General features: G+C 32.3%; 56 protein-coding genes (2 of these 56 only partly in view). 29 read left to right on the top strand and 27 right to left on the bottom strand.

Annotated features, from left to right (window positions below; genetic code table 11):
- The 11 genes from rnc to IPK88_06715 form a co-directional block, all read left to right on the top strand.
- Positions 1-155 carry the end of a ribonuclease III gene (rnc, locus tag IPK88_06765; GenBank protein ID MBK8243107.1) on the top strand. It extends 601 nt beyond the left edge of the window, so only the last 155 of its 756 coding nucleotides appear in the window; its start codon lies beyond the left edge, outside the window; it ends in the stop codon at positions 153-155.
- A gap of 6 nt (positions 156-161) precedes the next feature.
- Positions 162-1,115, top strand: a complete 954-nt coding sequence (locus tag IPK88_06760; protein MBK8243106.1) for a hypothetical protein — start codon at positions 162-164, stop codon at positions 1,113-1,115.
- A gap of 2 nt (positions 1,116-1,117) precedes the next feature.
- Positions 1,118-2,338 (top strand): metal-dependent hydrolase, encoded by a 1,221-nt coding sequence (locus tag IPK88_06755; GenBank protein MBK8243105.1) that lies wholly within the window; start codon positions 1,118-1,120, stop codon positions 2,336-2,338.
- A gap of 442 nt (positions 2,339-2,780) precedes the next feature.
- Positions 2,781-4,064, top strand: a complete 1,284-nt coding sequence (locus tag IPK88_06750) for an NAD(P)/FAD-dependent oxidoreductase (GenBank protein ID MBK8243104.1) — start codon at positions 2,781-2,783, stop codon at positions 4,062-4,064.
- 97 nt (positions 4,065-4,161) lie between these two features.
- Positions 4,162-5,028, top strand: a complete 867-nt coding sequence (gene rfbA / locus IPK88_06745; GenBank protein MBK8243103.1) for a glucose-1-phosphate thymidylyltransferase RfbA — start codon at positions 4,162-4,164, stop codon at positions 5,026-5,028.
- 99 nt (positions 5,029-5,127) lie between these two features.
- Entirely contained in the window at positions 5,128-5,544 is a 417-nt protein-coding gene (locus IPK88_06740) for a BrxA/BrxB family bacilliredoxin (protein MBK8243102.1), read from the top strand.
- 5 nt (positions 5,545-5,549) lie between these two features.
- A complete protein-coding gene (locus IPK88_06735) occupies positions 5,550-6,170 on the top strand; it encodes a hypothetical protein (protein ID MBK8243101.1) in 621 nt (206 codons plus the stop codon).
- 204 nt (positions 6,171-6,374) lie between these two features.
- On the top strand, positions 6,375-7,271 hold the full coding sequence (locus IPK88_06730) for a YitT family protein (GenBank protein ID MBK8243100.1): 897 nt from the start codon (positions 6,375-6,377) through the stop codon (positions 7,269-7,271).
- 7 nt (positions 7,272-7,278) lie between these two features.
- Positions 7,279-7,863: an HD domain-containing protein gene (locus IPK88_06725; GenBank protein MBK8243099.1), complete on the top strand. Its 585-nt coding sequence runs from the start codon at positions 7,279-7,281 to the stop codon at positions 7,861-7,863.
- 466 nt (positions 7,864-8,329) lie between these two features.
- Complete coding sequence (locus IPK88_06720; protein MBK8243098.1) at positions 8,330-8,656, top strand: winged helix-turn-helix transcriptional regulator; 327 nt, start codon at positions 8,330-8,332, stop codon at positions 8,654-8,656.
- A gap of 16 nt (positions 8,657-8,672) precedes the next feature.
- Positions 8,673-9,515, top strand: coding sequence for an arsenite methyltransferase (locus tag IPK88_06715; protein ID MBK8243097.1), 843 nt, complete (start codon positions 8,673-8,675; stop codon positions 9,513-9,515).
- 672 nt (positions 9,516-10,187) lie between these two features.
- On the opposite strand, the gene IPK88_06710 is transcribed toward IPK88_06715, so the two are convergent.
- The 8 genes from IPK88_06710 to IPK88_06675 form a co-directional block, all read right to left on the bottom strand.
- On the bottom strand, positions 10,188-11,765 hold the full coding sequence (locus IPK88_06710; GenBank protein ID MBK8243096.1) for a hypothetical protein: 1,578 nt from the start codon (positions 11,763-11,765) through the stop codon (positions 10,188-10,190).
- An 84-nt stretch (positions 11,766-11,849) separates the two neighbouring features.
- Entirely contained in the window at positions 11,850-14,153 is a 2,304-nt protein-coding gene (locus tag IPK88_06705) for a TonB-dependent receptor (GenBank protein ID MBK8243095.1), read from the bottom strand.
- Entirely contained in the window at positions 14,150-14,719 is a 570-nt protein-coding gene (locus tag IPK88_06700) for a type 1 periplasmic binding fold superfamily protein (GenBank protein ID MBK8243094.1), read from the bottom strand. Before IPK88_06700 ends, IPK88_06705 begins: the two co-directional genes overlap by 4 nt.
- A 128-nt stretch (positions 14,720-14,847) precedes the next feature.
- Positions 14,848-15,252, bottom strand: a complete 405-nt coding sequence (locus tag IPK88_06695) for a hypothetical protein (protein MBK8243093.1) — start codon at positions 15,250-15,252, stop codon at positions 14,848-14,850.
- A gap of 74 nt (positions 15,253-15,326) precedes the next feature.
- Positions 15,327-15,863, bottom strand: coding sequence for a dCTP deaminase (locus IPK88_06690; GenBank protein MBK8243092.1), 537 nt, complete (start codon positions 15,861-15,863; stop codon positions 15,327-15,329).
- The gene (locus IPK88_06685) at positions 15,860-16,771 is read right to left on the bottom strand and encodes a hypothetical protein (protein MBK8243091.1); all 912 of its coding nucleotides are present in this window, start codon (positions 16,769-16,771) and stop codon (positions 15,860-15,862) included. Before IPK88_06685 ends, IPK88_06690 begins: the two co-directional genes overlap by 4 nt.
- Before the next feature lie 5 nt (positions 16,772-16,776).
- Positions 16,777-17,439 (bottom strand): nitroreductase family protein, encoded by a 663-nt coding sequence (locus IPK88_06680; GenBank protein MBK8243090.1) that lies wholly within the window; start codon positions 17,437-17,439, stop codon positions 16,777-16,779.
- Positions 17,439-18,140, bottom strand: coding sequence for an SDR family oxidoreductase (locus tag IPK88_06675; protein MBK8243089.1), 702 nt, complete (start codon positions 18,138-18,140; stop codon positions 17,439-17,441). Before IPK88_06675 ends, IPK88_06680 begins: the two co-directional genes overlap by 1 nt.
- Positions 18,141-18,354: 214 nt before the next feature.
- Between IPK88_06675 and IPK88_06670 the strand changes: the two genes are divergently transcribed.
- From IPK88_06670 to IPK88_06620, 11 genes are all read left to right on the top strand, one after another.
- Positions 18,355-19,047 (top strand): succinate dehydrogenase cytochrome b subunit, encoded by a 693-nt coding sequence (locus IPK88_06670; GenBank protein ID MBK8243088.1) that lies wholly within the window; start codon positions 18,355-18,357, stop codon positions 19,045-19,047.
- 9 nt (positions 19,048-19,056) lie between these two features.
- Positions 19,057-21,060: a fumarate reductase/succinate dehydrogenase flavoprotein subunit gene (locus IPK88_06665; protein ID MBK8243087.1), complete on the top strand. Its 2,004-nt coding sequence runs from the start codon at positions 19,057-19,059 to the stop codon at positions 21,058-21,060.
- Between the two features lie 498 nt (positions 21,061-21,558).
- Positions 21,559-22,146, top strand: a complete 588-nt coding sequence (locus IPK88_06660) for a transposase (protein ID MBK8243086.1) — start codon at positions 21,559-21,561, stop codon at positions 22,144-22,146.
- Between the two features lie 270 nt (positions 22,147-22,416).
- Positions 22,417-22,974, top strand: coding sequence for a hypothetical protein (locus tag IPK88_06655; GenBank protein MBK8243085.1), 558 nt, complete (start codon positions 22,417-22,419; stop codon positions 22,972-22,974).
- A 2-nt stretch (positions 22,975-22,976) separates the two neighbouring features.
- The gene (locus IPK88_06650; GenBank protein ID MBK8243084.1) at positions 22,977-23,690 is read left to right on the top strand and encodes a hypothetical protein; all 714 of its coding nucleotides are present in this window, start codon (positions 22,977-22,979) and stop codon (positions 23,688-23,690) included.
- Positions 23,691-23,831: 141 nt separating this feature from the next.
- Positions 23,832-24,428: a hypothetical protein gene (locus IPK88_06645; GenBank protein ID MBK8243083.1), complete on the top strand. Its 597-nt coding sequence runs from the start codon at positions 23,832-23,834 to the stop codon at positions 24,426-24,428.
- A 5-nt stretch (positions 24,429-24,433) separates the two neighbouring features.
- A complete protein-coding gene (locus IPK88_06640) occupies positions 24,434-25,144 on the top strand; it encodes a hypothetical protein (GenBank protein MBK8243082.1) in 711 nt (236 codons plus the stop codon).
- Positions 25,145-25,286: 142 nt separating this feature from the next.
- Positions 25,287-25,958, top strand: a complete 672-nt coding sequence (locus IPK88_06635) for a hypothetical protein (protein MBK8243081.1) — start codon at positions 25,287-25,289, stop codon at positions 25,956-25,958.
- 8 nt (positions 25,959-25,966) lie between these two features.
- On the top strand, positions 25,967-26,680 hold the full coding sequence (locus IPK88_06630) for a hypothetical protein (protein ID MBK8243080.1): 714 nt from the start codon (positions 25,967-25,969) through the stop codon (positions 26,678-26,680).
- Positions 26,681-26,823: 143 nt separating this feature from the next.
- A complete protein-coding gene (locus IPK88_06625; GenBank protein ID MBK8243079.1) occupies positions 26,824-27,492 on the top strand; it encodes a hypothetical protein in 669 nt (222 codons plus the stop codon).
- Between the two features lie 8 nt (positions 27,493-27,500).
- Positions 27,501-28,229, top strand: a complete 729-nt coding sequence (locus IPK88_06620) for a hypothetical protein (GenBank protein ID MBK8243078.1) — start codon at positions 27,501-27,503, stop codon at positions 28,227-28,229.
- Positions 28,230-28,349: 120 nt separating this feature from the next.
- On the opposite strand, the gene IPK88_06615 is transcribed toward IPK88_06620, so the two are convergent.
- From IPK88_06615 to IPK88_06605, 3 genes are all read right to left on the bottom strand, one after another.
- A complete protein-coding gene (locus IPK88_06615) occupies positions 28,350-30,116 on the bottom strand; it encodes a DEAD/DEAH box helicase (protein MBK8243077.1) in 1,767 nt (588 codons plus the stop codon).
- Positions 30,117-30,410: 294 nt separating this feature from the next.
- Positions 30,411-30,740 (bottom strand): RNA-binding protein, encoded by a 330-nt coding sequence (locus IPK88_06610; GenBank protein ID MBK8243076.1) that lies wholly within the window; start codon positions 30,738-30,740, stop codon positions 30,411-30,413.
- A gap of 142 nt (positions 30,741-30,882) precedes the next feature.
- Complete coding sequence (locus IPK88_06605; protein MBK8243075.1) at positions 30,883-31,563, bottom strand: hypothetical protein; 681 nt, start codon at positions 31,561-31,563, stop codon at positions 30,883-30,885.
- A gap of 129 nt (positions 31,564-31,692) precedes the next feature.
- On the opposite strand from IPK88_06605, the gene IPK88_06600 reads away from it, so the two are divergent.
- The 3 genes from IPK88_06600 to IPK88_06590 all read left to right on the top strand — a co-directional run bounded on the left by IPK88_06600 (position 31,693) and on the right by IPK88_06590 (position 35,813).
- On the top strand, positions 31,693-33,561 hold the full coding sequence (locus tag IPK88_06600; protein ID MBK8243074.1) for a hypothetical protein: 1,869 nt from the start codon (positions 31,693-31,695) through the stop codon (positions 33,559-33,561).
- A 4-nt stretch (positions 33,562-33,565) separates the two neighbouring features.
- Positions 33,566-34,675: a DNA-protecting protein DprA gene (gene dprA / locus IPK88_06595; GenBank protein ID MBK8243073.1), complete on the top strand. Its 1,110-nt coding sequence runs from the start codon at positions 33,566-33,568 to the stop codon at positions 34,673-34,675.
- A 148-nt stretch (positions 34,676-34,823) separates the two neighbouring features.
- Entirely contained in the window at positions 34,824-35,813 is a 990-nt protein-coding gene (locus IPK88_06590) for an alkaline phosphatase (protein ID MBK8243072.1), read from the top strand.
- 8 nt (positions 35,814-35,821) lie between these two features.
- On the opposite strand, the gene IPK88_06585 is transcribed toward IPK88_06590, so the two are convergent.
- The 4 genes from IPK88_06585 to IPK88_06570 form a co-directional block, all read right to left on the bottom strand.
- The gene (locus IPK88_06585; GenBank protein ID MBK8243071.1) at positions 35,822-36,286 is read right to left on the bottom strand and encodes a hypothetical protein; all 465 of its coding nucleotides are present in this window, start codon (positions 36,284-36,286) and stop codon (positions 35,822-35,824) included.
- Between the two features lie 3 nt (positions 36,287-36,289).
- Positions 36,290-37,453, bottom strand: a complete 1,164-nt coding sequence (gene dnaJ / locus IPK88_06580; GenBank protein MBK8243070.1) for a molecular chaperone DnaJ — start codon at positions 37,451-37,453, stop codon at positions 36,290-36,292.
- Between the two features lie 27 nt (positions 37,454-37,480).
- Complete coding sequence (locus IPK88_06575; GenBank protein MBK8243069.1) at positions 37,481-38,023, bottom strand: nucleotide exchange factor GrpE; 543 nt, start codon at positions 38,021-38,023, stop codon at positions 37,481-37,483.
- A 90-nt stretch (positions 38,024-38,113) separates the two neighbouring features.
- Complete coding sequence (locus IPK88_06570) at positions 38,114-38,635, bottom strand: TlpA family protein disulfide reductase (protein ID MBK8243068.1); 522 nt, start codon at positions 38,633-38,635, stop codon at positions 38,114-38,116.
- Between the two features lie 135 nt (positions 38,636-38,770).
- Here IPK88_06570 and IPK88_06565 point away from each other — a divergent pair, with 135 nt between their 5' ends.
- Complete coding sequence (locus IPK88_06565; GenBank protein MBK8243067.1) at positions 38,771-39,652, top strand: flavin reductase family protein; 882 nt, start codon at positions 38,771-38,773, stop codon at positions 39,650-39,652.
- An 87-nt stretch (positions 39,653-39,739) separates the two neighbouring features.
- On the opposite strand, the gene IPK88_06560 is transcribed toward IPK88_06565, so the two are convergent.
- From IPK88_06560 to IPK88_06545, 4 genes are all read right to left on the bottom strand, one after another.
- Complete coding sequence (locus IPK88_06560; protein ID MBK8243066.1) at positions 39,740-41,371, bottom strand: peptide MFS transporter; 1,632 nt, start codon at positions 41,369-41,371, stop codon at positions 39,740-39,742.
- 152 nt (positions 41,372-41,523) lie between these two features.
- The gene (locus tag IPK88_06555; protein ID MBK8243065.1) at positions 41,524-42,459 is read right to left on the bottom strand and encodes a T9SS type A sorting domain-containing protein; all 936 of its coding nucleotides are present in this window, start codon (positions 42,457-42,459) and stop codon (positions 41,524-41,526) included.
- 75 nt (positions 42,460-42,534) lie between these two features.
- The gene (locus IPK88_06550; GenBank protein MBK8243064.1) at positions 42,535-43,401 is read right to left on the bottom strand and encodes a T9SS type A sorting domain-containing protein; all 867 of its coding nucleotides are present in this window, start codon (positions 43,399-43,401) and stop codon (positions 42,535-42,537) included.
- Positions 43,402-43,584: 183 nt separating this feature from the next.
- Positions 43,585-45,141, bottom strand: coding sequence for a YifB family Mg chelatase-like AAA ATPase (locus IPK88_06545; protein ID MBK8243063.1), 1,557 nt, complete (start codon positions 45,139-45,141; stop codon positions 43,585-43,587).
- Positions 45,142-45,511: 370 nt separating this feature from the next.
- On the opposite strand from IPK88_06545, the gene IPK88_06540 reads away from it, so the two are divergent.
- Positions 45,512-46,513 carry a hypothetical protein gene (locus tag IPK88_06540; protein ID MBK8243062.1) on the top strand — a complete coding sequence of 334 codons (1,002 nt, stop codon included), beginning with the start codon at positions 45,512-45,514 and terminating at the stop codon, positions 46,511-46,513.
- Positions 46,514-46,643: 130 nt separating this feature from the next.
- Here the strand turns inward: IPK88_06540 and IPK88_06535 are convergent, their stop codons facing one another.
- The 3 genes from IPK88_06535 to IPK88_06525 all read right to left on the bottom strand — a co-directional run bounded on the left by IPK88_06535 (position 46,644) and on the right by IPK88_06525 (position 49,524).
- Positions 46,644-47,180, bottom strand: coding sequence for a hypothetical protein (locus IPK88_06535; GenBank protein MBK8243061.1), 537 nt, complete (start codon positions 47,178-47,180; stop codon positions 46,644-46,646).
- Positions 47,170-48,774: a hypothetical protein gene (locus IPK88_06530; protein ID MBK8243060.1), complete on the bottom strand. Its 1,605-nt coding sequence runs from the start codon at positions 48,772-48,774 to the stop codon at positions 47,170-47,172. The genes IPK88_06535 and IPK88_06530 overlap by 11 nt, the downstream gene beginning before the upstream one ends.
- 84 nt (positions 48,775-48,858) lie before the next feature.
- Positions 48,859-49,524, bottom strand: a complete 666-nt coding sequence (locus tag IPK88_06525) for a hypothetical protein (protein MBK8243059.1) — start codon at positions 49,522-49,524, stop codon at positions 48,859-48,861.
- 464 nt (positions 49,525-49,988) lie between these two features.
- On the opposite strand from IPK88_06525, the gene IPK88_06520 reads away from it, so the two are divergent.
- Both IPK88_06520 and IPK88_06515 read left to right on the top strand, forming a co-directional pair.
- Positions 49,989-51,176 (top strand): MFS transporter, encoded by a 1,188-nt coding sequence (locus IPK88_06520; GenBank protein MBK8243058.1) that lies wholly within the window; start codon positions 49,989-49,991, stop codon positions 51,174-51,176.
- Between the two features lie 14 nt (positions 51,177-51,190).
- Positions 51,191-51,694 carry a DUF4442 domain-containing protein gene (locus tag IPK88_06515; GenBank protein ID MBK8243057.1) on the top strand — a complete coding sequence of 168 codons (504 nt, stop codon included), beginning with the start codon at positions 51,191-51,193 and terminating at the stop codon, positions 51,692-51,694.
- Here the strand turns inward: IPK88_06515 and IPK88_06510 are convergent.
- The 5 genes in view from IPK88_06510 to IPK88_06490 are tightly spaced (at most 55 nt apart) and all read right to left on the bottom strand, a layout consistent with a single transcriptional unit that may run on beyond the window.
- Positions 51,684-52,265 carry a nitroreductase gene (locus IPK88_06510; protein ID MBK8243056.1) on the bottom strand — a complete coding sequence of 194 codons (582 nt, stop codon included), beginning with the start codon at positions 52,263-52,265 and terminating at the stop codon, positions 51,684-51,686. The genes IPK88_06515 and IPK88_06510 overlap by 11 nt on opposite strands.
- A 55-nt stretch (positions 52,266-52,320) precedes the next feature.
- The gene (locus IPK88_06505) at positions 52,321-53,067 is read right to left on the bottom strand and encodes a GLPGLI family protein (GenBank protein ID MBK8243055.1); all 747 of its coding nucleotides are present in this window, start codon (positions 53,065-53,067) and stop codon (positions 52,321-52,323) included.
- 10 nt (positions 53,068-53,077) lie between these two features.
- Positions 53,078-55,948 (bottom strand): outer membrane beta-barrel protein, encoded by a 2,871-nt coding sequence (locus IPK88_06500; protein ID MBK8243054.1) that lies wholly within the window; start codon positions 55,946-55,948, stop codon positions 53,078-53,080.
- A gap of 5 nt (positions 55,949-55,953) precedes the next feature.
- Positions 55,954-57,105: an aminotransferase class I/II-fold pyridoxal phosphate-dependent enzyme gene (locus tag IPK88_06495; protein ID MBK8243053.1), complete on the bottom strand. Its 1,152-nt coding sequence runs from the start codon at positions 57,103-57,105 to the stop codon at positions 55,954-55,956.
- 54 nt (positions 57,106-57,159) lie between these two features.
- On the bottom strand, positions 57,160-57,671 hold the 3' portion of the coding sequence (locus IPK88_06490) for a glycosyltransferase (GenBank protein MBK8243052.1). Its footprint extends 655 nt past the window's final position; only the last 512 of its 1,167 coding nucleotides appear in the window; its start codon lies off the right edge, out of view; it ends in the stop codon at positions 57,160-57,162.

Raw genomic sequence — 57,671 nt, 5'->3', positions numbered from 1 at the left:
CTAAATTCAAAACAGATAAAAGAGACCGATTTAAAATTGGTGTTTTTATTAATGGAATTGAAATAGCAACAGCAGAAGATTTTAATAAAAAAAACGCAGAACAGGTTGCATCAGAAATTGCTATAACTCAATTAGGTATTACCCCACCAGAGTAGTTTCTTATGAATCTGCAGGATAAACCATCAAATCAAACTAGATACAATCCACAGAGAATTAAAAAAATTAATGAGGGAATGCTCATTATAGAAGAATGGATTATCCAATTATTTAAACAAGGGTTTGATGTTTTACAAAAGGATCAACATCGTTTAATTGAAATTTCTACGCGTATGGTTGATTACGGATTACCCGCCATAGCGCGTAAAATTCGCATTCTTCCGGAAAAAATAATACATGAAAGTGATTGGATAGATGTTGTAGCGCAAGAAATGGGTGAACTATATTTGTTATGTCAATCTTTTAAAAAATTTGAGATCTGGGATGCTAATAAGCAAGAAGACCTATTGAGTTTTGTTGGCGTACCTATTAAAAAAACGGATATTAAAAGTCACTCGATTCCAATAACTGATCAATGGGTTTATTTAGGTACAATAAATGAAAAGGAAGAACATATCCAGATTGCAAGAAATTGGTTTTATGGCATCCAATATAAAAAGTTTGCTTTACTATTAGATTTTCAAGTTAATAAATTTACTAAACTCCGTTCATTCATAATGGGAAAAATGTATCTTGGTGATGTACATTTCTATCCTGGAACTGTTCCTTTAAGAGTTACAGAAATTCCAGAAACCTTTCATACAATAACCGAAAATTTACCTTATCCTCGGTATACGATCTCTACTTTCTTGACTCAGTACAATTATGCAATTTCACTAAATCCATGGTTAAAAATGGTACCCTGTATATTAAGTCATTGTTCAATTATTGAATTGAATCATGTTTGGTATTTAATGGACGATAACAAGGATCTATTACCATTAAAAACACATGGAGATTCTCTTTGGTCTTTGTTGGCATGGTCATCCAATCCAAATACGCTTTTTCTAGGAGAATTCAATAACAACCAATTCCATATATTGAGTGTTTATAGCGATAATTTAATGATTAAAATTTAATTGTGGATTCAATTACTCAAATGGTTTTAGGGGCTGCCTGTGGAGAAGCAGTTCTTGGAAAAAAAATTGGAAATAAGGCCCTTGTTTGGGGTGCTGTTGCTGGAACTATTCCAGATTTAGATGTGATGGCCAATTTTTTTATGGGAGAATTGGATTCACTAGCCTTCCACAGAGGACCAATGCATTCCTTACTGTTTGCTGGTTTAATGCCTTTTCTTTTATCCTGGTTGGTACTAAAATTTTATAAATCTGGAATTTATAACAATCCCTATTACAAGAAAATTAGTTTTGTATTAGCTTCTCTTTTGTTTATTGCTATTGCTGGGATTCTTTCATTTTTGGTCATTTATCTGGTTCAATGGAATGGAATTTTTGTTCCTATATTATTGATTATTGGATTATTCTTTCTAATAAAGACGATATACAATAATTATGTATGTAAAAATCAAGATGCTCCATCGGCAAGTTATTTTGAATGGACGGGACTGTTTTTTTTATCTATTGTAACACATCCACTATTAGATGCATTAACCACCTTTGGAACTCAACTTTTTTGGCCCTTCTCAAATTATAGAGTTGCTATTTCCAACATCGCCATTCTGGATCCAATCTATACACTTCCTTTTTTGGGAACAGTAATTGCTTGTGGACTTTTTGATAAATCCGATCGAAGACGTTCTCAAATTAACTGGATTGGAATTTGTGTTAGCTCAGCATATATGATGGGTACATTAATTACTAAAAATCATGTAGACCAAGTTATGAAAATGAGCCTGGAAAAACAACAGATCCAAGTTGACAAATCAATGTCTTGTCCAACCATTTTAAATAACATCTTATGGTTTGCGATTGCTAAAAAAGATACTAGTTATTATTGCGGTTATTATTCTATTTTTGACAAAGAAGCTAAAATAGATTCGATATACAGAATAGATCAGAATAAAAAATTATTAGCTCCTTATATTCAACAAAAAAGCCTTCAAATACTAACTTGGTTCAGTGCTGATTATTATAATGCTATGGATATGGGTAATGATAAAATACAGTATAATGACTTGCGTTATGGTACATTTTCATTTCGTTTTGATCGACCAAAAGATTATATTTTTCACTTTAATTTAGTCAAAAAAGGTAATGAAATACAAGTAAGTTCAGAACGAGATAGACCGGTTCAATCCAGAGCCGAATTAATACAATTTTGGAACAGAATCAAAGGATATTAAAAATTAAATCAAGAAATAATTTGTAAAAATAATATTAGGTTTATTTTAATACCCAATTATTAATTTGTTGAAAATAATTCATTGGAGTTCATTGTTTTTTTTAGGCTATTTTTTCAATTAATAATCTTAAAATATTTCTTTAATTATCAACTATTGTCAAATACTTATTCAATCTGCATATAGGAACAATTCTAAAATCTTCAATTAAATCTTAAAATATCACTTTTAATATTTAATAAGGTTTCATGTTGTAATGCTCCTAAAAAATTTCAAAATTTTTTAACATTAATCTAGTTGAACATTCATTGAATTGTAAACGAAATCTATAAATGACCGTCTACTTTAATTAAGCTTTTTTGGGGTTATTAATTATTGTTCACTAATTACTAAAACCATTATTCATATTACTTGTTCTTCTTTAATCCTTTAATGATTACTCTGTATGCCATTAAATATTCCTGAAAGTTCTGATCCAAGAATCGTTATTGTTGGAGCTGGTTTTGCTGGATTTTGTTTGGCAAAAAAACTATCAGGAAAAGGATTTCAAATTGTTTTGTTAGATAGGAATAATTATCATCAATTTCAACCGCTTTATTATCAAGTTGCCATGTCTGGTTTAGAGCCCAGTTCTATCTGTTTTCCGTTGCGGAGAAGTTTTCAAAATGAAAAAGATTTTTTTGTTAGAGTTGCTGAGGTGAGCAGAATTATCCCGGCGCAAAAACAAATTGAATCGAGTATGGGAGTTATTCGATATGATATTTTAGTATTAGCGATGGGGGCTAAAACAAATTATTATGATAACAAAAATTTTGAAAAAAATACAATTCCACTTAAGTCAGTAGCTGAATCATTATTTTTAAGAAACTGTATACTTCGAGATTTAGAGACGGCTGTAATGTCATTTGCTGGCACTGACATATCTCCACTTTTAGATATTGTTATTGTGGGCGGTGGACCTACTGGAGTAGAATTGGCTGGTGCCTTAGCAGAAATGAAATTACATATTTTACCTAAAGATTACCCAGATTTGGATTCATCACAGATGAATATTCATTTAGTGAGTAGTCCTGATCGATTGCTTGCAAATATGTCTGCTCCTTCTTCTGAAAAAGCAAAGCAATATTTAATTCATCTAGGTGTTCATTTACATTTATCCCAACGTGTTCAAAAAATAGATGATGGCTTAGTGTATTTACAAAATGGTGAAATTCTCAAAGCAAATAAAGTAATTTGGGCAGCTGGTGTTGTGGCTGCGACTATTCCTGGAATTCCATCTGAAAGCATAACAATTGGTGGAAGAATTGAGGTCAATCAATTTTGTCAGGTCGTTGGAGATACAAATATTTACGCCATTGGCGATATTGCTTGCATGAAAACTGAAGATTATCCTGAAGGTCATCCTCAAGTAGCTCCTGGTGCACTTCAACAAGCAAATTGGTTAGCAGCACATTTAATATCAAAAGGTTCTAAAGCAATTGGTTTTAAATATTTCGATAAAGGTAACATGGCAACAGTAGGAAGGCATAAAGCCGTTGTCGATTTTAGAAAATATCACTTTAGTGGATTTGTAGCCTGGATCATGTGGCTTTTTGTACATATATATTATTTAATAGGTGTTAAAAACAAATTGATTGTCATGCTGAATTGGATATGGGGATATTTATTTTATGACCAAGCTTTACGTTTACTGATAACACCTAAAAAGGAAACCCATAATTTAGATTAAGCTCAATTCTCAGATTAATTTCTAATTTTGCAAAATTAAAAGGTTCATAGAATCAAACAATATTTGGATCTAAACCCGGTTAACTAATATTACAAAGATGAAAGGAATTATTTTAGCGGGAGGCCAGGGAACAAGACTCTATCCTTTGACTTTAGCGATGAGTAAACAACTCATGCCTATATATGACAAACCAATGATCTACTATCCATTATCGACCCTTATGTTGGCTGGTATTAAGGATATATTGATTATTTCTACACCACGAGATTTACCCATGTTTGAAGCATTATTAGGTGATGGTTCTCAAATTGGTATATCGATTGTTTACAAAGAACAAGCTGTAGCAAATGGATTAGCCCAAGCTTTTGTGATTGGAAAAGAATTTATTGGAGATGATTCCGTTTGTCTAATTTTAGGAGATAATTTATTCTACGGACACAAGGTGCCGGATCTGCTTCGAGAAAGTACTAATCCGGATGGAGGTATAGTTTTTGCTTACCCAGTTGCTGATCCGGAAAGATATGGTGTGGTCGAGTTTGATGGAGACCTAAATGCCAAATCAATTGAAGAAAAACCTTCAAATCCTAAATCAAACTTTGCAGTTCCGGGAATTTACTTTTATGACAATCAAGTCATTTCTATAGCTGAGCAATTAAAACCTTCACCTAGAGGTGAATATGAAATTACTGATGTCAATTTACATTATTTGAAATTAGGAAAACTTAAGGTTGGAGTTTTGGGAAGAGGCGTTGCTTGGTTGGATACGGGAACTCATGAATCGTTAATGCAGGCATCCCAATTCATCCAAGTTATTGAGGAACGTCAAGGACTTAAAATTGGTTGTATTGAAGAGGTGGCCTATCTAATGAACTATATAGATCGTGAAGGTCTTAGTCGTGAAGCCGAAAAACTTAAAAAAAGTATTTATGGTGAATATTTAATGAAGCTCTTGAGAATGACATAATCCTGAGTTGCTTTGAACCTATTATAAAAGAAAACTTAACTAATTATTGCAACAAAATTTGACCCTTAAACGTTTATTTGAGCAATCAAACTATAAATTATGTACCCGATAGAATTAGTCCGACCAATGTCTCAAGAACTTGAGCAAATTGGATTTGAGAGTTTACAATCTGCCGAAAAAGTTACTGAAAAGATGAATGATAAAACAGGCACTACACTGCTTGTCGTTAATTCTGTTTGTGGATGTGCTGCTGCTTATGCGAGACCTGGCGTCCGTATTTCATTGGAAAATGAAGCTAAGCCAGACAAATTGGTTACTGTTTTTGCAGGAGTTGATACGGTCGCAACAGCAAAAGCACGAGAATTTCTATTGCCTTATCCACCATCATCTCCTTGTATTGCTTTATTTAAAGATGGTAGGCTCGTACATATGTTAGAAAGACATCACATTGAAGGCAGATCCGCTCAAATGATTGCTGACAATTTGAAAACCGCATTTTCCATGTATTGTAATTAAAATTAATGAAAGCCTTACTCAGTTTTACTTTTATCTTTTTATTTTCTATTGATTATAATTATTCCCGCTCATTCTTAAATGATTCTTTAATTCAATATAAACCTATATATACAAATAAGGAGTATAAAAAAGAAAAAAAAGATATTAAGGCTTTTGAAAAAACTATCAAGGCCTATGAAAAATCTATTTCATCTCATAATATTGATTTGATTAACGTGCACTTGGCAAATCTCAAATCAGTTATGATGAAAGAATCAAATGAACTTAATGGTAGAATTACAGCAAGAACAAAACGCACCAGGCCTGCAAAACAGATAGTTGACACACTAAATAATCCAGAGCTTCCGAAAGGTTATAACCCATCCATAGAGGGTCAAATTATCAATACACCAAAATCTGAAATATTAGAAAAACGATCTGAAACTGAAATATTAATCAAATACAGTAAAGTACTTAATAAGGAAAATCAAATCATACGTAAACTTGGTAATATTGCTGAAGTTAATACAGATACTCCATCCAGTTCTTTTGAAGAAATATTAAAAGATGCTAACGAATTCAAAGAATTAATGAAAAGTGAATTATATAACATGAGTTTTGAAAAAGGAAAAAAGAAATCAAAATAAAGCACGCAGTCCTTTTTTATTAATTACCTATTTAAATATACGCACCTATCTATATTGAACTATTTTTTATTAAAACCAATCCATAGTTTCTCATTATTTTAGATATTTGATAAAATACATACAAATCTATATTTTGTATTAACAACAAATATTAATAAAACAAAATAATTGATTACTTTAGTCGCTGAAATCAATGTACGAATCATGCGAAAGAAACAATTAACCAATAATATAGAGTGGAATAAAGTTTGGAATATTCCGAATCAATTTCAAATCATACTAGGAATTATTTTTGCTGTCTTAGCCATGAAGGGATTTCTTATTCCGAATCGGTTTTTAGATGGGGGAATTACAGGGATTTCGATCTTGTTACATGAGTTGTTTCATATTAATATTAGTTTTTTAGTAATCTGCTTAAATGGTATCTTCATATATCTGGGATACAGATGGATTGGCAAAACCTTTGCTGTCCATACAGCAATCGCAGTCATTCTATTATCAATAGGTTTACTTTTTGTTGAGATAAATCCCATTACAAGTGACAAATTATTGATAGCCATTTTTGGAGGTATATTAATGGGAACTGGCGTAGGTTTAGTTATCAGGGGTGGCGGTGTTATTGATGGTGCAGAGGTTATAGCAGTATTTACAAAAAGAAAAATTGGATTTTCCAATAGTGAAATAATTATGCTATTCAATATCATGATATTCTCTGTAGCTGCTATTGAATTTGGTATAGAAACTGCGATGTATTCGATTATCACATATTTCACGGCATCTAAAGCAACGCATTATGTAGTGTATGGTATTGAAGAATATACATCCATTAATATTGTTTCAACTAAGCACGAGGAAGTAAAAAATCTCCTTGCTAATGTAATGGGTAAAGGAATTACTGTTTACAAAGGAGAGCGTGGATATTTACCAGGTAGTTATAGTATTAAAGCTGATTGCGAAATCATTGTTACCATAGTTACCCGATTAGAAATAAAACAAATTGAAGATGCTGTGATCTTATTAGATCCTAAAGCTTTCATCTACATTCAAAGTATCAAAGAAGCAACTGGTGGTATTTTAAAAGTAAGATACCATGCAAAATAATCTTACCATGAATGAATTTGTTAAACAATTATTATTGGACAAATTACCTGTTAATTTTTACTATCACAATTTCGCTCATGCACAATATGTTTTAAAAAAAGTCACTGAAATTGGCAGACAAGAAAACTGCTCGAAAAAAGATTTATCTCTATTAAAGACAGCGGCTCTTTGGCATGATGTAGGATTTATTAATAAAAATATTGGTCACGAAGAAGAAGGATGTTTGTTTGTCAAAAAATATTTGCCAGATTTCGGCTACTCAAATTCTGAAATTGAAATAATATGTGGTTTAATTATGGCAACTAAAATTCCCCAATCTCCTAAAACAAAATTAGAGCAAATTATTGCAGATGCAGATTTAGCTTATTTAGGTGTCAGAGGTGCTCATTCAAAAGCAAAGCTCCTTTTTAAAGAGATGCAATGTTTAAATCCAACATTATCTGAAGAGGAATTTATTGATATTCAAATTTCTTTTCTTCAAAATCACAACTACTTCACAGCGTATTGTCAAAATAAAACGACCATAGGTAAATTAGAGTACCTTAAGTCATTAATGAATAAAATACCATCATATAAATTGGCCTTAAAATAAATATTTCATACTTTCACTTATACCAAATTATATTTTTTTCTGCTAACTATAATTCTCGATTTCATATTTAAGTATTTATTTTTATCACTATCAATGTTAATACTATTACTTAATTGCTTGTTAAAAATAAAAACAATTCTAAAGTAAAATACTTAATGTTTTTCATAATATTCAATCTAAATAAAAAAGTCAACAAAAGTTATATAGAAATTATTCCGAACTATAACTTTGAATCTTTCTTCTAAGATATGAGAGCCAATTTTTTCATAAAGAAATATAATTAATACTTAAAACTTTGTCCAAAATGATCATCCTGGAATAGGGCTTTTAAAATTAGAAAAATCAAATATTCATTTATTACTCTTTTTTTGATTTAAAATAAAATATGTTAATATTATGTTAATACAATATTAAATAGCAATGTGGTTTATATTTATATCGTAATATTGCGATATTATAATAATATATGGGCGCTAGTAAATCTGATATATTCTCACGACATCATAATCAAATCGCTGATATGGCTAAGGCGATGGCACATCCAGCACGAGTTGCTATCTTAGAACAAATTCTGCATTCCGGAAGCTGCATTTGTAATGATTTAGTTATCAATCTACCGCTCGCACAAGCCACAATATCCCAGCACCTTAAAGAATTGAAAATAGCTGGAATAATAAAAGGACAAACCGAAGGAAAAGCAGTATGCTATTGTATAGATGAAGATAACTGGAATCAAATGGCAGCCGTCTTTTCAATATTATTTAAAAGTTTAAAAAATAAAAATTGTTGTTAATCAAAAATACTAAAACATGAAAAATTCAGAAGAAATTAAACAAGTAGTCAGAGAAAAATACAGTGAAATAGCCCTACAAAGTAAAACCCAAAATGCCAGTTCATGCTGTGGTGTTGGTGGCTGTAATTCCGTAGATTATACTATTTTCAGTGATGATTATTCGCAATTATCAGGATACCATGAGGGTGCTGACTTGGGATTAGGATGTGGACTGCCAACAGAATTTGCTCAAATCAAAACCAATGATACCGTTGTTGATTTAGGTTCTGGAGCTGGCAATGATTGTTTTGTTGCTAGATCATTAACCGGACCTGCAGGAACTGTTATAGGCATTGATATGACACAAGCAATGATTGTTAAAGCAAGAGAAAATGCAAGTAAATTAGGATTTGATAATGTTCAATTTAGATTGGGTGATATTGAAGATCTTCCTCTGCAGAATAATATCGCTGATGTTGTCGTAAGCAATTGTGTGATGAATTTAGTACCTGATAAATCAAAAGCTTTTGCTGAAACCTATAGAATTTTAAAGCCAGGAGGACACTTCTCCATTTCAGATGTGGTCTTAGAAGGAGCATTGCCATTAGGATTGCAACAAGCTGCAGAAATGTATGCTGGTTGCGTGTCCGGTGCACTTCAAAAAACCGATTATCTTGACATTATTAAACAAGCAGGATTTACGAATATTTCCATCCAAAAACAAAAATCGGTCATAGTTCCAGATGAAATTCTGCTTGAGTACATTACTACTGATCAACTCCACGAATTTAAAAATGCACAGACTGGAATTTTTAGTATCACCGTTTTCGCTGAAAAACCAAAAGCTAATTGTTGTGCACCTAATTCTGGTTGTTGCTAATGGAATAAACCATTCTAATAATCCTAGATTATCCAATAATTAGAGATTGTATAGAAAGCTTGATTTAGTTAGATTTAATGAATGAAATAATACAGATCAGCATGTTATTGCTTGGGGAGTCATGATACTAATTAAAGGTAAGCTGGATAGTATAGGAATTAAAGAAATGATGAAGGATTTAGAACTGCCATAAAGCAGATCCAATAAATTTAAAGTGCTTTATAAATAATTGAATGTTTAGGGGGTAAGAATTTGGGTAGGAATAGGAAGACACTGTCCTTAATCAAATTTATGAAATAATAAAATGCCTTTGGAAATATTTGAATGAAAACAAGCTACTTACCTACTAAAAGTTCATTGAGAGAGGATTGCAATTATCATGGTACACCAGCCCTGAATAAGACCTGAATAAGACGTGGAAAAGACGTGGATACTTGCTGGTGAGTTGTGCTTTAGTTTTATGGAGATGTTGTTGTAAAGAAGAATTCACACTAGCAGGGTCGACTAAACCATCATCTAATGAAGTGTCGAACATTATATTGATAATAATAACAATTCATTCATTCATCTCTTATAACGTAATTTTAAGGTATAAAATTGGATAATCATGTGCAATCCCTTTAAATTCAAGGCAAATTGCAATGAGTTATTATTATATAATGCAATAAAATTCTACTTTACAAGTAATATCCCATCCTTCTCAATATCAAGTTGATTGGCATTTAGCCATTGTACTAAACTTGTGCTATCATGCTTTTCCCAAAATGGACCAAACTCACCTTGACACGTAGAAGAATAACCATTGACACTTGGAATTCTTAATTGTTGTGCTGCAAGTGCTCCTTCAATTTGAATTTCAACAGGATTTCCTTCAGCAAAAGGGATATAAGCTATAGCCTTTATTGGCCTAGTATTTTCATTGGATTGAATTACAATCTTGTTGATAATTTCATTGATTCTATGCTGTGACAAACTTTTACTATAACGTAGTAGTGAACTTGTAGTAGTACCATGATCCAAAATAATTAAACAAGCAAAAGCACCATAAATCCATTTATACTGATGATGCTTAATCATGAATGCTCTAAATATGTATAACATGACCCAGATCATTAAAAAAATTTGAGGTAAAATAATTCGGCCAACAGGCTTCATTGAAGAATATCCAGGTAAATGACGAACTAGTTTAAAAAAACTAATTCCAGCACCCCAGTTTATAAATATTAAAGCTGATATGATTAAACTTGATATCAAAATAAAATGAATTCCATGACTAAACCATTTCCCTGAATATCGCTTCAACATATAAAAAATAAAAAAACCAAATAATATTCCGCCACACCATAATTGCTTTTCCCAAAATAAGGGTACATCATTATTCAATACCATTAATTTCTTCCAAATCCAAGGTTCTCCAGCAGGCATTAAAAAATTTCTAAAGCTTAATAATAATGGTATAACATCTTTATAGTCCCTATAACCAGATAAAGATGCACGATGAATATAAGGAATAATTAAAGGTAATATTACAAGTGCTGGAATTATTAAACTTAAACAAAGGTCCCGGATAAATATGGAATTTTTAAATTGCGTACTAAATGTTTTAAATTTTAAAATACCATTCATTATAATAATAATAATAACTAACAAAGCAGTTAAAAATCCCATATACATTCCGCAATAAAATAACCAAACTAAAAACAAAAGTGAATATCCCAAATGCTTAGCTTGCCAGGAACTAAAAAATTGAATTAAATAATAGAAAATCCAGGGAATACAAAATTGCGCGATTAACTGGGCATGTCCGATTCGCCCTATAAATGTTAGTGAGAAAGCAAATAGATAAGCTCCAATAGCACTTAAATAAATATTGAATTTTAATTTTTTGAAACACACAAATGCAGAAATAAAATTAATGGCACACAAGAAAAGGAACCATAACTGAAAGGACGTTTCCCTATCAAAAGAAATAAGTCGAAAAAATATGTACAGGGGAAGCGTTCCTAATAAATTATCAGAATAAGTTAGGGTCTGTTGATCAGGATACATAAAAGGTGCATTCCAATATGTTGGCGTCTTACCCGTTACATATTGATATCCATGTTCCAGAAAAAAATTATTGAGTCTCGCATCTCCAAAATTACCCGGAACACCATCAAAATCAGTTCCAATAACACGACCTGGTAATAAGTACATGCCTATTCCAAATAAAATTAGAACAAATAGCGATGGAGTCCAATTAATCTTCATGATTTTTAATAATGTATTAGGCAAATCTAGATAATTAAAAGTATTTGCCAATAAATAATTATTGAACTTAAACTCAACTGAAATTTAAAAAGACCATTTAAGTGCTAACTTGACATTAATACCTTCCTCATTTGCAAAATACCTCAATCTATTTAAATAATCTCTATACATATTGTTAAGTATGTTATCTGCTTGTGCCGAAATATTAAAAAATTCATGTCTCACTTTAAAATCAAATGCAATTCTTGCATTCATTAAAAAATAAGCATCTGGACTTGCTAAAAAATCCTGGCTTTCGAGTAAATCACTTCTTCGAAAAACGTATTTACCTCCAAGCTCAATAGTCATATTTCGTGCAATGGAAATTCTATCGATTCCATAATTTATTGATGTGGTCAATTGATGCGATGGAATATAAGGAATGCCAACTTGGTTAATAAGATCTCTACTTTTAATATATGAAAACCTATTCACCCAGTTTAATTGATCACTCAATTCTACTTTTGCCAACACGTCCAAACCATAAATGAGAGCATCAGTCTGTTTGTAAATAAACAATGGAAATGCTCCCCGAATGGTAAGTCGAAATTCCTTCTGTGGCTCTAGATAAATATATCGATTAATTTTTTGGCAATAAATATTGGTTTCAAAAATAAGTCGATGTGATATACTCACGGAACTTGTAAACATTCCTTTATATGAATGCTCGGGCATTAAATTAATATTCCCTTCTTCAATTCCAGCAACAGCTTGATGTAAGCCAGAACTATATAATTCATTAACTTCCGGAGATCTTTGTGCCAGACCAACGTTTAAACGCAATATCCATGGTTCTAAAACTTTATATTTTATACCTCCTGCCAAATTAAAATTTTGAAAGTTGTGCTTTCCTTTTTGAAAAACCTGAGGTGTTTCTTTACTCTGATAAGTAACATTGAAAGAATTCATATCATATCTCAAGCCTCCTTCATAAGTTACGCTGGATCGAACTCGTTTCCATTGAAGATAAGCTGCCAGGTTGTACAAATTATAATTTGGAATTAATGGCAATATGCCGGTTCCAGATTGATTGGTGTTCACATTCAGTTTAGATTGTACACCATAATTAAAATGATGATTTCTAAGCTCTAATCGATCCTTAAAATCTAAGTTATACGATTGCATTAATAGATTTAATGCTGGTGTAGAGCTTCGTCCATTTCTGCGGACGTCAAATTCTCGTCGGTGGTTTATTTGAGCAGCCGCAATCATTTCATATAGATGAATTTTTGTTTGACGTTGATGAGAAAATTTAATCAAATAATGCCCAACCTTTTGTTTTGGTGATTCAATTTGGTAAGAAAACTGCTCTTGAGTGAAAAGTGGAATTTCTTTAGTAATAGCTTGTTGTAAATCGGTTACATTTCCAATATGTGATCCTCGTAATATGCCTAACTCTGTATTAAAGATACTTGCATAAATTCTAGTGCTATTTTTTATTCGATCCCTAATAAAAAAAATAGAACTACTCAATTCTTTTAAACCCGTATTTGTCAGATAGTAATCAGGTGTACTTCGATCGCCACCATATTTTCCACCAAGTGTCCATCGACAATCAAATTTCTTTTTTGATACTTCAACTTTAGAGGCATATGCTAATAAATTTCCATTTGTCTGAAATGAAATCAATTGGATACCATGCAAATGTGGATCTTTAGGAATACTGGCCGGTTCCATTAATACCACACCACCCAAACTATTCCCACCATAAGCAATTACATCTACACCTTTTATTACTTTAATTTGTTCTACAGAGAATGGATCGATCTCAGGTGCATGATCAGAACCCCACTGTTGCCCAGCTTGAACAATTCCATTATTCAATATACTAATCCTATTTCCACTCATCCCATTGATAATAGGTTTAGCAATTCCTGAACCATTCTTATATGAACTTACACCTGTAACTTGCTCTAACAAAACAGCAAGGGGTTCCCCACTATGCTTCTCTATTTCATTATAACGTATCGTATTCTGACTGGCACCCTCTGATCCAACTCTTGAGCCTTCAATGGTTATACTTTGAAGAAAATGTCCATGATGTTCTAATTCAATAAATAAAAAAGTGTCCCGTAATAAATCAATAAATAATTTTTGTGATTCACATGCCGAATGATCAATTGTAATATGATACGTTCCTTTACACAAATTACTGAATTTAAAAAAACCAATCGAATCAGTAAATAATTGCTGATTCGATTCTTCTATATAAATTCTAGCACCCGATAATCCTTCACTTTCATGAGGATCAATAACTGTACCCGCTAATGTAAGTTCACATTGTTGAGCATTAACTCTTATTACAATTAGGCAATAAATAAAAGTGATGAATAGAAATTTATTTTTCATTTCACTTCTACATTAAATTCCACTTCAATATCTGTTTCACCTCCTGCATTTGTTATATCCCCCTGACTAACATTCTGTGCATCCTTATTTGGTTCATGTCTTAATACTATTTTAATTGTTCCTGAACTTGGATCTCCTGTATTCATCGAAGATTTAACACCAAGAGGTTTCCCATTTTTGTCAAAATCTGCATAATGAATTGAAGCATTTAGAAAATTACTCTTCAAATAAAAAAACTGGTGTGCAAAATCTTCCGATACAATTTCATGAGTTATCGTATCAACAGGATTAACTGATTCATTTAATAATTCTAAACTTCCAGCATAAGTTGTATTAGCCTTTAATGATCCTGAAACATAATATATAGGATTTAAGCCGCCACTTCCATCTACATCCTTGAATGAAAGAATGACTTGATTCCCGTTCGAATCCGATAGTGTATAAATAAATGTTGTAATAAGTTCCTCTTGATTTACAGGCTCATCATTCGGTTGACATGATCCGAAAATAATTAAAGTTAAAAAAATATAAATACTATAGTGCCCAATATTTTTGAATGTTTGCATGATAATAAATTTAAAAATGTTAATAAATAGTTCAATGTTCAAATTAAATTATTAAAATTAATTATAATAAATTTGAAACTCTATGCCTAAATGAATAAGTCATTTAGATCAATCACTCTTATAATTTGTTAAATGCAAATAGGTGGGCCTCGAATATTAAAAACGCTTAAGTCATTTAAAACATCATATTCTGCATTAGAAATGAATTCCTCTAAATAATAAACTAAATAATGAGGTTTTTCAAAATCAGGTAATTCAATATGGAAGACATAAAACAGGTCTTCTAAACCACATTTATTAAATCCCTTGGAAATATGTTGCGGATGCTTACATCCATGATGATTGTCTCCATGATAAATTGCCCTATGACATGGATCTGCTTCTTCAGCGTTACCATGAAGGATTGGATCTGCCGAATGGAGTTCACAATGATGAACATAATTAGGTATAGTGATTTTAACAAAACCAAATAGTACAATTCCTAGGATCAGATACTTAATACCAGATAAAATTTGAAATATTACTTTCATCATGTACATCAATAGCAAATATACGTATTAAGACCAAACAATTATTAGGAGTTCAAGGTATTTAAATAAATAATAACTTAAAATTTGTTTTTCCACATCATACTCTCCACGGGCTTGATGGAACGTTCGTTATATTTTGCATTTGGCTTTTTATTATAAAAATGATGGATTTCACCTTCAACCAAAAAATAGATCAATTGACCGATGGGCATACCTGAATAAACCCTGACCGGATGAACGCACGAAATTTCCAATGTCCAATGGTTACAAAAACCAACATCTCCCTTTCCTGCTGTGGCATGTATATCAATTCCCAATCTTCCTACACTTGATTTCCCTTCAAGAAAAGGAACGCTATGATGCGTTTCAGTATATTCTTCTGTTACACCTAAATAAAGGGTTCCTGGTTTGATCACAAATCCCTCTTCTGGAATTTCGAAATATTTAATTTGGTTGTGTTTTTTGGCATCCAATTCTTCATCAACATATATGGCCAATGTGCTTCCTAAATGAACATCATATGAATTGGTTCCCAAACAATCTCTTCGAAATGGTTCTATAACTATTTGTTTCGATTCAATGGCTTCCAATATCTTTTTATCTGTTAAGATCATATTTTATTAATTATCCAAGATTTGACCGTTTTGTCATCTGAGGCCGAAAGTAATACTTTTTCTTTTTCCATCCATAATAAATAATTAACTGAATGTGTATGGGCCTTATATTTTGTCATTGAAATTTCCTTTATTAATTCTAATGTGATATCATCCCAAATTCGAATACTTCGATCTCTGCTTCCCGTTATAATTAATTTATAAGAATCCACATTAACTATACTATTAATAGTATACCAATGAGCATCAATTGAATGTTGAATGATTGGATCTTGATTCAATAGAAAATAATGAAGTTGTGCATCCATACCTCCAAGAATTAATCGATTTTTGCTGGTACTAAAATTTAAACTAAAAATAGTTTTCCTAGACTCAATTTGAACCAATCTATTTACTATTCCACTCTTGAAATGATAACTAAAAATATTCCCCTGTCGATCTCCAACAAATAATTGTTCATTCACTTTATCCATAAAAAAAGACCTTAACCCAACGGATCCTACTTTAATTGAATTGATGTACTTTAAGTCTTCTTTGTTGAATTGTGTTATCAAGCCATCACCACTGATTCCAAATAAGCTTTCTTGGTAAGCACAAATACCAAATAATGGACCTGTATGAAATTGAATTTGTCTGGGTATAAGTTTATTTTCTGTGTTAATTACAAACAGATAACCTTTTTGAGTTCCAACATAAATGATAGGTCGTTTTTCATCTACACAAATGCTAAATATAACATCAGGTATTTTAGCTATTACTTTACCATTTAAATGTTCATGGACATTCCATTCAACCAACAATCCATCACTTCCCCCACTAAAAAATGAAGCTTCTTTCCAACTTTCTGCCAACGCATAAACTGATCCTGTGTGTCCATTAAATTGTTGCCCTTGTAAAATATCTATCATCCTTTTCAATAATAGAATAAAACCTCATCCAAATTCTTTCTGTGAATATTTGGAACCATAACGTTTGGTGCTGGAAAAGCTACTGGAATTAATAAAAAAGGTTTTTCATGATCAGGTCTTCCTAGGATTTCCTGCAAAAAATTCATCGGGCTAGGAGTATGAGTTAATGTAACTAAACCTACATGATGTATTGCTGCTAATAAAAATCCACATGCTATGCCTACAGATTCCTGAACATAATAATTTTTTTTCTTTTTCCCATCAACCACATCATATGCCTTTCTAAAAACAACAATCAATGCCGGAGCAATTTCAAGAAATGGTTTTTTCCAATCTGTTCCCAGATGAGTCAAATCATCCAACCATTCTTCCGACATTCTTCCATGATAATTTTCATATTCCTCAGCTTCCGCAGCCATTCGAATTTTCTGTTTTATTAAAGGATCTGTAACTAAACAAAAAGTCCAAGGTTGTTTATTGGCACCTGAAGGTGCTGTATTCGCAATTCGTATAATCTGTTCCAATATTTCGCCGGGAATTGGCCTATCTGAAAAATCTCGCACAGTCCTTCGATGATCCATAAATTCAAACAAAGCATGAGCTCGTTTTTTCATTTCTTCTTCTGAAAATGAATAAGCTTCGTATGGAATAAATGCCAGATCAGTCATTATAAATCTCCCAATTGAGGTCTCAAAATAATTTCTTCAACAACCGCAGAAGGACTCATTTTTAATACTGCAAGTATCGCTTGAGCAATATCATCACCTTGCATCAAACGATCTTCAGGTAATTCAGCACCAGCCCAGGAATTCGACCAGGTCGCCCCAGGGTAAATGGTACACACTTTGACCCCATCATTTTTAAGTTCTTCCCTCAAACATTTACTAAATCCACTCAAGGCAAATTTTGAAATACAATAAGAACTTCCACCGGGATAGGCTTGCAATCCTGCAATGGAACACATATTAAAAATGGCTCCGGATTGCTTTTGAATAAAATGATGCAATAATCCACGAGTCAAATGATATACACTATAAAAATTAGTATTCATCAATAACTCCATTTGATGATCCGGTTCGGTTTTTATGGTTCCTTGAAGAAAGGTCCCAGCATTATTCACTAAAATATCTAAGCTAATCTTTTCTTTTTTAATAAATTGAATTAGGGAATCAATTCCTGCACGTTGACTCAAATCACTGGCATGAACCCAAATTCTTAATTGACTATTAAAAGATTTTAATTCAAGCTGTAATGCCAATAATTCTTCTCTGTTTCTTCCGGTTAAAATGACTTCAATCCCTTCCTTAATAAAAACTTTTGCAATGGCCAATCCAATACCCTTACTGGATCCTGTAATTAATGCGATCATATTACGAAGGTAAAGATTAATTTTTATCCAGAACCTTTTTATTAATGGTTTAGAGTAAGACAAACTACCCAATAAAATCATATATTCTCCTAAAAAGATATGATATTATAGTATTATAAATTAATGCCAAGACCTATTTTAAAACACAATGGCTATTCTTTTTGTTTTTATCATGCTGTTGGTTTAGCTTTGCGGCAATGTTAAGAAACTATATATGAAGTGGCTCATTAATTTTTTATTCAAATCATCTATTGGCCAAAAGGTGGTCATGAGCCTTTCCGGGCTTTTTCTGATTCTTTTTTTAGTTATTCATCTATTAGGAAACCTTCAGTTATTAAAACATGATGAAGGTGAGGCGTTCAATAGATATACCTACTTTATGACTCATAATCCTCTTATTATGATCATTTCCTATACCCTATACATTACTATTTTAATACATTCTGTACAAGGGCTTTCACTTTGGTCTAAAAACAGAGCTGCAAAAGGAAAATCTTATGCAGTAAGTTCCAATTCCGGAACTCATATGTCCGCTAGATATATGGCACATCTGGGTATTATTATCTTTGTATTTCTTGCCATTCACATGTGGCAATTCTGGTTTCAAATGAAATTTGGAAGTTTGCCGATGTTAAACTATAACGGAGCAGACCATTCCTTCAAAGACTTATATACTCCGGTTAAAGAAGCCTTCAGCAACATTTGGTTTGTGATTTTTTATACCATAAGTATGGTGGTACTTTCTTTTCATTTAATCCATGGGTTTCAGTCTGCCTTTCAATCTCTGGGAATCAACCACAAGAAATATAATACCTTGATTTCTTCGATTGGATGGGTCTATTCCCTAATAGTACCCATTGGATTCGCTATTATCCCAATTTATATCTACTTTACCCAACAAGTCTAATATTCCTATATGTCAATTCTTAATGCTCATATACCTGAAGGTCCTTTAAGTGATAAGTGGACTAAGTATAAATCAAAAGTTCCATTAGTTTCTCCTGCAAATAAACGGAAAATAGATATTATTGTAGTTGGCTCAGGTTTAGCAGGGGCTTCTGCTGCTGCCAGCTTGGGTGAATTAGGATATAATGTACATTGTTTTACGTTTCATGATAGTCCCAGAAGAGCTCATAGTATAGCGGCCCAGGGTGGGATCAATGCAGCAAAAAATTATACTAACGATGGCGATAGTGTTTATAGATTGTTCTATGATACCATTAAAGGCGGGGATTACAGAGCAAGAGAAGCTAATGTGTACCGTCTGGCTGAAGTCAGTGCCAGCATTATTGACCAAGCTGTAGCCCAAGGCGTGCCTTTCGCACGTGAATATGGGGGGTTATTGGAGAACAGATCATTTGGAGGTGTACAAGTAAGTCGAACTTTTTATGCGAGAGGTCAGACTGGTCAGCAATTATTAATAGGAGCATACCAGTCTTTAAGCCGCCAAATAGCTTTAGGTAATGTCAAGATGTACAATAGACATGAAATGCTGGATCTAGTTGTTGTGGAAGGTAAGGCGCGTGGTATCATTGCAAGAAATTTATTAACAGGTAAATTGGAGCGTTTTGGAGCTCATAGTGTTGTTCTTGGAACGGGAGGCTATGGTAATGTGTTCTACCTGTCCACGAATGCAATGGGATGTAATGTCACAGCCGTTTGGAAGGCCGTGAAACGCGGAGCTTTAATGGCCAATCCATGTTTTACACAAATTCACCCAACTTGTATTCCGGTATCTGGCGATTATCAGTCAAAATTGACATTGATGTCTGAATCCTTGCGTAATGATGGTCGGGTATGGGTTCCGGCAAAAAAAGAAGATGCCATTGCCATTCAAAAAGGACAAAAAAAAGGAAGTGATATTCCTGAATCTGATAGAGATTATTTCTTAGAACGTCGATACCCGGCGTTTGGGAATTTAGTTCCTCGTGATGTAGCATCGAGAGCAGCTAAAGTAGAATGTGATAAAGGTCATGGGGTGAGTCCAACGGGATTAGCCGTCTTTCTTGATTTCAATGCTGCCATAGAGCGTTATGGTAAATCAAAAGCGAATGTAAAAAACATTCATAACCCGGACCAAGCCACAATTATTAAACTTGGAACTGAAGAGGTATCCGAAAAATATGGCAATCTTTTCGAAATGTATGAAAAGATTACAGGAGAAAATCCTTATAAATTGCCAATGAAAATTTATCCTGCTGTCCATTATACCATGGGTGGTTTATGGGTGGATTACAATCTTCAAACCAATATTGAAGGTTTGTTTGCCTTAGGTGAAGCGAACTTTTCAGATCATGGAGCCAACCGTCTTGGCGCGTCTGCATTAATGCAAGGATTAGCAGATGGATATTTTGTGCTTCCCTATACCATAGGTGCTTTCCTTTCTAATGAAATCCGTACACCAAAAATAAATACCTCAAGCCCTGAGTTTGATACTGCAGAAAAAAATACCAAAGACACACTTAATAAACTCATCAACATCAAAGGAAATCAATCCGTAGAATCTTTTCACAAACGCCTTGGTACCATCATGTGGGATCGATGTGGAATGGCTCGAAATGCTGAAGGACTCATGCAAGCCAGAAAAGAAATACAAGCCCTACGTGAAGAATTTTGGAAAGATGTATTTGTCCCAGGAACTGTTGATGAATTCAATCCTGAATTGGAAAAAGCAAGCCGTGTAGCAGACTTTATAGAACTTGGAGAACTCATGGTCATCGATGCGCTCAATCGCAAAGAATCCTGCGGTGGTCACTTCAGAGAAGAATACCAAACCGAAGAAGGCGAAACCCTTCGTGACGACGAACAATTCAAATATGTTGCTACCTGGTTATGGCCCGACTTAAATCAAGAACCACAATTAATTAAGGAAGACTTGATTTATGAAGAAGTGAAGATCGCTGCGAGGAGTTATAAATAAATGTAAAGTTATTTAAGACTTATGCTAGCCCAAGTTTGCAACTTGTGCAGGTTCCCCTTATGCAAGTGCAAGTTTGCAACTTGTGCAGGTTCAGATTAATTATAATAATGTAAATACAAGTACCATGGTAGCTCAAGTTTGCAACTTGTGTTGAGGCAATTTATACTTTATAAAGAATATAACTTGTACTATATTTATAAATATTTAACACGGCACAAGTTGCAAACTTGCGCCAGCAAGGGGTGAACTTGCATCAGCAAGGGTAAGTTAATTTATATACGTTTACATAATTTTATGCTAGCGCAAGTTTCCAACTTGTGCTTGGTTACTTTCTCTAAACTTAACACCTTATTTTTTGCTAGCGCAAGTTTCCAACTTGTGCTGGGTTACTTTCTCTAAACTTAATACCCAATTTATTAATAAAGAAAATAATTAAGCTCAATAAAATAACAACTCAAATTAATTATTTTTATATCAAGAAATATTTATTTTTGTTCTATGAGCACCAAATATAAATTTTTAGATCCTGAAGGTATTTATTTTGTCAGTTTTGCTACAGTACAATGGATAGATATTTTTACTAGATTGGAGTATAAAGAAATATTTTGCGATAGTATCAGATATTGTCAATTAAACAAAGGACTAATTATACATGCTTGGTGTTTGATGTCAAATCATGTTCATCTCATTTTCTCTGCTAAAGAAAAAGGAACACACTCCGATATCCTAAGAGATCTTAAAAAATTCACAGTTAAAAAAATAGTTGAAGCAATTAAAAATAATCCTTCAGAAAGCCGAAAAGAATGGGTACTAGAAAAACTGTATTTTGCAGGTAGTCAAAACTCAAACAATAAATATGTTCAACTTTGGCAACAAGACAATCACCCAATTGAAATATTTAGTCCAAAGGTAATTTCTCAGAAAATTGAATATGTCCATAATAATCCGATTGTAGCTGGTATCGTCTGTGAAGCACATCACTATTTATATAGTAGTGCATGTGATTACATTGGGATTAAGGGTTTGATAGATGTTGAAATTTTAGATATTCCTTCAAGCTTAGTAGGGTATGTACTAAGTACTTAAAATTAAATTTAAAAAGGCACAAGTTGCAAACTTGCGCCAGCAAGGGGAAAAGTACAAATTGTATTTGACGCTAAACTAAAGTGTCAAAATATTCTAACAGCATTTGAAAACTTAATCAATCAACATAAAATAAACTATCTTGCTGTCCGTTATTTTTCTATGAAGGTAAACTGGAATTTCGTATCATTTATGTTAGCAGTGCTAGCAGTCTTTCAATTGTATTTCACCACTTCAGATTTTAAAAAATCTAATTCAGAACTCATCAAATTAATGAACATATTTGAACTAAAAATATATGATGCGGTTGAAAATCATCTAAGTAAGATAAAGACAATGTATGAAAATGACACTTCTTTAAATATTTTAAACTTTTTACAGGAAGATAAAAATATTAAATTACTTCAAAATAAAAACAATATTAAATTTGAAAATAAAAACATTCTCTCTTCTTCATTCCGAACTTTGCAAAACTTACCAAAAAGCATAGCTTTAAGTAACGAAAATATTAATCAATTAAATTTAATTTCTAGTCAAATAGAACTTACTTCAAGATTAAAACAATTTCTTAAATTAAACTCAATTGCGAAAGATACTAATACAATTTTTCTATTTAAAAATTCAATATGTGAATACTATCCATTGGCTAAACTCAATGTTCAATCTCTATTCCAATTTACTATAAATTCAGATTCCTTAGCTCCTGCATCAAATAATTTTATGCTGTATGAAAATAAACTACTTAAAAAATATAATAATGTTTTAAAATGCAAAATTCTCAATCCGCTTACAAAAATTGATGACTCTTTTTCAAGAAATTTTGATCTTTGATTATGAAATTACATAGTGTTGTATTCGTAGTAATTAATGTAGTAATATTTTGTTATTGGCCTCTTAAAAATAGTGTAATCAATTCCTATGTTAAGCAATATGAGTCCTGGGATATTGATTCGGAATTAACTACATATAAAACGAAATTACACAATCAATATTTAGAATCATACAATAATGCATCAAAACTAATTTTAAAATATGACCTTATAGAATTACTTTTTATGTTGAACCAAGAGATTCATTCTACAACATTTACAACTTTAGACTCACTCATTAAAATATACAATGAAAATAATGCACCACCATATTTTGCCAATCATAATATTTCGGAAATTATTACTTCAAATCAATATCCTTCAGAATTCGAATCTATATTGAAGAAGCTTGCTATTATTGACTTCGCAGAACATGTTTACTTAAGTTCATTAGGTTGTAATTTCATTTTAGATAGATTTTGTGTTATAAAAATACCAAATAATGCACCAGTAAGCAAGTATTGTGTGTTTGGTTTAGCAAGTTCATTTGATTCTGAAAATACCTTTGGAAACTATCTCGTAATTGGTAATAACACCATACTAGACCCTTTAGAGGTACCCTATAAATTAACTTCCCCCTTTGATTCTACAACTCTAATACATAAATACGTTAAACTATACAATCAAAAAGATTCTCTTATTACTCCCTACAAGACCAAAATAATTGATTTAGACTAATCAAGAACTTAGTATCATTCAAATCTAATGCTGTCCTGGATCAATATGGGTCAGTGAACCACTAAATCCATAACATAACAGTTTCATGAAATTTGCAACTTCATATGAAAATATATTAACTTGCTGTCCGTTATATTTTTTATGAAGGTGACTTGGTCTTTAATTTCATTTATATTAGCACTGATCCTAATCATTCAATTGTACATTACTGTTACGGATTATAAGGAAACTAATGCAAAATTAACAAATTTTATAACGGTCTTCCAAAAATATTTAAGCTCAAATCCTTACCATCATTTTACTATTGATGAGTTGGAAATTAAAAATTTCAATATTAATAAGCCCAAGAGTTTGTTTCAATCATTGTCAGATTCTATTAAATATTTATCTCAATCGATTTGCATAAGTTCAACAAATATAGACCAATTAAATTTAATATCTGATAAAATAAATGCTATAGTAAATTTAGAAAATTATAACAAATTAAATTCTGTTAACAGAAATTCAGAAAATATGATTCATTTAGTTAAATATTCTGAAAATAAATATTTTTATATTCCACATCTTCCAGATATTCAAACCCAATTTATTATAAATTCAGATACCTTGGCTATTAATAATAATAACTATATTCTATTCGAAAATAAATTTTTCAAAAAAAATAAAAATTCTATTCAATGCATTTATCAAGATACCATTACAAAAATTTCTAAGACTTATTCAAAAATATTTAATTAATGTTGATGAAAAGATTTAACTTAATTCTATTTACACTTAATTTCATTTTAATTTTGTATTGGTCTATTAAAAATAATACGCTAGAAAATTACGCGGAGCAATATTCAAAATGGGAAATAGGTTCAGAATTAAGTTCGCATAAATTTTATTTATCAAGAGACTTAGTTATATTTCCTGAAGTCTTACCAAAATTATTCAATTTAAATTATTTAAAATTGCTTTCCGATTTAAATGAAAATATTAATACTACTAATTTAACTACTACCGATTCACTGGTTAATAAAATTGTGGAACAAAATGAATCTTTAACTTCTTTTCCATATGAAAAGCCCAATTTTAATAAAAATGATTATCCACCTGAATTCGAATCAATTTTAAATAAATTACTTATTCGTTCCATTGCGAATTATATTTCCGATAGATCTCAAAAATCTGGTTATTGTTGTTGGGGTGGATATAATTTAATCAAAATACCAAATGGTCATTCTATTAGAAAATATAGCTTAATTTATTTAAATTATCCATGTAATGATCGTTATTTTAATGGAACCTATTTCGTGATAGGAAATGATAGAATCCTCGACCCTAGTGTGAATCCATACATTGTTTCCTCCCCATTAGATTCTACAACTATAATATACAAATTCGTCAAACAATACGGTGAAAAAGATTCTCTAATTTCTACCTTCAAGACCAAAATTATTGAATTAGATTAGTTAAGTTGTTGGCATATTTAAGGCAAGACAAAGTCTTACATATAATTAAGATTAGCTACAATATGTTACATAGTAGATCTCAGTTAAGTAAAATTTACACTTTCATAAGAAAATATTCTATCTTGCTGACCATTATTTTTATATGAAGGTATATTGGTATATTGGTTCTTCTATTTTAGCATTGCTATCTTTCGTTCAATTGTACATAATTGCTAAAGATTATAAAGAAACTAATAAAGAGCTCACTAATTTTATTATTTTTTTTCAAGATAAATTAGATTATGATAGTAGAATTGGATATAGTATTCAACAAGCGATTGACCTTGATACTTCGAAAAATATTTCTATTTTGGAACAAAAAGAGAATCTTATAAAGCTGCAATTAATTCTTGTTAACGATTTAAAAAATATTAAAGACAAAAATATAGCATATTCTCCATTTCAGTTCATTAAATATTTCCCTAAAAGTTTGTGTTTTAATTTTATTAATCTTAATCAACTAAATTTGATTTCTGAAAATATTAATTTGATTTCATATTTTAATAACTACAAAGACAAGATTACTAAGTCAAATGATTCAATATACACAATGTATCTTGCTAGAATTTCAAAAAATGAATATCAACCAATATTTAATTGTCACACGGAATATTCAACTCAATTTATTATTAATTCGGATACTATAGAAGCCAGTCCACTAGGATTTCTTAAATACGAAAATAAATTGCTTAAAAAAAATAAAAACAATGTTAAGCTCAAAATTTATAATCCAATAAATAATGAAGATATAAAAATATTTTCTACTATTTTTTAACAATAATTATGAAAACAATTTGTCTCACTTTTTTAACTTTAAATGTAATTTTATTCTCTTACTTGCCAATTAAGAGATACACACTAGCTTATTATGCTGAACAATATTCAAAATGGGACATTTATTCAAAATTAAATGATAACAAATTTATATTAGAGAAATTATTTGTTAGCTCGTACTTCAAACCATCACCAACAAATATAGTAAATTTGAATTTTATTAAATCAATTGGGAATTTAGAAGTTAATTCTATGCAATTCAATACTGTAGATTCTATTATTAATGAATATTTGCAACAATTAGCAGTTCTTTACCCAGATCATATTTTGAATATCAGAATGCCAAATTTCGATTTCAATCAATACCTTTCTGAATTCATACCGATTTTAAATAAATTGAGCATCCTTTCCATCAGTGATTATGCCTTCGGCAGTTCATATGGCACAGGATTTTGTGGATTAGATAGAATTCAAATTATAAAAATTCCAAATGGGCGTACAACTAAAAAATATAGTATATTTTGTTTGGAAAGTACATCATATGAATACGAAAGCACCTATTTGCTCATTGGAAAAGACACCATATCAGACCAATTAACAAATATCTATAAACTATCTTCTCCTATTGATTCTACAACTTTAATATACAAATATGTTAAACTCTATGGTGAAAAAGATTCTCTTATTTCTACCTACAAGACCAAAATAATTGAATTAGACTAGTTAAGCATTTAGTATATTTCAAATGCTATAAAGTACTGGATTGATATGTGTCAATGAACCATATTAGTCCACACCATCTATAGATTCATGAAAATTTGCCCTAAAATTAAAAAATAAACTATATTGCTGTCCGTTATTTTTCTATGAAGGTAAATTGGAATTTCATTTCGTTTATATTAGCAGTTCTGGCCATCGTTCAAGTGTATATAATTGTTAAAGATTATAGGGAAACTAATAAAGAGCTCGCTAATTTTATAAATGTTTTTAAAGAGAAATTAAATAAAGATAGTAATATTGATAATTATAGACTAGCAAAATATATATATGATACATCCAAAATTAATTCTATTTTGGAACAAGGTAAGAATATTTCATCCTTGGAAGGAAATTTTTATGAAGAGCTAAGTAATTTTAATGAAAAAAATGCTCCATATTCTCCGTCTCAGTTTATTAGGTTATTCCCAAAAAGTCTGTGTTTAAATTATAGTAATATCATTCAACTTAATCTTCTTTCAAGCAAAGTTGAACTATTTATTAAAATGAAAAATTTCGATAACGAATATATAAATAATACTAGATCATCTAAAGTGTTTTCTTTGATTAAAATGCCTGAACATGATTATTTTCCACTGCCTGAAATAAGAGGTGCTAATTTATTTCAATTTATTATTAATTCAGATACGCTACCCGCAAGCTCATTGCCCTATTTTATTTATGAAAATAAATTTTTAAATAAAAATAAGAATGTAGTTCGCTGCATATATAGAAATTCAAATACTTATAATTTTGATACATTATCTAATATATTTTAATAATTTTAATGAAACTACATAGCCTAATATTCATAATTTTAAATTTATTTCTTTTATCTTATTGGGCTATCAAAAGAAATACCTTAATTTCTTATGCAAATCAATATTCTAAGTGGGAAGTTGGTACTAAAATAAAACAATACAAATTTAGATCAGCACAAGAACTTTTTAGCCTTCAATTATATTCACCAGAAGTATCAGATTTTTATCTATTAAATCTTAATTACTTAAAATTACTTTATAATATTAATGAAGAAATTGATTATGTTAATTTTAAAGCAATTAATACAATTAAAAATCAATATATCATTCAGCACAAAGTTATTAAACCTGAAAATAATTTTTCTCTCCCAAATTTTAATTTAGAATATTATCCACATGAATTTGAACCAATGTTGAATAAACTAATTGTTAGCTGCCTAGCTGAAGTTGTATTTGAATGTTTATTAATTTTTGATAGAATGTGTATGTGTAATGATCGCTATAGTATTAATACACTATATGTTAATCCACAAAATAAGTATAAGTTATTTTACTTAGGATTAAGAACATGCGATTTTTATGAAGGATCATATCTGGTCATTAATAAGGACACCATACCAGATCCATTAGAGGTACCATATAAACTATCTGCCCATATTGATTCTACAACAAAAATTCATAAATACTTCCATCTCTACGGCGAAAAAGATTCTCTTATTTCGACCTACAAAACCAAAATAATTGAATTAGATTAACTGCATACTTGAGTTATTTGACGAAGCAAGTTAATATTGAGATGATCATTCTAAAATATATAGCTAACGCACGATCAATAAAATACTTGATCCAAAAATAATTAAAATATAAAAATTAAATTATCCCCTTCCTTTAAACTTACTTCTTTGAACTGGAGATGTTTTACTTTCTTCATATTCTGATGCAAGTTGTATTCGCAATGGTCTGCTGTTGTAGCTTACATTCTTCATATTAACCATGGCATCTGCACTAGATGCATCTGTCATAAAGAAGGAATACACGCCCTTCATATCGATGTCCTTAACTGCTCGTCCACTGATTTTGGTATTCTTAAATATGAGCTCGCGGATTTGATCGTACTTGAGATTGTCTTTCTTACCTACGTTAATAAACAATCTTACATCTGTTCCTGATGAATTACTATCTCGATTCGAAAATGAAGAAGTCCTTCTACGATCACCACCTCCGGATCTTTCGTTCCTGTCATCTCTTCTGCCTGAGAAACTTCTTGAAGAATCTCTGGAAGAATCTCTTGAATTCGAATCACGAGTAGGTCGTTCTTCTATATTAATGTCTGGTGACTGGGTATATTGGGAACCGAAACGTTTTAATTCTGTGGCTAATATTCGCTGAATGAGGTCTTCTTTTTCAAGATTCATCAATGGCTGAATCCATTCATTTTGAATCTTGGTTTTGTCAAAAGAAGATTCTTGTTCTACTAGGAATTCTGCAACAAAATTTTGAATCCTGGCTTTGATAACATCTTCACCTTTAGGAATTAGATATTTTTCAAACTTAAGTCCTGCCAGCTTTTCAATTTGATGAAGTTTATAAGCTTCACGTATATGTAACAGTGCAATTGAAATTCCCTTTTGTCCTGCTCGTGCAGTACGACCACTTCGGTGTGTATAATTTTCGATATCGTCCGGTAAGTGGTAATGTATAATGTGGGTAATATTTTTAACGTCAATTCCTCTTGCTGCAACATCTGTAGCTAAAAGTGCTTTAATGTTCTTGTGACGGAATCGGTGCATTACTTTATCGCGTTGGGCTTGGGCCAAATCTCCATGCAAACAATCAGCAGAATAACCATCACGAACTAAGTGATCGCTAAGCTCCTGCGTTTCAATTTTCGTAGTACAAAAGATGATACCATAAAAGTCATCATGAAAATCCATGATTCTTTTTAATGCGGTGTATTTATCTCTTGCCTGTACTACTGAATATTGGTGACTGATATTTGATTGAGCGGCATTCTTACGACCTACCGTAATTTCAGTAGGGTTGTTTAGATATGTGCTTGCTATCTTTCGAATATCTCCAGACATGGTCGCTGAAAATAATCCGGTTATCTTTTCTTTTGGCGTATCTGCAAGTATGGTCTCCATGTCTTCACGGAATCCCATATTCAACATTTCATCAGCCTCATCAAGAACAACCGTTCTAACATTCTGAAGTTTGATGACTTTACGATCCATGAGATCAATAAGACGACCTGGTGTTGCTACAATAATTTGAGCGGAACGTTTGATATCTTTAATTTGCATGGTAATGCTGCTACCACCGTATACGGCTACTACACTTACATTTCGCAAATTTTTTGAAAATTTCTTGAGGTCATTTGCTATCTGTAGGCAAAGCTCTCTGGTAGGAGAAATGATCAATGCCTGAGTGAAATGATCATCTACATTAATATTTTGTAATATGGGAAGCCCGAATGCTGCCGTTTTACCGGTACCGGTCTGAGCTAAGGCAATAAGGTCTCCGGTTTGACCAAGAAAGAAAGGAATAGCTTTTTCTTGAATGTCGGTGGGTTGTTCAAAACCCATTTCTTCTAGAGCGCTACATAGTGATAGGTTTAAACCTAATGATTCAAATGGTTTCATTTAATTTGATTGTTTGTTAATAAAAGAATTCCCGCAACATGCGATAGCAGAAATTCAATATCAGCCAAACATGGCATTAGACACCTAGAATCCCGGCAATTAGCGCATTAGTTAATTAAAACAAATAACAGGTAAATATTGAGTTTTGTGAAAAAGTACCTACCATCCACGGATAGTAGGTACTATAAATAAATCTTTTTAAATAATTTCGAGATTTTTGTGTGAGTCAGGGTAAACCTCTGGATCCAATTAAAATTCTAATCTTAAGGATAAAAGACTTATTGAATCCGATCTTTAGAAACTTCTAAAGCGGTTGTTGCCTCCACCATTTCCACCACCGCCTCCGCGATTGTTTGGATTAAATGGTTTACGCTCCCTTTGCTCAGGAGGTCTAGCTTCAGATACAGAGATGTTACGCTCTTTAACTGATTTTTGGTCTAGGTTACGGATAGCCTCTCTTGCTTCATCATCATTTGCCATTTCAACAAAGGCAAATCCTTTAGAACGGCCTGTCATTTTGTCAGTGATGATTTTAACAGAGGTAACTTCTCCGAATTCTGTAAACATAGCAGTAAGCTGCTGCTCCTTAACTGTATAGTCAAGGTTTCCTACATAAAGATTCATTATAAAAAATATTAGAGATAAAAAAAAATTTCGTTGGTGAGATAAACTGTTTAATTTAGGCTGTACATTTCAGATAGAACTTATCAAACTTTGCTTTAGTTCCTCAAAGATAAGAATTGTTTTAAATATTCAACTATTTTTTTTATTGGGGACCATTGTTGAATATAATCGAAACACCAAATTGGTCTATTTTTTCTTGGGTATTTGAAGGCAGTATAGCAATATTCAAATGATCTGCCAAAGGTTTTATATCAAAAAACCGCCATTGAGTTGCATAATATAGTTGAAAGCAGATTCCTAGATTACCATTGGTAGGCATGTTAAAATTAAGCATAAAATGACTCCCCAAGGAATGATCATTTAACACCCTAATCTTAGAATTATCCCCGGATGTCCTATCTTTCATACCCAACAAGGTATAATCAATACTTGCTCCAACACCTAGCCAATAATTTCGAGTCTCTATTCCGAACATGAAGCTTTGGAGCTTATAAAAGAGTTCTTTACTGGTCGATGTATTTGAAATAGGATCTATTCCTTCACCTTTTATTCTAGCTAATTTATTCCGCCAAGTTCCTAAAACAGCTAAATCCCCTTTCTGATAACGTATTCCGGCTTGAATTCCATTCAACACTTTGGCCCTCCCAATTGGGTCAGTCATCCATGTTTTCTGGTCTTGATATTGCTGCAAAACATTGTTTAAATGAGCACATTGGATGCCCGCCAAATCATACCCTACTTGAAAATTAAATTGCCCAAATAGCTCAAAGTTCACAATCATACACAAGAATGCTATAAGACTAGAGTAATTTCTATTGGACATGGTGTGATAAAAATTTCAACAACAAATGTATTGAAACCATGAATAATATATTTTTATTTTTAATATTAATTCTTTCATAATATGTGAGTTAAAGGAATCTAGTCTAAATTTGCTGGTGAAAAATGATTTATGGCTTGGTCTATTCAAGGAATTTTAAAATTAAGTTGGGTTCATGGCTTGTTGATTTTGCTGTTAAGCTTTTTGATTTATGGCCAATCCCTTCATTATGGATATGTTCTAGATGATACCATTGTAGTCGATGAAAATAAATTTGTAGCCAAGGGAGTAAATGGCATTTGGGACATATTATCAAAAGAAACATTTACGGGTTATTTCGGAGAACAGAAGAATTTAGTTGCCGGTGCCAGATATAGACCACTTTCTTTAGTCAGTTTCGCCATTGAACATTCCATATTTGGTAAAAAACCAGGAATCAGTCATTTTATTAATATTCTATTATATGCTTTGTGCGGATGGTTTTTTTATCGACTCATTATAAATCTAAAAATCATAGCCAATAAGGATGCGGGTATATATCTGGCATTAATAGCCAGTCTATTATTTATTGCCCATCCCATTCATTCAGAAGCTGTCGCCAATATTAAGGGTAGAGATGAAATCATGTGTCTTTTGTTTTCACTCATTGCGCTCTTTCAATTTATTCAATACTACGACTCAAAACAATTATCGAACATTTGGAAAGCTAGTATTTCTTTTTTCTTTGCCTTATTATCAAAAGAAAATGCCATTACTTATTTGGCTATAGTGCCCTTGACGCTAGTAGTTTTTAGAAATGTTACATTATTCTCCGCCATTCGAAAAACATGGCCACTCCTAGTTGTTGCCCTAATTTTTTTGATCATCCGAACAGAAGTCATTGGATATTTTTTTAACAGTGGTGTAAAAATTACTGACTTAATGAATGATCCTTTTATTGGAATGAAGTCCAGTGAAAAATTTGCTACAATTATTTTTACCATAGGTTGGTATATTAAATTACTGATTTTTCCACATCCTCTGACTCATGATTATTATCCCTACCATGTTCAAAAAATGGGACTTACGAGTATCCCTTTTATAATATCCATAATCCTGATTTTGACCATTCTCTTTTTAGCTTTCAAAAAAAGAAAATCACAACCCATCTTTTTCTATTGTGTCAGTTATTTTATTATTACCATTTCGATTGTTTCCAATTTTATTTTTCCAGTAGGAACATTCATGAATGAGCGCTTTTTATTTATGCCTTCTATAGGTTTTATTTTATTAATTTCTCATTATGGTTACCAATCGATAATGAATCAAAATCGATTGTATCAATATTCCAGCATTCTTTTATTTAGTTTACTTTTTATCGGGTATACTTTCAAGACGGTTACTCGAGTGCCTGATTGGAAGGATGGATTTAGCTTAAATATTTCCGGTGCAAATATTTCTCAAAACAGTGCCCGTATTAATATGTTCGCCGGGGTATCTTATTTTCAATTATATCAAAACGAAAAAGATCAAACTAAAAAGTATGAATATCTTACCATAGCAGATCAATACATGGATAAGTCGCTTAAAATATTTCCTGATTATGGTCAGGGCCTAAATATGAAAGCAGGTATTCTCGCTGAATGGCATAAAAAAGATAATAATACTGCAGCATTTTTAAAAGGCATCATACCGGTCGTAGAACGAAGACCCGATTTAACATTTGTAAATGATTATCTCGCATATTTAAATAAAAATCCATCCAATGCATCTGTCTTATTACCTTTCTACAGACAAATAGGTTATGATGTTTTGTATAAGAAAAAGAGGAGATATGATTTTGCAATCCAATATTTAACGTCTGCAAAAGAACTGAACCCAAACAATCCCGAAATATTAAAACAACTTTCAGAAATATATACGACCTATGCAGGAAGTGCCGGTGTTTCTGCTAAAGATGCATCAGATTACAGAACTATGGCACAAAATCTATTAAACCAAATAAACCTGATCCCTAAATAACACAATGAAACCCTCTGAACTCCTTTACAATATTGCTATCACTAAAATTGATTCCGTAGGCCCAATCCTAGGTAAATCTCTTATTAGTTATTGCGGTAGCTCCGAAGCTGTTTTTCTAGAAAAAAAACATCGATTAATGAAAATTCCTGGTGTTGGAGAACATGTCGCAAATCAAATTATCAAATCTGATGCTCTTGTAAAAGCTGAAGAAGAAATGAAATTTATAGATGCACAGCGAATCGAAGTTTTGTTTTTTTTAAATGAAAAATATCCATCCAGATTGAAACACTATCCGGATGCTCCAATACTTCTTTATTTCAGAGGAAATATCAATCTTAATGCTGAACGGGTCGTATCTATAGTTGGAACCAGACGCATTACGGAATATGGGAAACAATTAACCCAACAATTAATTAAATCACTACAACCCTATGGTGTACTCATTGTAAGTGGTTTGGCACATGGAGTAGATACTACTGCTCACAAAAACTCTCTGCAAGAGCACATGAATACTGTAGGTGTTTTAGCGCATGGTCTCGATAGAATATATCCACAAGAGAACTATCATTTGGCAGAAAAAATGACTTTATCAGGAGGCTTACTTACAGAATTTCCAAGTAATACAAATCCTGATCGTGAGAATTTTCCTATGCGAAACAGAATCGTTGCTGGTATGGCAGATGCTGTTGTAATCGTAGAAACGAAGCGAGATGGCGGTAGTATGATAACTGCTGAGTATGCGAATGAATACAATAAAGATGTATTTGCTTATCCAGGCAGAGTGGGTGATACGTATTCAAGTGGATGTTTACATTTGTTAAAAAATAATAAAGCGAGTTTAATCGAAACCGGTGAAGACCTAATCCAACTATTGCGTTGGGATCAAGATTTGCAAAATGCAACTCGAAAAATGCAAAAAGAATTATTTATTGATTTTACAGAAGATGAAGAAATCATCATCAATTTAATCAAACAATATTCTGAACCACACATAGATCAATTTCATCAGCATTTAAATTTTACACCCGGTGAATTGGCATCGCATCTTTTAAATTTAGAATTCAAAAATGCTATCAGAAGTTTACCCGGAAAAAAATATACTTTAACTATTTAATCATCTCATGAAAAAAATAAATCTCTTCATCATCATTTGTTTTTTGATGAGTTGCGCTGCTCCTAAAAAACAGATCAATGCGAATCAGGTAATACCAAAAAGTGAATATGCCAATTTAAAAATTGATAGACCAAAAAATATCATCCTAATGATAGGTGATGGTATGGGATTGGGCCAAATCACTGCGGGAATGTATATGAATAATAATTGTTTAGAATTGGAACGATGCACCAATATTGGGATTCATAAATCCTATTCAGCAGATGATTTAATTACTGATTCAGCAGCAGGAGCCACCGCTTTTGCATCAGGTATCAAAACAAAAAATGGGTATCTAGGTCTGGATACTTTTGGAAGATATGTAGGGACCATTATGGATAAAGCTACCTCCAAAGATATGGCAACTGGACTGGTAGTAACCTCCACGATAGTTCATGCTACACCGGCAGCATTTTATGCACATCAAAAGGATCGGGATAATTATGAAGATATCGCTAAAGACATGTTGAAATCGAATAGTAATTTATTAATTGGTGGTGGTCAAAAATATTTTACAAGACGTAAAACAGATTCTATTGATTTGATACAAACGATGATTGATAGTGGTTATACGGTTACTGATTATTTTCAAAATGATTTAGAACAATTTACATTTCCTGAAGTAGACAAATTATGTTATTTCACTGCTGATGGTGATCCACTGCCTGTATCGAAAGGAAGAACTTATTTACCCCTTGCAACCAAAAAAGCGATCCAATTTCTAAAAAATAAACGCAAGAAAGGATTTTTTCTAATGATCGAAGGATCTCAAATCGATTGGGGTGGACATGCCAATGAAGCTGATTACATCATTACTGAAATGTTGGATTTCAATCAAACCATTGGAGACGTTTTAGATTTCGCTAGACAAGACAAAAACACTTTAGTGATTATTACTGCAGATCATGAGACAGGAGGATTTGCGATAAATCCGGGATCGATAATGGGTCAATTAAAAACAGCATTTACAACTAAAAAACATACTGCTGCAATGATTCCTGTATTTGCTTTTGGTCCGGGGGCTCAACTGTTTAATGGAATCTATGAGAATACAGAAATATATTCAAAAATGAATGCCTTGTTGTTTAATCCAAACTAGACAAAACCTTATTTCGTTTTATTAATGACTAACTCTAATGAATGAATTCCAGAAATAGGATTGATTCTTGAATAAGGAATGATTTGAATCTGATAGGAACCCATTTGTGGATATTTAAAATTCATAATTAAAGGAATTTCTGCGAGACAAGTATTTCCTGAAATTTCACCATTTGGTTTACCGTAATGATCTAATAAATCAAATGAAACTACTTGTTCTTTTAATGAACTATCGGGATACTGTGTGATGCATTTTACATAGATATTTTCAAAAGGCAAATCTACATCATGACTAAATTGTAATACCATATTATAACTAGCCAAGGTATCTTCTACCCTCCAATCAAAAATCGCCGGTTGGTTAATATACCATAATCCTCGATCAACGACATGTTTACTGGATTGTACTAAATTGTCCCGACAACTAAATAGAAACAAGTTTAGAAATAAAACAAACGCAATGATCTTATTCATGGATTAATTATGAAAAAACTCCTTCATCCGGTCAAAAAATCCCTTTTCTTCTGACGAAGGATGCGGTTGAAAATTAGTCATGGTTTTCATTTTTTCCATGATGGCTTTTTCTTCATTAGTTAAAGTTTTTGGTGTCCAAATATTGATGTGGACCAATTGATCACCTTTCTCATAACTTTGAACTGCCGGCAATCCAATCCCTTTGAGTCTAAAAATTTTTCCACTTTGAGTGCCTGGTGGTATTTTTATTTTGACGGCTGAATTAAGGGTTGGAACTTCTATCTGATGCCCTAAAGCTGCATCTGCAAAATTGATATACAAATCATAATGGATGTTCATACCGTCTCTGGAGAACGATTCATGTTCCTTTTGTTCAATGCTGATCAACAAATCACCATTTGGGCCCCCATTGGATCCCGCGTTACCTTTCCCACGCATTGAAAGTTGCATATTATCTTCTATGCCTGCCGGAATTTGGATCTCTATGGTTTCTTCACCCATTTCTGAACCACTTCCTCTACAATTTCCGCAATTGGCAGAAATTTGTTGGCCCGTACCGTTACAAGTCGGACAAGCAGTAGTAGTCTGCATTTGACCTAAAAAAGTGTTTTTTATCTGGCGGACATATCCTGAACCATTACAAGTACCGCATGTTTTGACGGACTTAGCATCCTTGGCACCACTTCCGTGGCAGGTTTTACAAGTTACTTGCTTTTTAACTTTAATTTTTTTGCTAATCCCTGTTGCTATTTCTTCTAAAGTCAAACTTACTTTGATCCTTAGATTAGAACCTTTTTGACCGGTAGATCTTCCGCCTCCACTACTTCTTCCTCCAAAAAATGATTCAAAGGGACTGCCACTATCTCCAAAAATGTCTCCGAAATTTTCGAAAATATCATCCATGGTCATTCCACCACTTCTGCCACTGTAACCAGCCTGAGGATCAACTCCAGCATGACCATAACGATCATATCTGGCTTTTTTGTCCGGATTGCTCAATATCTCATAGGCTTCTGCTGCCTCCTTAAAACGTTCTTCCGCCTTCTTGTCTCCCGGATTACGATCGGGATGTGTATCCATTGCTATCTTCCGATAAGCCTTTTTTATGACGTCATTGTCGGCACCTTTAGGAACACCTAAAACATCATAAAAATCTTTCTTTGCCATATTATCTTCTTCTAAAGGCTAAATAATTTATTTACCTACCACAACTTTTGCGAAACGAATGATCTTGTCATTCAAGGTGTACGCCCGTTCTATGGAATCAACAACTTTTCCTTTCATATCATCACCAGCCGCTATCTCTGTAATGGCTTCATGATAATTGGGGTCAAAGGTTTGTCCAATGGATTCAATGGGTTCCAAGCCTTTAGATTTAAGAATGGTCTGTAATTTATGCTGTAATAATCGCATTCCTTCCGGAAACAAACTTTCATCTTTCTGTTGTTCTGCCCATTTCTGAGCTCTTTCGAAATCATCTAAAACGGGTAATATTTCCTGGATTAATTCCTGAGATGCGTTTCGGATGGTATCCATTTTTTCTTTAAAAGTCCGCTTTTTATAATTGTCAAACTCAGCGAACAGTCGTAGATATTTGTCTTTTTGCTCATTCAATGCTTCCTTAAGTGCTTCGGTTTCCGACAATTTTGAGGAACCATCTGCACCTTGCAAAGATTCATTCTCATCTAACTGAAGATCCATCGCATCATTTTCAGGATTTACAGGTTCAGTTTTCATTATATTTTCATCTGTTAACATAGTCCACCATTTGTTTAGATAATTTTTCATCTCAATATACTTGCCATTCCTATAATTGTAGCCAATTTGTCAGTTTTTTTGGGTGTCTTTTGCCAAATAATCATCCAACTCCTTGATATCTGGATCTGAAAGTAATATTTTACCTTGCGGACTAATTAGAAATTTTGTTGGTATTCTTTTGATATCAAAAAGGATTGCCATTGGGCTTTTTAGCATGTCAGTCTGAATAACATGATAGGGCCAGGCAAGACCATCTTCCTTAATCGCTTTGATAGCCCGCAATGAGTCTTGTTCAAAGGCAACACTCATAAACTTAATGCCTGTAGCTTGTTTAAATGCTTTGTCTTTATATTTAGCATACATCATAGCAAGTATTGGATTCTCGGCTCTACAAGGTCCACACCAACTTCCCCAAAAATCAATCAACAAATAGTGATCTTTAAAATCCTCTAATTTTATCGGTTGTCCTGCGAGATCAATGACCTCAAAACGAGGAGCATCCTGTCCGTAGACCAACATGGGTTTAAAATAAAAATATTTCACTAAAATGGCAAGTAATATAAGTCCACCAATGAGTAAAACTGACTTCATAGACACTGGATTTAGATGATTTGATTGGTAGAATAATAAAAAAAAAGCCATTAGGTTCTAATGAACCCTGAAGATATTCATTTTATAAGGCGGGGAGAATGATTTACTTTTGTTCGAAAGTTAATTGAAAAGAATATGAAACGTAAAATAATTCCAGGTACAATACCAACAGCAGATCTGCATCAATATCTGCTTGGCTCAGTGGCTCCCAGGCCTATTGCTTTTGTGAGTACTATGGATGCTCAGGGTCGTACAAATCTAGCTCCCTACAGCTTCTTTAATGCTTTTAGCAGTAATCCACCCATCTTGGTCTTTTCATCAAATCGTCGCGTAGAAGGCAATACCACTAAGGATACCCTGCACAATATTATGGAGTCTAAAGAATGTGTAGTTAATGTGGTCAATTATGAAATCGTCAGACAGATGATGATCTGCAGTGTGGATTTTCCAACAGAAATCAGTGAATTCGAACAGTCGGGATTAACTCCTGTCCCTGCAGAACTTGTAAAGTGTCCTTTAGTCAAAGAATCCCCGGTTAATATGGAATGTGTCGTTCAGGAGATCATTCCACTAGGTGACCAAGGTGGAGCGGGACATTTAATTATCTGTAAAGTGGTGTGTATGCATGTGAGTGAATCTATATTAGATGAAAATAGTCGGATTGATCCACAAAAAATAGATTTAATGGGTAGAATGGGTCGTGCTTTTTATGTAAGGGCGAGTGGCAAATCAGTTTTAGCAATGCCACAATCCCAACATTTACCAATTGTTGGGTATCCAAATCTTCCGGAACATATTAGAATGAGTAATATTCTATCAGCAAATCATATTGCCTATATGAGTGGATTGAAAGCATTGCCCAATCAACTCACTGCACTTGAAGTTTTAAAAGATTTTCCTGATTGCCAAAATATAATTAAGTCCATAGACAAAATAAATTCAGGTCATCATTTAGCTGTCAAATTATTTGAAGAAGGTAACATGGACTTAGCTGTGAACTTATTATGTGCTTTATAAAAAGTATTTCTGAAAATGGACTCTTATAAAACGCTTTAAAAAACCAATTAAAATAGGTTGATACGCATTTCAATCACCTTATTCCAATCAATTAATTCCCTTTTCCTTCATAACTCCATTCAACCATCGTAACATAGATAGCATCAAGACACTTGCAAATATCAGCAACACAAAATTCAACCAAAAATAATTGGTTTTGTCTTCATAAGTATCCCAAAGCGTAGCAAGTACTCCTGATAGTTTATTTCCAATACTTGTAGATACAAACCATCCTCCCATCATTAACGAAGTGATTCGGGTAGGGCTCAATTTAGACACTAAAGATAAACCCATTGGACTTAAGAATAATTCGCCAATAGTAATTACTCCATATCCCATAATTAACCACATTACACTTGCTTTATTCATTCCATTATTGGTCATCGCAACAGCCGCCACCATAAATAATACTGATATTGCAGAAATGAATAAACCCATGGCAATTTTTGTTGGGGTGCTAGGTTCTTTTCCCCGACGTCTTAATCTGGTAAAAAGTGCAACGACTAATGGTGTCAAGATGATAACCCATGCCGGATTGATGGATTGACTAAGGTTGGTACTCCATACAGCAATTGTAGCGCCTTCTGCTGGCTTTTTTTCTTCTGTAACATTTCTAAAATAAATGGGATAGGCAAATTCTTTCATGACTTTTCCATTTTCTTTTTGCAATCGAAATTGTTGATCGTAGACCGGCACGGAATCTTTTACATAAGTTATAGATTTAGATAATTTGAATGTTTCGAATACCTCTTTAGTACCTCCTGTTATCTCTCGTTGCGTATATCGGTCTGCCCAGGTATTCAATGCAGAACCATTCTGCTTAAACACTGCCCAAAATAAAATGACTACAACAAAAATGGCTAATAATGCTAATATCGGACGTTTTTCATCAACTGCTGCTCCAAAGTAAAGTGAAGCATAAAAATAAAGTACCGGGATACAAGCAAAAATAAAGGCATCAGTACTATCCGATCCCACCAAAGATCCCGGAATCATCCATCCAATAATTCCAAAAATAACAGAAGGAAATAAGATCAGCATACAAATTTTCATAAAAGACATATCGCCTTCTTGAACACCTTTCTTAATATCAAATTCGATGTAATGTTTAGTACCAATTATAAAGACAGCAACTCCTATAAACATTCCAATTCCAGCTGCCAGAAATGCATAGCCCCATCCTAACATAATCTGTAATGCTGCCCCAAAAAAATTACAAATAAACGCTCCAATGTTTATCCCCATATAGAAAATATTATAACCTTCATCTTTTTGAGCATTGTGTTGTGGAGTAGAATAGACATTACCCAACAATGTGGATATATTAGGTTTGAAAAGACCATTTCCGAAAATCACCAATGTCATGGCCACATATAATACTTTCAGATCATGGACCATCATCAAACAATAACCTAGTCCCATCAATATCCCTCCAATGATGATTGTTTTCCTGTAAGCCCAATATCGATCAGCTATTAACCCACCTACAAAAGGTAATAAAAATACCAAAGCAATAAATGTCCCATACAGATCTGCTGATTCTGCTTCAGTCATGCCATATCCTGTTTCTACATCTTTGAGATACAGGGTAAATATTCCTATCATCAGGTAATAGCCAAAACGTTCCCACATTTCTGAAAAGAATAAATAAGGCAAGGCACGAGGATGAGTCTTCCACATAAATTAAAAATTTGGACAAGATATTGAATTATGCGCAATAAATCTTTTAAAATTTAATGAATGTAAATGCATATATCATTTAAAAGATAATGAATAATAATGTTCATAATAAATTTAAATAGATACTGATTTTCACTAAAGAATGTTATAAATTATTCCATTTTAATGAATTTGTTAACTAGAATATTTCCATGCTTTAAAGTAGTTTTTAGAATATAAATTCCTGGTATAAGATAACTCACATCAATAGCACTTTTATCATTATAAATACTATTTATAGGATTCAACATTAGAGTACCATTCATGGAAAAAATCTGAGAATAATTAATGTAATTCTCATCAATGAATAAATTTAATTGATTACTAACAATCGTTGGATAAATAATCAGCTTGGGTTCTTCTGCTATCTCATGGACTTCTGTTCTTATGGAATCACAAGGAATGGAATCAAATTTTATTAGACCAACTTGATCATCTTGATAACATCGCAAGTGATAAGTTATGTTATAATCAATTCCACAAAATTCACCCATATAAAATAAGCAATTCTCTATCATACCAAATTTTTCAAACTGTATTATATTAACCCAACTTCCTAATCTGCCACCACAAAACATGTCTTGCTCTATTTTTCGAACTGAAAACCCAAAACGTGTATCAATTATATTGCTCTTAATTTTAGTAGAATAACCTGGAACTAAACCTTCGGTGGGGAACCTTTCGCCTTGTAATTCTATTGAATCTCCAGATTTCATACTCCAATCATATAGCAGATAGAAGCTATCTTGAATTAAATGAAATATTTTATATTTATCTTGAAGAATTATTGCTGGTTTATAAAAATAAGTCATATTCGGGTTGCCAACTTTACCTTTCACAATTTCATATCGTTTCAACAATCGACATTTTTTTTGATTTACTACAGTGTCTTGTAGACTTTCAAAAATAGTAATCGAATTTGATTTTTCTCCAGTAAATGAATAAGAAATAGTTTCATAAGTCCATTGAGCACCAATTGGAGCAAATTCCAATTGGCCATATATATCACTTGAAAAAATGAACAATAAAAAAAGTATAAGGTATTTCATAATAGAAGATTTTTATATGCCAAAAAATTAAAGCGGAATGAATTGGTTTATTTTTTTGAATGAATACTTTCTTTTCTAAATCCTAACTACTTTATTCATTGAATACCCATAATCTAACTTGATTTTTAAAATAAAAACACCACTGAATGGTATACTAATTTCGCGATTAATGGTTATACCACTGGAGATTTTTTTTCCTTGAAGATCATACAAAATAAAAGCTAAGTCTTTTTCGGTTCCACTAATGTGAATCAAGTCTGATGTAGGATTAGGATTTATAGTTATTTGATTTTGTTCCGTTCCAAATGTATTAATTGATCCTCTAGAATACCAAATACTATCGCAAGGATAGTATTGGAAATTATAGGATATGCTATTTGATTTGAAACATCTCAATTTATCAACACTATATGGGGAATCCCACAAAACATCACTTAACTCTAATTTTATTGCTTCATTCGAAGATCCAATGTTTTTATACACTGGAATTAAGAAATCATCGGTAGCATTGTCCGTTTTTGAAATTCTCAATAATTGTGTTGGAATTGTATCCAAAAATAAAATCGTATTGTAAATAGAATCTACTTCTATTTTGGCTATTTTAATACTTCTTGAAGCTTCATCCCAATATTTAATTTCATATTTTGAAGTGGAATTAAAGTCATAATACATTTCATAAGATTTTAACCCTTTATCCCAAAAGTACATTTTATCATTTTCAAGATACATAGAATCCATATATCCCCAATAATAGATCCTTTTACCATTCGTATTAACTGTATCTAATATTTTTTTAGTAAAATAATTTATGTAAGCATGACCGCCCCCAATAGTAGCGTCAATTGTCTCGAAAGTCCATTCACTTCCAATAGTCGGATACTCCTCTTGACTATAAATATAATTTGTTATTAAAGCAAAAAATAAAATGGGAAGATATTTCATAATAAAAGGAATTTACGTCATTTAAAACATTGGTTCATTGATACGAGGCTCTAATTAAGCATAACTTCCCTCATAGTAACGTAATCAAATTCAATGTGTCAGTATAAAGATATCCATTAATTTGGCAATATGCTCACCTAAACTATAATGCAGTTCAATTTAATAAAAAATAACTTCTCCAAATCACCCAGCCCAACCTTCACGATCCAAACTTCTAAAGTGGATTGCTTCAGCCAAATGCTCTATTTTTATATCATCAGAAGCGGATAAATCTGCGATGGTTCGGGCGACTTTCAAGATTCGGTCATAAGCTCTTGCCGATAATTGTAATCGCTCCATGGCCGTTTTTAAAAGAACAGCACCGGCTTGATTGATGTAACATAAATCCCGGACCATACTCGATGATATCTGAGCATTGGAATGCACGTCCTTCATATCCTTATACCTTATTTCCTGACGTTCACGCGCGATTTGAACGCGTTCTCTGATATGTTGTGAGTTTTCAGAAGATTTGCTAGTTTCCATAAGTTCATCGGAAGATACCGGCGTCACTTCTACATGAAGATCGATGCGATCTAGTAATGGACCACTGATTTTAGCTAAATATTTTTTTACAATTCCGGGACCACAAACACAATCTTTGTCTGGATGATTATAAAATCCACATGGGCAAGGATTCATGGATGCAATCAACATAAAATTAGCTGGATAATCCAATGAAATTTTAGCTCTGGATATCGTGACTTTTCGATCCTCCATAGGTTGTCTGAGTACCTCCAAAACGGTTCGTTTGAATTCCGGTAATTCGTCCAAAAACAATACGCCATTATGGGCCAAAGAAATCTCTCCTGGTGCCGGATTACTACCACCTCCCACTAAGGCAACATCACTAATCGTATGATGTGGTGATCTGAATGGTCTAATGGACACTAAGCCCGAATTTCCAGGCAAAATACCAGCAACAGAATGAATTTTAGTCGTTTCTAATGATTCATGAAGCGTTAGAGGAGGAAGTATGGTAGGAAGTCTTTGGGCTAACATCGTTTTTCCAGCCCCCGGTGGACCTATTAATATGACATTATGACCTCCTGCTGCAGCGATTTCAAGGGCGCGTTTGATATTCTGTTGTCCTCGAACATCTGAAAAATCTCGATCATAAAGGGTTTGTTGGTAAGCAAATTCCTCGCGCGTATCAAAAAACAAAGGCTCAATCTGGCGGGTACCATTGATGAATTCTACAGCTTCTTGCAAATTATCGACTCCAATAACATCCATTTGATTCACTATAGCGGCTTCTTTAGCATTAACTGAAGGAATAATGATGCCCTTGAATTTTTCCTTACGGGCTTGAATCCCTATTGGTAAAGCTCCCTTGATAGGCCTTAGGCTTCCATCAAGTGAAAGTTCACCCATAATCATGTACTGATCCAATATCGCACCATTGATTTGTTTGGTTGCAGCCAAAATTGCTAAAGCAATAGGTAGATCATATGCAGATCCTTCCTTTCTTAGATCTGCGGGTGCCAGATTAACGACCAGTTTAAGTCGCGGAAATTGATAACCTATATTTTTAATGGCAGCCTCAATTCTTTGATAACCTTCCTTCACAGCATTATCTGGTAGACCGACCAAAAAATAATTTATTTTTCCGGCAGCCACAGTGCCACCGGCATTTACTTCTACGGTAATTGTTTTAGCATCCACCCCGTAGACGGCAGCAGAATAGGATTTAATAAGCATTCTCAAAATTTGAATAAAAATAGATAATTCTTAAATAATAGCTAAGAAATTATTGATTTAATCTAACAATAATTAAAATTTAAGCACACAATTAATTAGGCTTGTAGATATTCAAGAGCGGAGAATCAAAATTCTGATAGTTCTTAATAGGATATTTTGGGCTTGATTTTTCTGTTACAATTAATAAAATAATAATTACAACGGTTTTAGTTCAATTTAATCGAAATGAATACTTTTGAATTCAAGGCCTAACTCTTTAAAAATTGCAATTAGAGTAAGGTGCTAATAGACAAAAAAAATAACCAACTTTTCAAATTCTAACTATATTTGGCTTTAATAGCTACTATATTTAACTAAATTATACTACCTTATGAACACAGAATTATTTACAAAAAATTTATTTAATAAACTGGAAGTACTTTTAGGGGAAAAAAATTGGAAGTCTAAAACTGCTCAACTTCTAAATATTAGTTCGGATGCGTTCTATAAAAAAATCCGGAATGAATCCCAACTCAATCTTCATGAACTTTTGTTAATAAAAGACACTTTTAAAATATCAATAGACGCTTTACTTGATGAAAGTAATTTAACCGCTATTTTTGACTGTTCAGAAGTTATGGTGCCTAAAACTTCATATGTACACTATTTGGAAAATATTCTTTTGAACTTTGTAAAAACCAGCAATCTTAAAGATATTTATGTCTATTATACTTCAAATGAAATTTCATTATTTCAATATTTTCAATTTCCATATTTATCTGCATTTAAACTGTTCATCTGGGCAAAAACGAATTGGGACATACCTACCAATGTTGATTTAAAAACCGAGATTAATACGCTTGTAAAAAATGAAAAAGTTCAAGACTTACTAAAAAATATTACTTCTTATTATAATAGTTTTCCAAGTACTGAAATATGGAGTATTAATATATTAGATAACACCTTGAATCAACTCAAATGGTTTATAGAAAGTGGTGAATTGACAAATAAAGAATTATTAAATCTAATTATAAATGATCTTGAAGACCTTATACAAAGGAATAAAACAATAATGAAAAATGGAATTAAATTACCAAACCCAATTACTCAAAAGGACACTCCATTTAAAGTTTATTTTAATGAAATGACGCATACGAATAACACGATACTTTTAAAACACTCCACTGGTTTGATTACATTTATTACTCATGATAATCCCAATTTCCTTAGTACAACAAGCGAGCGCTTCGGGGACTTTACAAATCATTGGATCCAAAAATTAATAAATAAATCAGAAAATATTAGTGGTGAATCAGAAAAATCAAGAAATAAATACTTTTCTATCTTAGAAAAGAAATTGGAAAAGTTTAAAAATAATTTTGCTATAAGTTAAAAATGTGGCTGAGTGTAAAAAATACTCAGCCACAAATCGATTATATTTGAATTTTGGTTTAAATTGATTGACTATATGTAAATCAGCTTTTACAATGAAAACTAATTTACTAACTCCTTCACTTTACACATTAATTTCCTAATTTTGATGTTTTGCCTTTTTGAGGTAGTACATATTTTATGCTTGCAGTGTCTATGTCTGACGGAATACCTTGAGGATATCTTGCAAACATCTTTAACTTGTCATAGCTAATGTTCTTGTTGCAGTATTTAAAAGCACTTTCGCCACTTACTGTTACAATTACTGTCACAATGAGATTAAAAGGTGCAGTGAAAATTAGAAAAAACCCGTGACCAATTGTTGCAAAAGTATAACCAGGAATTGTCCAGCCATAATGTTTAGGTCTAGCGTATTGCAATTTAAATCGTTTTATACCAGCTATTGGAATTGTTAAACATTTGTTTTCTGATTCAGATAATACAACAAGTTTAGTGCTATCGATGGCTATTAACTCGCCAGTAATATTTGTACTTGTCTTTCTGAATATTTTAATATAAGAGCCGTTTGGATTGATGTCTACTTTATCAGAAGAAGGTAAGTAACGCGGATACGCACAACTACTCATGATAACTGCAAGTAAACCCAATAAGATAATTTTAGTTTGCATAGTATGAAAATGTTTTAGTGTCGATTTTTGAATTCCAAAACTCTTGTTCCATGGTGGTTTCATATTGCTTATAAGCATTGGCTTCTACTTTTAAATATTTTTTTGGGTAATAAACCATCTCTCTTAGTTTCAGTAAATCTTTATCCTTTATCCAATGCTCACGCATCCATTCCAAATAGTATCCTTTGGAATAAAGGAATAATTCATAATCTGTATGTAAATTTGGGAGAACAAAGTTGAATTTATATTCACTTCCTGGCATAGAAATCAAATATTTTTCGGGGCTTTTAATTAATGTCAATGCTGTTTTATCGACTTTACCTTTATTCAAAATTTCGTTTGGTGATATCTCAATTGGTTTTACTTTTTCCTTAATATTTGTTAGTGCTACATAATCAATACGCCAAAGCCCTTTATTCATTACAAGTTTTAATTTGACTTTTGAGCTTGATACAACATTTGTAAGTGGAAGGATTTGCCTATTAATTGCAATTGGTCCCGTTTCATAAAATCCGTTTTGTAGCTCCCAATCATTTATTTTTTCATTCCACAAATAAATATCAATATTTCCCAATTCTTTTTTAATGCCGTTTTCCAGTTTATCTTTTGTGTCACCCTCGGTTTCAATTTTTGCAAAAATGTCGCCTACTTCATCGCCCATAAAACCCATAGCACTGTAAATAAAATAAGTTGTCATCAGCGTTTGACGAAAATTTACGATAAGTCCCAAATTTTCAGAATTTTTTACATGCTCAAAGTTCAAATATATTTCTTCTTTACTGCTTAAATTATATGAATCAGCAAGACTAAATCGTTCTTGTCTATCTTCCTTTTGAAGTAAATCCGTTATATCACCTTCATCTCCACTTGCTTTTATTATGGAATAATTATTTTCACATAAATAAAAATCATTTATGGAAGATTGATACACCCGTTCATTTATACTTCTTGGATAAGCTAAAAGTTTTACATCATTTATGCAATGAGTTTCTAATGCCTCATTTTTCATCGTCATGGAAAATACACTATCTGAAATTGGTTTGTTATTTAACGCATCAATGTCAAAGTATTCCATTGAAGGAGCAATTGCGTTTGAAAACCCTTCGGCGTCAGCAAAATGAAAATTGTCATTTTCATTCAAATAAAATGTAGGACACGATCCAAAACATGCCTTTGGATTTGCTAAACAAATACATTCTACAACAACATTTATTGCTGTTAAAATGCTCAACGCAGCAATTCTTCCAGCTTCGGGATTTTTTATTTTTTTGTTTGTTTCAAAAATTGACACACTGTCAATTGGTATTGACATAAGACCATCAATAGTTTGCTTTCGGTTAAAGTCATATCGTGTTCCGTCTCCAGAAACAACATTTTGAATGGTGTCAACCTGCCATGTGTCTTTCAAAATACATACGTCTCCGTTTTTAAGATGCGCCTTCAAAAATGGCTTAGTCACAATAGTTTTGGTGTCATGCAAAAGTTTATTGGTGTCATTATAATTGGAACGGAAATAAAATGTTTTACATGCTTGTATTGCGACAATACTGATAATAAGTGCTGCAATGTAGAAAATCATTTTTTTATTTTTCATTGTTATTTGTTTTAAAAATTATGCTAACGTTATTTTTGATAATTGTTTGTTATTGTTTGCTCATCACATAAATTTTATATTAATTCAATATAATATTTCCACATTTATAGTGTCGTGCCCTTTAATATAAATGCTATCAGATTTTTCTGAAATCATTTGATTCTTATGTACTCTATAAAAAATCTTAATTTTTTGATTTCCACTTGTTTTAAAAATATCAACTATATCTAAATTTTTTCCTTTAAATCCATCTCCATCTCCTCCCGCAAAAACAAAAATATAATCCTCATCATCAAATGGATTCACATTCTTAATATGAGCCTTGATGAATGAATAAGGCTCAACGATGAGCTCCTTATTTTTGTACTGATATCCGGACTCCATTCCATATTCACCTGGATAATATAAATAGGGTTGTGTTCTTACCTGATAATCCCATTTAAGCTTATCACTATTAGGTATATGTATAAAATCATAAACAAACTTTCCTTCTGCATCTGTAAATGTGGTATCGATAGGATAATATGTTCCTCCTCCTGAAAAAGGTGCTGAATGGGATTCATCTAAAAATACCATCACATTTGCTAATGGTTTTCTAGTGCCGTATTCTATAACTACTCCTTCTATTTTTGTTTTGGTCTTATCGCCATAGGGAAGCTTGTTTCCGGTGTACCCTTCACTTTCATCTTTAATGCAAGCATTTATAAGGAGTAGAATAAATAAGAATAAGAAAAAGTTATAAGTTCTCATTTTAATAAATTTTGTTAAGGCAAAAATAGAGCTTGAGTAACCCTAATATAATTATTTTACTAGAAGAATCGGATTGTTGTTTTAAATAATTTAGAGCATTTGGATTATTTTTCTTTTACATCACTGAAAATAAGAGCTATTCTATTATTCTGCTACTTTATAGCTTTAACTAGCATAGAAATGTTGATTACGACTAAGAAATAATTTCTGACAAGTCCTTTTAAATTGGTTTTTCGAAAATGTGAAATTCACGGTTCTAATGAATTTTAAAAATCATAAATCAATTCAAATTTTAATATGACACTTTTTTAAATAATCCATACTACAATCAAATTGTTAGATATTTCCGTAATTCTTTTGTATCAAAAGTCTAAGTTAGCATTGGTTAAATTAAAAAAATATCATTTACATCAACTCAAAAAGTTATACATTGCATACCATTATTCACCATTGAAAATGATGTATTGAAAGTCATTACTCGCACAGTCTGGATTTTATCTTTAGTCAGTCTTTTCACTGATATGGCCAGTGAAATGTTGTATCCGATTATGCCCATCTATCTTAAAAGTATTGGGTTTTCTATTGTTCTTATTGGCTTGTTGGAAGGGCTTGCTGAAGCGACTGCCGGATTAAGTAAATCTTATTTTGGCAAACATTCAGATCGACTTGGTCGTCGTGTTCCTTTCGTACAAGTTGGATATGCGTTAAGTGCATTTTCTAAACCAATGCTGGCCGTTTTTACTTTTCCCATATGGATTTTTTTTGTTAGAACATTAGATCGCTTGGGTAAGGGAATTAGAACGGGGGCCCGCGATGCCATTTTAGCTGAAGAATCAACCCCTGAAACCAAAGCCACTGTCTTTGGATTTCATCGTTCTATGGATACTTTCGGTGCTATGTTAGGTCCAGCAATGGCGCTTGTTTATTTGTATTTCTATCCGCAACAATACAAGATGTTGTTTATTCTGGCATTATTTCCTGGCATCATCGCACTGATTGCTTCTCTGCTTTTAAAAGAAAAAGTTAAAACCAAACCCAATCTAACACAGCCTATTTCTTTTTTTTCAATTTTCAGTTATTGGAAAACAAGTTCTATAGAATATCGCAAGTGGAGTATTGGATTTTTAGCATTTACTGTATTCAATAGTTCGGATATTTTCTTACTTTTAAAAGCAAAGCAATCAGGTCTTGAAGATAGTTGGATTATTGGAATATATATTTTCTATAATTTTATTTACGCTCTATTTAGCTATCCTATTGGGATATTAGCAGATAAAATTGGACTACGAAATACCTATTTGTTTGGTCTGAGCCTTTTTGTTATGGTATATCTTGGAATGGCTTTCGAAGGAAATTATTTATGGTATGTTTTTTTATTTGTACTATATGGTATTTATGCAGCAGCAACAGAAGGAATTTCTAAAGCACTTTTAAGTCTTCAAGCATCTAAAGCAGACATGGCCAATGCGCTTGGAAGTTTTTCCGGATTGCAAAGTATTGCTGCATTGATATCAAGTAGTTTCGCAGGACTCATCTGGTACTCTTGCAATGCTTCTGTTTCTTTTATTATTTCAGCTATAGGTGCATTTTGCGTTATCATATATTTCATAAGCATGCATCCAAAAATAGATCATGATCCCATAAATCAATAAAAGGAATTCATACCATGAATAAAAAACAATTACAATTCATTCGGATTATGAATCATCGGTTGCTTTTCTGGTGGGCAATGCTGTTTAAATTACCTACACTAATCTTTTGGGGTATTAAAATAAAATCATTGACACTCGATTCATGTTCCACTACTATTCCTTATCATTGGAGAACTCAAAATCCGTTTAAATCCATATATTTCGCAGCATTAGCTGGCGCAGCCGAACTATCCACAGGGGCTCTTTGTATGTTGGCCATTCAAGGAAATCATTCAGTGTCCATGTTGGTAATTGATTTAAAGGCAGAGTATTACAAAAAAGCGAATCAAAAAATTACTTTTATCTGTGATCAAGGCGAAGTCATTCAGCAAATGATTGCAAGTCTTAATGATGTCAATCCGTCCAAAATCGTTACTCTTGTATCCAAAGGTTATAATGAACAACAAGAGTTTGTAGCACAATTTAATATATCCTGGTCCTTCAAATTAAAATCCAAACTGAATCCTGTTAATTCATGAATCTCACTATTTGATCCAGTTCCATCCGGGTAGAATCCGGAATTTCAACTTCAGATTTCCATCCCATATAAAATAATCCCAGACAATGTTCGTTTGAGGCTAAATCCAAAAAAGTATCCAAATGATGTATCACATTTGGGGTACTCCAATATGCACCCAATCCAGCTGCTGATGCGGCCAACCACATATTTTGAACCGAACATCCGAGTGCGGCAGTTTCCTCCCATTCAGGTAAAAGGGTATCCGGACTTCTGTGTATACAAATGGCTATAACGGTATCACTTTGTAATGGTTTTTCACCAGCTTTTTGATATTTAATATCCGTGTATAATTCACTAGTTGTCGTATTCTTATAATGCTCAGACATCAAATGACTTAAGGTGTTCCGTGCATCATTTCTTATGACCACAAATCTCCAAGGTTGTGTTTTCTTATGTGTAGGCGCCCACCTCGCACTTTCCAAAATACTCATGAGTAATTCATCTGGAATTTTACCAGCCTTATAAAATTGTGGAGATATAGATCTTCTGTTTCTTATGATTTCAGAAATTATTTTAAATGTATTATTCATTATTGTTGTGGTTTTATAAATATTAATCTTAAGGATCCAAAGCGTCCATGATAGGTTAATAATCAATGGTCCAGTATGGATTTCGTTGTGCCTTAATACTTTCTTGAATATATGCTTTAACTAAGTCTAAAAAATATGGAGAAGTCACTTTTTTACCTTTTAATTTAGGCAACTTAACAACTTGATTCGGGATATTGAATTCAATATTTGTTGCTACAATAACAACATCTCCATCATTCTTATTAATTTCCAAAATCATCCCCGGTAAACCGTAAAACTGTTCGGGGCCAGAAGAAACGGGTATTGCATCTGTGAACCATGCAACAATCTTTTGAGATTTAATGGTATCAACACTTTCGGCTTTCATACAAACAAATCCGGCAACTTCTTTAATCTCATTAAGGATTTTCCATTTGGGTCGAACATAATCCTCTTCGATGAGATAAGTCTTTCCTAATAATTCAATCCAATCCACTTTTTTGGAATCCTTAAAATTTCTATAAATTAAATAATCTTCTTCCCTCCAGCTATAACCAAAAGCACTTTCAGAACCACTTTTGACTTGTTTTTTTAAAATACTGGCGGTAGAATCAAAATTCAAAATATAATTACTCTTCCAACCCTCTTTACTTCCATTTGTCAATAAACTTCTATCTTTTTCCTCTTGGGATAAATAGGGTAATCGCTGAGCTATCTTAGACCAATAGCTGGTTCTTTCATAAATAATTTTACCCTGACTAAATTGGGCCAAAATCATCTGAGGTAGGAATAACAAGGTCAACAAAAAAATAAATGTTTTCATTCTAATATGTTTATCCACCATAATAACCTCGATTGTTTTTTGCAAAATTTGTTTTTATACCGCGCATATTATAGGTAAAACTCAATAAAAAATATCTTGATAAATTGATGGTTTCCGTTTGGACTATGCTATTGGTTGTCGCATACTGACTAATTCCTTTACTGCGATCTAAGAGATCATAAGCGCTAATCCGTAATTCACCTTTATTATTTTTGAGAAATATTTTATATATCGAAAGGTTTAATATTGGGATATTGGAATTAAAATCATTATAAGAATTCTGATAGTGATTGTAAGTAAAAGACGAATTAAAAAACAAATTCCAAATAAATTTATAATTCAATTCAGATCCAAATGTAACAGTTTGAAGTTTTTGATTTTGAGATTCATTGATTTCATAAGTAGTGTATGACTTATTTAATGAACCATTTAAAAACCAAGAAAATCTATCTTCAGGTGTTACATTTATTCTCAGCGAACCATTTACACTATTGGTATTGGTATGGTCCAACAAGGTATTGATAACTGCAAAACTCTTTGAATAGTTATAACTACCCGACATGTTGATCGTGAATTTATTTTTTACAATCGGAAAGCCATATCCCAAATTCCCATTAAATCGCTGAGCGCCGGAATGATTAATGGGCATGGATGTAGAGATATAATAATCATCTATGGTCCTGGATTGTATTATGGCATTATCTACATAATTGTAACTTAATCCTCCATAAAAATTGATAAACGTTCCTGGATTAAACTTCCGATAATTAATATTAATGTCATGTCTGTTTTCTGGAAGTAAATCTGGATTTCCAATTCGAATAGAAGTAGGATTTGAATTATCAATGACATTAAGTAATTCATTAGATGTTGGTTCTCTGGTATTTACCGTGTAGGAAAAATTAATACTTTTATTTCCCTTCATATCCTTACCAAAACTAAAATTCGGTATTAGGCTAATAAATTTATTGTCAATTATATAAGTCGTATCTTCGTTTACAAAAGTCGTATAGTTACCACTTAAGTTATAATTCTGAATGGCACATCCTAAAGACATATTTAATCCTTGGAAAGAATATTTGATAGACGTTCCAAGGCGATTTAAAAGAACTTTGTTGTCATAAGCTTTACTGTAATAATCATTATAATTGGAGTTACCATTTTCTATATCAAACACATTTCGAGTATAATCAGCATTTCGTTGACTAAAATTGTAAAAGGTCTGACTATAAAACCGTTTGCTCAATGGTTCCGTATATAAAGCACTGCCTTTGAATTGGTTCTTAATATTTTTTGTTGAATTGTTTTGATTTAATAATGCCGTTGAATCTACTAAAGGAAATTGTATACCATAAAAATTATTCACAGATATCTGATTGGCATTTCTATTGCTGGTATTTAATATATAAGCACCACTGAGTGCAAAACTCCTACCGGCCTTCCGGAATTTTTTCCTAAATATTAATGTGTTTTGCCATGTAGTAATTTTATTGGTATAATCAGAATTTAAATCCAAATCATTAGATAATAAATGATCTACATTGAAATTCTGATACAAACCATCAAGTTCATTTTTTACTTGGCCCGTGTTGATGGTACTTTTAATAATTATTTTTTGCAAGGAATCGATCTCTTGTTCAATTCTAATCTCAGCAGTATGATAAGCTTTTTTATTTTCATTGACTGAAGTGTCTAAGGTATTATAAGAATCCATGGGGTAGAGAAATTGTACATTTCGATATACTTCAGACAATAATTGATTATTATTGTAAAAATACATGCTGCTAATTTTAGTCTTTTTCTTTTCGTAATTATAATTCAATCCTGAAGAAATTTTCTTAGGAAAGCCATTATCATAATTACTAAAAAAATTAGTTTCTAAGTTGTCTTCATCATCACCTGAATTCGAATAATAATACCTCATACCATTAGAGCCAAATCCAAAATCATCATTGTCATCCCAATTAAAAGAATTGCTTCCTTTGAAGTCCTGATAATCATTCCAGGATAGTCCATTCCTTCCGGTATTTGTTCCTGATGCTACAATGGCTAATTGCGTTTTAGAATCAAACTTATTATAATTCCCCTTCAGTTCTGCAGTTGATTCAGTGCCCAGTCCACCTGATATTTTTCCAAATCCTCCTTTTTTAAATTCATCTTTCAAAGCAATATTCATTGCCTTTTCATTTGAATTTGATTTGAGTCCTGTAAGCTTTTCTTCTTCTGTGACATTATTAAACACCTGAACTTTGGAAATACCTTCGGCTGGTAAATTTTTAGTAGCTGATTTAGGATCTCCATCAAAAAATCGCTTTCCTTCAACTGTTACTTTTGTAATGTTTTTTCCTTCTGAAGTTAAGGCTCCATCCTGACCCACTTCAATTCCGGGTAATTTTCGTAATAAATCTTCAAGAGTAGAACCAGTAGGCACTTTGAATGTGGAAGCATCATACTCTATAGTGTCTCCCCGTATACTCATTGGAGCTTTTGCAGCTCTGATGACTACCTCAAATAATTCCTTAGAAATGGGTTTTAAAATAATGCGATCTAAATTAATATTTGCATCTTGAATTAATATCTTTTTTTCATAGGGTAAATATCCAACATAAGTAATTTTTAAAAGATAGGATCTAGGTGCAATTTTCTTCAAATTGAAAAAACCCTTATCATCAGCTCTGGTAAATTCTATGAGACTGCTATCTTGAGGATCAAGTAATAATACCGAGGCCAGACTTAAATTTTGGTTGGTACTATCGATAATATGACCCTGAATAGAATAGGATTGACCAAATGATACATCCACGCATATAAATAAAAAAAATAGCAAGGAATATTTATAAATATAAGCAAATGGTTTCTGATTTCGTACCAACAATTTCATAGTTGTTATTTTATATTCAATAATTTATTAGCTGCCTGAATTAATGTTTCATCCTTCTTTGCAAAACAAAAACGCAATATTTTAGGATCAAATCCATCATGGTAAAAAGCTGATATGGGAATCACAGCAACACCATAATCCTTAACCATTTGATGAGCCATTTCCATATCCGAAAGTTCAGAAATTTTATGATACTTGGCTAAGGCAAAATAACTTCCTTTACAAGGTAAAAAATCAAACAATGATGTCTTCAACAACTGAATAAACAAATCCCTCTTGGCTTCATAAAATGTATGAAGTGTATTAAAAAATGATTCATGGTTTTCTAAGAATCGGGCGATAGCGTATTGTGCAGGGGTATTTACAGAGAAAACTGTAAATTGGTGAAGTTTTCTAATTTCTTTCGAAATACTTTCTTTTGCAACAGTATATCCTACTTTCCAACCTGTATTATGTAAGGTTTTTCCCAATGAATATACCACTACACTGTGTTCCATTAGAGAGGCTATTTCCAAAGCACTATTATGCTTTGCACCATCGAAAACTAACATATCATAAACCTCATCCCAAATAATTAAACAATCATATGCCTTTGTCAGTTTGTCCATTCTTTCTAGGTCATCTTTTGTTAAGGTCGTTCCTGCTGGATTATGAGGGTTGTTGACAATCATCAACTTGATCTGTTGTTCTTTCAGTGTCCGTTCAAGATCTGTCCATGGAATTTCAAAATGGGGAAGGCTCAATTTTAGATAAATGGGAATCCCTCCATTGACAATTACAGCTGGACCATAAGAATCATATGCTGGTTCAAATAGGAGCACCTTGTCACCAACTCCAACAAAAGTACTTATAATTGTGTAAATCGCTTGAGTTGCACCGGCAGTTACTGTAATTTCGCTATCCGGGTTTGCCTGAAAACCGTAATCCCGCTTGAGCCTTTTTGACAATTCATGCCGAAGTGGGACGTATCCCGGCATAGGGGCATACTGATTCATGCCCAATTGTACACCCTCAGATAAATAATCGAGCAATTCATCAGGAGGATTAAAATCCGGAAAACCTTGTGCTAAATTTATAGCATGAAATTCATTAGCTAAAAGCGACATCTTTGCGAAAATAGATGTTCCTACGTCTGGTAATTTGGAATTTATATTCAAAACAAAAAAGCTTCAGGAATTAATAATTTAGAACAGTACTATATAACGTATAAATTATTGATTTGTTTTCTTGATCAGCTCTAACCATAAAGTATCAATTCCATCTTCTAAACCAACTTGCTTAAAATGAAAATTTCTATATTTCTCAATAAATGAAATCAGCATAGACGGTTCCTGATTTTCAAGCTTATAATGCAGTGTGTGTTCCTCATTTCCTAAATAATTTATGGCTGGATCATCTGATCCAATATAAAAATTAATAATAGGTAATCCTGACTGTTTATACTCATCCAATTTACTCGGAAGACCCGGGTAATTGATATTGGCAAAATTTAATAATATATTTGTTTTTTGATAAATTGTTAAAAGTTCTGATTCAGAATCACAGTAAACAATTTTAACCCATTTCATCTGTTGAACAAACGCAATTAATGTTTCACATTGCTTACCCACTAACCAAATTTCAATTTTTTCCAAATCCATTCCACTCATGGATAATGCTTGTAATAATAAACCCAATTCTCTCACTCCATTGCGAACAGGTTCATAGGTATTTCCGATATAAC

The organism is Candidatus Defluviibacterium haderslevense, assembly GCA_016712225.1.
Classification (GTDB): domain Bacteria; phylum Bacteroidota; class Bacteroidia; order Chitinophagales; family Saprospiraceae; genus Vicinibacter; species Vicinibacter haderslevensis.
The sequence above is the reverse complement of the archived record's forward strand: the minus strand, read 5'-3'. Positions and strand labels throughout refer to the sequence as shown.

Coding starts and splice junctions, on each gene's coding strand:
- IPK88_06760 (MBK8243106.1), top strand. CDS start 162: ATGAATCTGCAGGATAAACCATCAAATCAAACTAGATACAATCCACAG.
- IPK88_06750 (MBK8243104.1), top strand. CDS start 2,781: ATGCCATTAAATATTCCTGAAAGTTCTGATCCAAGAATCGTTATTGTT.
- rfbA (MBK8243103.1), top strand. CDS start 4,162: ATGAAAGGAATTATTTTAGCGGGAGGCCAGGGAACAAGACTCTATCCT.
- IPK88_06740 (MBK8243102.1), top strand. CDS start 5,128: ATGTACCCGATAGAATTAGTCCGACCAATGTCTCAAGAACTTGAGCAA.
- IPK88_06735 (MBK8243101.1), top strand. CDS start 5,550: ATGAAAGCCTTACTCAGTTTTACTTTTATCTTTTTATTTTCTATTGAT.
- IPK88_06730 (MBK8243100.1), top strand. CDS start 6,375: ATGCGAAAGAAACAATTAACCAATAATATAGAGTGGAATAAAGTTTGG.
- IPK88_06725 (MBK8243099.1), top strand. CDS start 7,279: ATGAATGAATTTGTTAAACAATTATTATTGGACAAATTACCTGTTAAT.
- IPK88_06720 (MBK8243098.1), top strand. CDS start 8,330: ATGGGCGCTAGTAAATCTGATATATTCTCACGACATCATAATCAAATC.
- IPK88_06715 (MBK8243097.1), top strand. CDS start 8,673: ATGAAAAATTCAGAAGAAATTAAACAAGTAGTCAGAGAAAAATACAGT.
- IPK88_06710 (MBK8243096.1), bottom strand. CDS start 11,765: ATGAAGATTAATTGGACTCCATCGCTATTTGTTCTAATTTTATTTGGA.
- IPK88_06705 (MBK8243095.1), bottom strand. CDS start 14,153: ATGAAAAATAAATTTCTATTCATCACTTTTATTTATTGCCTAATTGTA.
- IPK88_06700 (MBK8243094.1), bottom strand. CDS start 14,719: ATGCAAACATTCAAAAATATTGGGCACTATAGTATTTATATTTTTTTA.
- IPK88_06695 (MBK8243093.1), bottom strand. CDS start 15,252: ATGATGAAAGTAATATTTCAAATTTTATCTGGTATTAAGTATCTGATC.
- IPK88_06690 (MBK8243092.1), bottom strand. CDS start 15,863: ATGATCTTAACAGATAAAAAGATATTGGAAGCCATTGAATCGAAACAA.
- IPK88_06685 (MBK8243091.1), bottom strand. CDS start 16,771: ATGATAGATATTTTACAAGGGCAACAATTTAATGGACACACAGGATCA.
- IPK88_06680 (MBK8243090.1), bottom strand. CDS start 17,439: ATGACTGATCTGGCATTTATTCCATACGAAGCTTATTCATTTTCAGAA.
- IPK88_06675 (MBK8243089.1), bottom strand. CDS start 18,140: ATGATCGCATTAATTACAGGATCCAGTAAGGGTATTGGATTGGCCATT.
- IPK88_06670 (MBK8243088.1), top strand. CDS start 18,355: ATGAAGTGGCTCATTAATTTTTTATTCAAATCATCTATTGGCCAAAAG.
- IPK88_06665 (MBK8243087.1), top strand. CDS start 19,057: ATGTCAATTCTTAATGCTCATATACCTGAAGGTCCTTTAAGTGATAAG.
- IPK88_06660 (MBK8243086.1), top strand. CDS start 21,559: ATGAGCACCAAATATAAATTTTTAGATCCTGAAGGTATTTATTTTGTC.
- IPK88_06655 (MBK8243085.1), top strand. CDS start 22,417: ATGAACATATTTGAACTAAAAATATATGATGCGGTTGAAAATCATCTA.
- IPK88_06650 (MBK8243084.1), top strand. CDS start 22,977: ATGAAATTACATAGTGTTGTATTCGTAGTAATTAATGTAGTAATATTT.
- IPK88_06645 (MBK8243083.1), top strand. CDS start 23,832: ATGAAGGTGACTTGGTCTTTAATTTCATTTATATTAGCACTGATCCTA.
- IPK88_06640 (MBK8243082.1), top strand. CDS start 24,434: ATGAAAAGATTTAACTTAATTCTATTTACACTTAATTTCATTTTAATT.
- IPK88_06635 (MBK8243081.1), top strand. CDS start 25,287: ATGAAGGTATATTGGTATATTGGTTCTTCTATTTTAGCATTGCTATCT.
- IPK88_06630 (MBK8243080.1), top strand. CDS start 25,967: ATGAAAACAATTTGTCTCACTTTTTTAACTTTAAATGTAATTTTATTC.
- IPK88_06625 (MBK8243079.1), top strand. CDS start 26,824: ATGAAGGTAAATTGGAATTTCATTTCGTTTATATTAGCAGTTCTGGCC.
- IPK88_06620 (MBK8243078.1), top strand. CDS start 27,501: ATGAAACTACATAGCCTAATATTCATAATTTTAAATTTATTTCTTTTA.
- IPK88_06615 (MBK8243077.1), bottom strand. CDS start 30,116: ATGAAACCATTTGAATCATTAGGTTTAAACCTATCACTATGTAGCGCT.
- IPK88_06610 (MBK8243076.1), bottom strand. CDS start 30,740: ATGAATCTTTATGTAGGAAACCTTGACTATACAGTTAAGGAGCAGCAG.
- IPK88_06605 (MBK8243075.1), bottom strand. CDS start 31,563: ATGTCCAATAGAAATTACTCTAGTCTTATAGCATTCTTGTGTATGATT.
- IPK88_06600 (MBK8243074.1), top strand. CDS start 31,693: ATGGCTTGGTCTATTCAAGGAATTTTAAAATTAAGTTGGGTTCATGGC.
- dprA (MBK8243073.1), top strand. CDS start 33,566: ATGAAACCCTCTGAACTCCTTTACAATATTGCTATCACTAAAATTGAT.
- IPK88_06590 (MBK8243072.1), top strand. CDS start 34,824: ATGATAGGTGATGGTATGGGATTGGGCCAAATCACTGCGGGAATGTAT.
- IPK88_06585 (MBK8243071.1), bottom strand. CDS start 36,286: ATGAATAAGATCATTGCGTTTGTTTTATTTCTAAACTTGTTTCTATTT.
- dnaJ (MBK8243070.1), bottom strand. CDS start 37,453: ATGGCAAAGAAAGATTTTTATGATGTTTTAGGTGTTCCTAAAGGTGCC.
- IPK88_06575 (MBK8243069.1), bottom strand. CDS start 38,023: ATGAAAACTGAACCTGTAAATCCTGAAAATGATGCGATGGATCTTCAG.
- IPK88_06570 (MBK8243068.1), bottom strand. CDS start 38,635: ATGAAGTCAGTTTTACTCATTGGTGGACTTATATTACTTGCCATTTTA.
- IPK88_06565 (MBK8243067.1), top strand. CDS start 38,771: ATGAAACGTAAAATAATTCCAGGTACAATACCAACAGCAGATCTGCAT.
- IPK88_06560 (MBK8243066.1), bottom strand. CDS start 41,371: ATGTGGAAGACTCATCCTCGTGCCTTGCCTTATTTATTCTTTTCAGAA.
- IPK88_06555 (MBK8243065.1), bottom strand. CDS start 42,459: ATGAAATACCTTATACTTTTTTTATTGTTCATTTTTTCAAGTGATATA.
- IPK88_06550 (MBK8243064.1), bottom strand. CDS start 43,401: ATGAAATATCTTCCCATTTTATTTTTTGCTTTAATAACAAATTATATT.
- IPK88_06545 (MBK8243063.1), bottom strand. CDS start 45,141: ATGCTTATTAAATCCTATTCTGCTGCCGTCTACGGGGTGGATGCTAAA.
- IPK88_06540 (MBK8243062.1), top strand. CDS start 45,512: ATGAACACAGAATTATTTACAAAAAATTTATTTAATAAACTGGAAGTA.
- IPK88_06535 (MBK8243061.1), bottom strand. CDS start 47,180: ATGCAAACTAAAATTATCTTATTGGGTTTACTTGCAGTTATCATGAGT.
- IPK88_06530 (MBK8243060.1), bottom strand. CDS start 48,774: ATGAAAAATAAAAAAATGATTTTCTACATTGCAGCACTTATTATCAGT.
- IPK88_06525 (MBK8243059.1), bottom strand. CDS start 49,524: ATGAGAACTTATAACTTTTTCTTATTCTTATTTATTCTACTCCTTATA.
- IPK88_06515 (MBK8243057.1), top strand. CDS start 51,191: ATGAATAAAAAACAATTACAATTCATTCGGATTATGAATCATCGGTTG.
- IPK88_06510 (MBK8243056.1), bottom strand. CDS start 52,265: ATGAATAATACATTTAAAATAATTTCTGAAATCATAAGAAACAGAAGA.
- IPK88_06505 (MBK8243055.1), bottom strand. CDS start 53,067: ATGAAAACATTTATTTTTTTGTTGACCTTGTTATTCCTACCTCAGATG.
- IPK88_06500 (MBK8243054.1), bottom strand. CDS start 55,948: ATGAAATTGTTGGTACGAAATCAGAAACCATTTGCTTATATTTATAAA.